The sequence below is a fragment of the Alteromonas sp. NFXS44 genome, from assembly GCF_040148705.1.
GTDB lineage: Bacteria > Pseudomonadota > Gammaproteobacteria > Enterobacterales > Alteromonadaceae > Alteromonas.
Genome location: NZ_JAGDEA010000008.1, coordinates 403,701 through 461,371 on the forward strand (window position 1 = coordinate 403,701; position 57,671 = coordinate 461,371).

Below are 57,671 nucleotides of genomic sequence, written 5' to 3' on the forward strand. Positions count from 1 at the left end.
TGTATTTGAAATTACAGCCCATTTATTAACGATAAATTTACACTTTAAACATCAAATTTAAACATTCGCGTTTATTTGATAATTTTTGCTACCAGTTCTTCCGCTTCTTTGATGAGAGATTGTAAGTGACTTTCACCATTAAAACTCTCTGCGTAAATTTTATAAATTTGTTCAGTACCGGAAGGTCGTGCGGCAAACCATCCGTTTTCAGTGGATACCTTCACTCCCCCGATGGCAGCATTATTGCCTGGAGCATGAGTTTGCACTGAAGTAATTGACTCACCGGCGAGGGAGTCGCTGGTCACCACAGACGCATCCATCGCGGACAGCTTCACTTTTTCTTCCAGGCTTGCAGCAACGTCGACCCGCTGATACACAGGCGAACCGAATTTCTCAGTCAGAGCTTCATAATGCTCGCCGGGATCTTTACCCGTGACAGCAAGTATTTCTGCTGCCAGCAGACACATAATAAAACCGTCTTTATCCGTGGCCCAGGTTTGACCGTTGCGCTGCAGGAAAATACCGCCGGCACTTTCCTCGCCTGCGAAGGCGATTTCACCGTCGGATAATCCACCCACAAACCACTTAAAGCCCACCGGCATTTCTGCCAGTTCACGACCCAGGTTCGCGGTGACTCTGTCAATCATTGAGCTGGATACCAGAGTTTTACCTACTTTCAGGCTTTCCGGCCAGTCAGGGCGGTGGCTGTACAGATAATTGATAGCTACGGCCAGATAGTGATTAGGGTTCATAAGGCCTGCAGCAGGACAAACAATACCATGTCTGTCGAAGTCAGGGTCGTTACCCCAGGCAAGGTCAAACTTGTCTTTCAGATCGATAAGACCGGCCATTGCATAGGCAGAAGAACAGTCCATTCTCAGCTTGCCATCTTTGTCACGACGCATGAAGCCAAACTGAGGATCAACCTTGTCGTTTACAACTGTGATATCAAGGCCATATTTTTCGCTGATACGCTCCCAGTAACCGACTCCCGCTCCGCCTAAAGGATCGGTACCGAGTTTGAGCCCGGCTTTTGCAATCGCTTCCATATCCACAACTTCAGCGAGATCGTCTATGTAAGCTTCCATGAAATCCGCTTCCACAAACTTCCCTTCTGCCCGTGCCTGTTGCACGTTCATTCGCTTCACATCTTTATTGCCCGCAGCGATAAGTGCATTAGCACGTTTTTGAATGACAGAGGTCACGTCGCCATCAGCGGGTCCGCCATGGGGCGGGTTGTATTTGAAGCCACCGTCAGAAGGCGGATTGTGAGAAGGCGTGATGACAATACCATCAGCTAAATGAGCAGAACGTCCACGGTTATAACGAATAATGGTGCGGGAAATGACCGGCGTGGGCGTGTAGCCGCGGCTGGCGTTATCCGCCTGTTGGATCACTACATCTACACCGTTGGCACTTAAGACTTCAATCGCAGTGATCATTGCCGGTTCTGACAATGCATGGGTATCTTTACCAATATACAGCGGTCCGTCGATGCCTTCTGACAGACGGTACTCTGCTAACGCCTGGCAAATTGCAGCAATATGCGTGTCAGTGAACGTTGTATTTGCTGCTGTGCCCCTGTGACCTGATGTACCAAAACTGACAGCTTCTGCCGGCGAGTCAGCATCAGGGACATAGGTAAAATATTGGGTGATAAGTTCTGCAACGTTAATCAGTTGCTCCGGAGCTGCGGGTTCTCCTGCCTGCGGATGTAATGCCATTTTTCGTCCTTTATTAAAGTGAGCGTCTTGCTAACCAGGGGTATTAAGCAAATTTAGCGATAACCGTTTGCGTGGCTTCGTCGCTATATCCCAGTGTTTTCATTACCTGTTCCAACATCGCTACTTTCTTAGCAGTGTTGTTATTTGTCACTACCCAGTAGGGTGAGTCAGGAATAGATTTAGGGTTAGTACTGCTTCCCGTACTCAGCAACGCGTCTTTGCTGGTTGCGAAATAAATACGATTTTTACCCTTAATTTGTTCAACATTTGCAAAAGTATCGCTGTGCAAATCATGAAGTTCAGACAGAATAAACAGAAACAGATCAACCCGTTTGGTGTATTGCGCCAGTGCAGCACTGGTGAGTCTCGCTTCGATATCTCCGCTGCCGTGCTCTACAGCAAGGGGGGCAGAAACCGTTGTTGACTGTGATGGTGTTTTCGTTTGACGGGCTTTAACAGGAGCCGCTTTTTTCACCGCGGGAGCCGCCTTTACAGGTGCTGCTTTTACTTCGTTACTTTCAGCATCACCCAGCAGTAAACGACGCAAGATGTCCGACGCATTTTCGCCGATGTGTTTTGTCTGACTTGCTATAAACGTATACAGCTCATCATCAATTTCAATGATTTTCATATGGTACTTCCTTAATAAACCGGTCCATTATAGACAACAAGGGTATTGATAACAGCACTAAATCAGGTTCACTCAGGTAATTTATATCACCCGGCGCAGACACCGTGTCTATACTCAGGTATCAACAGGATAACAGCAATTCCCTTCAGAATTGCTAGCATGTATAAATAAGGACAAACCGGTTGCGGGAAAACCCCATGCGAACAGAATTTCAGACGATCACAGACGCACTGTCAGGGCATATTATTGGCAAGCCTCAACAGTTGAAGCTGGCTGTAACCTGCCTGCTGGCAAAAGGTCATTTATTGATTGAAGACTTACCGGGCATGGGCAAAACCACTTTGTCTCATGCGCTTGCAAATGTATTCGGCTTGTCTTATTCCCGTATTCAGTTCACGTCAGACTTACTGCCCGCAGATATGCTGGGGGTGAACGTGTTCGATCAGCAGCAGCACGAATTCAGGTTTCACCCCGGTCCGGTATTCAACGAACTGATCCTGGCAGATGAAATTAACCGCGCGTCACCGAAAACACAAAGTGCGCTGCTTGAAGCCATGGAAGAAAACCAGGTCAGCGTTGACGGCACCACTTATCCGCTGCCCTCACCTTTTTTCGTAATTGCCACTCAAAACCCGGGCTATCAGAGCGGAACGTATCCTCTGCCGGAGTCACAGCTGGACCGTTTCCTCATGCGCATATCTCTGGGATACCCCTCAAGAGAAGCGGAAAAAGCTATGTTGCAGCAGCAAGGTGGCAGAGAACAAGGTCCGCTGGCGGAAAAAATTGATCCCCGCACTCTGCTCCGCTATCAGCAACAGGTCAACGATGTGCATTGCAGTGGAACCGTACTGGAATACGTCCTTAATCTGGTAAATCAGAGCCGGGAACAGAGTGGTTATCCGCAACCCCTCTCCCCAAGGGCAAGCCGTGCCCTGTTAAACGCAGCAAAAGCCTGGGCATTCATTCACGACCGCGTCTACATCGTCCCTGAAGATGTTCAGGCTATTTTTGCCGCCGTGGCGGAACACAGATTACGGGGTACTCATCACGAATCCATCGAAGAAAATACACTGAGTAAGCGGTTGCTGAACAGTGTGGACCCGCTGGCAGCCTGACAAGCGGATGATGAGAAGAACTTTCGGAGCATGGTCTTTAAAATGGCTGGCTAAGAGAATGCCGCCGGACACTGTTCATCAGTTACATCATGGAAATATCTTCATCTTCCCGGGTACCTTCGGCTGGTTTTACCTGATGATGACCGCCTGTCTGTTTCTGCTTGCGGTTAACTATCAGAATAATCTTCTGCTTTTTCTTTGCCAGTTTCTGTTAAGCCTTTTCCTTATCACCTTGTTCACTGCCTACAAAAATATATCAGGGATACGATTGTCAGCAAGGGAGCTAAAACCCGTGTTCGCCGGCGAAAATGGATTTATGACAGTAGATATTAACGCCGCTGAAGGAAAATCTCTGCGGGGACTGATGGAAATCAGATGGTACGGTGATATTGACCGCAGAACGTTGGATCTCGAACAGGGAAAAAAATCTCATCATCTGGCAATACAGGCAGATAAACGGGGCATCATGAGATTGCCCAGAGTGACCGTCACCTCCTCTTTTCCCCTCGGACTGGTGAAGTGCTGGACCCATCCTGATTTTAATCAGACGCTGTTAGTCTATCCGCAGAAAAAGCCCGAGCACGCCGATCTGTCTCAATGGTATGCCCGCAGTGGTACCGGCAAGCAGGTGCAAAATGGCACCGACGACTTCTTTGCACTCCAGCCCTGGCAGAGCGGAGAGCCGTTAAACCGCGTTGCATGGAAACGGGTCGCCAAAGGCGGTGACCGTGTAAATAAAATTTTCACTGATCAACAGCCGGTCAGCGGCTATCTGGATATCCGTCAGTTACGCACGGATACAGAGACGGCGCTATCGGTGCTGAGCTGGCAGGTCACTCAACTGTCAGCAACCGGCACACAATTTGGCCTGAAACTGGATAATCTGGTTATTCAGCCGGGCTGCGGACAACAGCACAAACAGGCCTGTCTGAAAGCGCTGGCCCTTTTCCGTCAGGACACACCGTCATGATGCCTGTAAGCCTGCCGATTGCGGGGAACCGTGAAAGTATGCTGACTTCCGTTTTCTTTGTGGTGCTGGCAGCCTCCCTGTTCAGCGATATTCATTTGTGGGTACTACTGCTTTGTTTATGTGCCGGCATTGTCAGAGGATTTTTGTTTCTCGGCTGGTACAACCATATGCCCGGAAAGCGTATGGTCAACTTACTTGCCCTGCTGGCGGGAACAGCACTGATCACCACCAGTGACGGTATGGATTTCCTGCATATTATGGTTAACCTGCTGCTGCTGGCCTGTGCGCTAAAATTAATGTTGTTAAGTAAGCGACGGGATTTCTATCAACTTTTTATCTGCGCCATATTCCTGCTGGCCTGCGGTTTCATTTTCTATCAGTCGCTGGCCTGTACCTTATTTTACGGCATCCTGTTTCTGTTCTTACTGTATATTCTGTTGTCTGCCCACACACCGTCGTCAACCAGACAATTCAGACAAAAGAAAACCTTTATTCTGTTCTTTCAGGCGTTGCCTCTTGCTGTTATTTTGTTTGTATTTATGCCCCGGCTTCCCCCTTTATGGAAAATACCGGAAGGCAAATCCACAGAAACCGGGCTGGCAGAAACCATTACGCCGGGTGACATTGCCAATCTCGCACAGTCTGAAAAGCTGGCATTCAGTGCCACATTCTCAACGCCTGTTCCGGTCAGAGGACAGCTTTACTGGCGTGCACTGACGCTGGAACATTTTGACGGAAAATCGTGGTCAGTCAGTGAAACAAGGCAATACGCAGAAACCCAATTGCGGTATATGAATAAGCCGTTCCGGCCAGCCCTCAGCGGTGAGCCTGTCCGCTATGAAGTCATTGCCGAACCCACCAAAAAATCCTGGTTATTTGCATTAGACACTGCTGTACCGGACAGTGCAGCCAGTCAACGGGAATTGTGGCAGGGCTGGCAATACCAGCTAACATCAAGACAGCCACTGTTCAGCCGCTATGCTTATTATGTTGCCTCCTACCCTGACTCCCCGCGAAGTCAGGGGAATGCGGCGCTGGACAATACGCTGAACCTGCAAGTGCCGGAAAGAGGTAATGAGAAAACCAGGGAATGGGTACACGGGCTCAGAGAGATGCATCCTGATAACCGTGCATTTGTTTCAGCACTGATGCGTTATTTTAATGACAAGCCTTTCAGTTACACGTTAACACCACCACCCATGCTTAATGATCCGGTAGACAGTTTCCTGTTTGACCATCAACAGGGATTTTGTGCTCATTATGCCAGTGCGATGACATTTGCACTGCGGCTTGCCGGTATCCCCGCCCGCATTGTGACAGGTTATCAGGGTGGCACGCCTATCAATGATGAAACCGTCAATGTGTATCAGTACGACGCTCACGCCTGGGTAGAAGCAAAAACTGACGGGATGAACTGGCAAAGCTACGATCCGACAACCATGGTTGCGCCTTCACGAATTTTCGACGGTTTTGAGCAGGCAGCAAGATTCTCGACAGAGATTCAGGGCGATCACCCGTTAAACGGTATCAGTCAGCTTGCGTTCTTCGATGCATTGCGCAACATGAGTGCGCAAATGGATTTTCTCTGGAGCCGCTGGTTTTTAGGCTATAACAATGATAAACAAACGGACATTCTAGACCGTATTTTAAATGGTATTACGCCGTTAAAGCTCAGCTTATTTGCAGCCGGCCTGCTATTGTTCACAGGCGCGCTGCTAATTATATACTTTGTACCGGGATGGCAACGAAGTCACATTGCCAGAGAGAAGAAGTACTATCTTGGCGCGGTTGAGAAACTGGAACAAAAATTTGGCCTGCAACGGGAAAACCGCAGTCCGGGACAATTCTATGAATACTGTAAGCATAAAGTGCCGGAGGCTATAGCAAACGATCTCGCCAGTCTGACCAGATTGTTTGAACAGTATCAATATCATCCTCATCAGGCTCCTCCGGTAACGGCGATTCGTGAAGCCGCGAAACAACTCTGCCGGCGGGTGCGAAATACTGCCCGTCATTAAAGCTGACCACATCCATGCCGTAATATCGCTGAAAACGACAGCTTTCCGCCAGAGTTTGCCGCGGATAATAAGTTACATAGCTGACAGTAGCGTGGCTGCAATACTCATGGATCCCTTCAGCCAGTTCTGATGACTGCCCTGCAAGCAACCATAATTCAGCAATTTTACAGGGGCCGGCATAGAATATAATGCAACGCGCTGTGATGATGACTTTGGTTACCCGGCTGACAGGTACAACGACAGCCGCTTCCATCCTGAGCAATGAGGCGACGGTGGGATAAATGGCGATGGTATCTTTACAGCCCTGCTTCCCTTTGCGAAGCATGGACTTGTACCAGGCGTTTCTGAACCATAACCAGTAGACGATAAAGCCGAGGGGGATCACTGTCGCGAGTGTGTGAACTATCCATTGCATAACTCTCTCCTTTAAGCCGCTTAAATGTATCAGCTGCCGGAGTCATCGCAAGTACAGGTTTAGTACAGTTTTTCCAGGCCATAAAAAACCCGCCGGATGGCGGGTTTTTTAAAGCTTTACAGAAGAATTACTTAGCTGCTTTACGCGCTTTCGCTTCTTCCATTACTTTGTCAGCTACGTTCTGAGGACATGCTGAGTAGTGGCTGAATTCCATAGAGAACTGACCACGACCAGATGTAATAGTACGCAGGTGACCGATGTAACCAAACATTTCTGACAGAGGTACGTCTGCTTTAACGCGTACACCTGTTGCACCAGCTTCCTGGTCTTTGATCATACCGCGACGACGGTTAAGGTCACCGATTACGTCACCTACGTTGTCGTCAGGGCTGAACACGTCAACTTTCATGATTGGCTCAAGAAGCTGAGGACCGGCTTTAGGCATAGACTGACGGAATGCACCTTTCGCTGCGATTTCGAACGCAATCGCCGAGGAGTCAACCGCGTGGAAACCACCGTCGTACAGTTCAACTTCAACGTCCAGTACAGGGTAACCCGCCAGAGGACCTTCGTTCATCATACCTTTGAAGCCCTTCTCGATAGCCGGGAAGAATTCTTTAGGTACGTTACCACCAACAACGGTAGACTTGAATACGAAGCCAGTGTTGGTTTCGCCTGGCTTGATGCGGTAATCGATCTTACCGAACTGACCAGAACCACCAGACTGTTTCTTGTGCGTGTAGCTGTCATCTACCGGAGTAGTGATAGTTTCACGGTAAGCAACCTGTGGTTGACCTACTTCCAGCTCAACGCCGTAAGTACGCTTCAGGATGTCTACTTTGATATCTAAGTGAAGTTCACCCATACCTTTCAGGATGGTTTCACCAGACTCTTCATCAGTTTCAACCTGGAATGAAGGATCTTCTGCAACCAGTTTACCGATAGCCAGAGACATCTTTTCGTTAGCGCCTTTATCTTTAGGCTTAACAGCGATAGAGATAACCGGCTCAGGGAAAATCATTGGCTCTAGTGTACAAGGGTTCTTCGGATCACACAGTGTGTGACCGGTCTGAACATTCTTCATACCTACGATAGCAATGATGTCACCCGCTTGCGCAGAAGTCAGTTCTGTACGCTCATCGGCGTGCATTTCTACCATGCGACCAATACGCTCAGTCTTACCAGTAGCAGCGTTCAGGATGGTGTCACCCTTATTCAGCTTACCAGAGTAGACACGGATGAAGGTCAGTGCACCAAAACGGTCGTCCATGATTTTGAACGCCAGCGCGCGGAAAGGCTCGTCAACAGATACAGTCGCTACTTCACCAGTAGGTTCACCAGTTTCTTCGTCAGTCAGGTCCTGCGGATCAACTTCAGTAGGTGAAGGCAGGAAGTCAATGACTGCGTCCAGAACCAGCTGGATACCTTTGTTCTTAAATGCAGAACCACAGTAAGTCGGGAAGAATGACATGTCACGCGTACCTTTACGGATACAACGCTTGATGTCTTCCAGAGAAGGTTCTTCACCGTCCATGTACGCCATCATCAGGTCATCGTCCTGCTCAACAGCAGTTTCGATCATTTGCTCACGGTATTCGTTCGCTTTATCAACCATATCAGCCGGAATATCAACTACTTCGTAGTTTTCTGGCAGGCCAGAGTCATCCCAGACGTATGCTTTCATGTCCAGCAGGTTAACAACACCTTTGAACTGGTCTTCGATACCGATTGGCAGGGTCATTACCAGTGGGTTAGCTGCAAGAACGCGCTTAACCTGGCCAACAACACGGTAGAAATCTGCACCCATACGGTCCAGTTTGTTTACGAAGATTACACGGGCAACTTCTGATTCGTTAGCATAACGCCAGTTAGTTTCAGACTGAGGCTCAACACCGCCTGAACCACAGAAAACACCGATACCACCATCCAATACTTTCAGAGAACGGTAAACTTCAACAGTGAAGTCAACGTGTCCCGGAGTATCGATGATGTTCATACGGTGGTCTTTCCAGAAACAAGTAGTCGCAGCAGACTGGATAGTAATACCGCGCTCAGCTTCCTGTTCCATGAAGTCAGTAGTTGACTCACCGTCGTGTACTTCACCGGTTTTATGAATTTTACCGGTGAGCTTCAAAATACGTTCTGTAGTAGTAGTTTTACCCGCGTCTACGTGGGCAAAAATACCAATGTTTCTGTAAAGAGATAAGTCTGACATTAGTTCACTTTCGTTGGTTCAGAGTAAAAAAACGGCGGGATTATAAAGGATTTCAATACCAGATTTATAGTCCTTTGCGAAAAAAGTCTAAAACTTATTCAGCAGTTCCGCGCCAAGCCTTTAGTTTTATATTTTAAATCAATAAGATACCACCACAATAGCGAAATTACGCTTTTATGGCAGTAACAGTAACCTCGTCGCGATCATGATAAAGGTGCCTGACTTTAATCGTAAAGCCGGCCGCTTTTTTACCAAGACGCGTCTGGATTTCCCCTAATGCGGCGGTCACTGTGTCATAGCGTTTTTTCATCGGGAGCTTCAGATTAAAAATGGCATGGTCTGCCCAGCCTTTCTCTAACCAGTCACTCATCAGCACCGCCACCCGATCAGGGCGCTCTATCATATCACAGACGAGCAAATCTACACGGCCATATTTTGGCTTATAAGTAAAACCGTCTGCCGCATAATGATCCACTAATCCTGTTGCCATGAGTTCTTCGTCGATAGCCCCGTTGTCAATGGCCTCAACGCCCATCTCACGGATCACCAGTTGATACGTCCAGCCACCCGGACACGCCCCCAGATCTACCGCACGGGCGCCTTCACGGAAAATTTCCCGGCGTTCTTCATCGTCAAGCATGGTCAGAATGGCCTCCTCAAGCTTGAGAGTCGACCGGCTGGGTGCTTTCGGCGGAAATTTCAGACGACAAATACCGTTTGCAAAGGGACTGCGCATGGCCGGATAAGAATGGCCCACGAAACAATTGTCATAATCAGTGAAGAAAACATGCAATGCCCTGCCGTCTTCTCTTTCTTTAAATGTCAGCGCTCCCTGCTTTCTTAAGCCTTGCCGCAGTGGCACAGTGAACTTACGGCAGAATTTAGCCAGCGCTTTTCCTGCTTCAGTATCGGCATGCTCGACGAACAATAAGGTGTTTTTCCACTCATCCGTGTCCGCATCACTGATGGCAGCCAGTACCGGACCTGCCCGGTTCGTTTTGTCGAGATCTTCAAGATGAGCGGTGACCACCAGAATCTGTCGGGGAAAAATGGTATCAGCCACAGCGAGACGCTGACCCAGCCGGTCAGCATCGCCCTGCTCATAAAAATGAAACAAAATGAAGCCCTGGTCAGGCGTAAATACCGGATACCCGTAAATACCGGCTTCAGAGGACAATGCTGTCAGTTCCCCGGCGGTATCAGCTTCATAACCGCTGCGGCAATAAATAAGCAAACTATTCATGCCACTTTCCTTTTACGACACCGGTGATCAGTGCCACCCAGCCAATCATAAAGAATAAACCGCCAAGTGGCGTTACCGGTCCGAGAAAGCGCCATTTCAGCAAGGTGAGTAAATAGATGCTGCCACTGAACAAAACAATGCCGGCAACAAAACAAATACCGGCAGTACTTAATAACCTGTTACTCACGGCGTGTCGTAGTGCCGGCAAAATCAGTAACGCCAGCGCATGATAAAATTGATAGTCCACAGCGGTATGCCATGACGTCAGTTGTGAATCGCTAAGCATTGACTTCAGCGCGTGCGCACCGAACGCGCCGAATATCACGGCGGCGAGCGCAGCAATGGCACCGGTAAGTAGAAAAGGTTTTAACATGAAATAAGCCTGTTAATGAAAGCGGCTGAAGCTGATGCCGCCTGCTGCATATGTTCGTTTAATGTATAACCGCTGGATTTACGGGGCTTGAGACTGTGGTCGCCGTCAGCCAGATAATGCAAAGTGACCTGACCCGACAGGTTATAACCGTCAACTTCGCTTTGCGTACCGAAGGTGTCCCGCTCGCCCTGATTAATGAATACAGGTTTTGTCATCTTCACCAGATGTTCCGTGCGCAGTTTTTCCGGCTTGCCGGGAGGATGAAAAGGATAACCAAACACCACCGCTCCTTTCGCCTCTGTTGCTTCAAGAATCATCGTCGACACACGACCGCCCATAGATTTGCCGCCGATAAATACCGGCGAAGAGCTATTTTCAGTCACCTGCTCTACCAGATCTTTATAAAAAGCTTCCAGTTTTTCTATTTTATCCGGTGGCCTGCGTTTACCGGTTTCCGCTATGGTCTGCATGTAAGGAAAATCAAAACGTGCCACCGTAATCCCCTGTGCTGCCAGTAAGGCAGCCATATCTGCCATAAAGGGAGACTGCATTCCCGCACCGGCACCATGAGCGAGGATTAAAACGGCGACCTCATTCTCTGCCCGGTCCGTGATCATGTCAGACATCATATTGTTCCTCTTCAACCTGCGCTAATATCCAGCTTCTGAACGCGGCGATTTTACCTAAATCTGCCTGCGCTTCATCACAAACCAGATAAAACGCATCCCGACTGGCAACTTTTTCTTCAAAAGGCATGATTAGACGGCCGGCATCCAGTTCCGGGCGGGCAAGAATAGTGTTACCCAGTGCAATGCCCTGCCCCAGCGCAGCCGCCTGGAGCACCAGCATGGAGTGACTGAACACCGGGCCCTGGTTTACATTCACGCCGGACACGCCGACACTTTTCAACCAGTTTTTCCAGGCCTCACGACTTAAATCGTGCAACAGAACATGGTGTTTCAAATCACTCAGGCTGTTCAGTGGTTTAGGGCCGTTAAACAGCATGGGAGAACACAACGGAGTAAGATACTCGGTATGCAGTTTATCGGCTTTCACACCGCTCCAGCGGCCCTTACCGTAATAAATGGCCACATCCACATCGTCTTCTAAAAACCCTTCATCGAAATCTACGGCTTTGATACGAACATCAATATCCGGATGCTCAACGCTGAAACGACTGATACGGGGTACCAGCCACTGGCTGGCAAAACTAGGCGGCATAGCAACGGTAATCGCTCCTTTACTGCCTTTTGCCAGCAATCGTTCTGTGGCTTCCTGAAGATGTTTAAAGATATCTTTCAGCTCAAGAAAATAGGCCTGTCCTTCTTCAGTAAGGAGCAACGTCCGGTTACGGCGAAGAAACAATTTCATTGATAAGAATTCTTCGAGCGCTTTAATTTGATGACTGACAGCAGCCTGGGTAACGAATAATTCTTCGGCGGCTTTGGTAAAACTCAGGTGCCTGGCGGCAGCTTCAAAGGCTTTCAGCGCATTCAGCGGCGGCAAACGTCTATGCACGCTTCCCTCCGGCAGCTAAATGACCAACGTGATAAAGCATTAGTTTTTCTAATCCTTAAACCCTACTTTTACTCGTTTTAAAGACGAGCAAAATCTGTTTATTATTCGCACGCTTTCAAAGCACAGCACTTTTCAATCAATCAGTTAGACAAGTGCAATGTTAACAAGAAAGCTCAATTTGTTAACGAATTTTAAATTAATTTTATTAGGTGTGATATGACTAAATTCAAAAAATTCTTCAGCCAGATGGCTGTTATCTTAGCGGCGACCACTGCTTACCCAACTATTTCTCAGGAACTGCCGGCTTCTATGCCTGTGGTACCTGCTATGAATACCCTTGAACTGACTGTAGAAATGGTCAGTGTTCAGGAACAAGTTAAGGCTGTTCTGGCCGCAGAAGTGCAACAGCACGTTGCCGATACACTTATCGCGATGAACGAAAAAGACAATCGCGACGCTAAGGAAGATAATCGCAGCGAATAAGCCCTTTTTCACACCTGATTCGGTGCCCGGCAACAGTGTTGCCGGGCACCGTCTTCAGCGTTTCATTTAGTTTGCACTGGTATCCAGCGGCGCAAACCCCTTCACTAGTTCATCTAACGCTTTCATTTGCTGTAAATACGGTTCCAGCTTTGACAATGGCAACGCACAGGGTCCGTCACATTTCGCTTCATCCGGATTCGGATGCGCTTCGATAAATAAACCTGCAAGACCTAAAGCCATACCACTACGCGCCAGTTGTGCAGCCTGTGCACGGCGGCCATCTGCTGAAGTAGCTCTGCCTCCCGGCATCTGCAACGCATGAGTTGCATCGAAAATTACAGGTGCATACGCTTTCATTGCATCCATGCCCAGCATATCGACAACCAGGTTGTTATATCCAAAGCAACTACCCCGTTCACACAGGATCACTTTATCGTTACCGGCTTCCCCGAGTTTACCAATAATATGACGCATTTCATGGGGAGCCAGAAACTGGGGTTTCTTCACATTAATGACCGCACCGGTCTCTGCCATTGCCACCACCAGATCGGTCTGGCGGGCGAGAAAGGCCGGTAGCTGAATAACATCTGCGACTTCCGCCACAGGGGCCGCCTGATGAGGCTCATGAACATCGGTGATCACCGGTACATTAAAAGTAGATTTGATTTCTTCAAAAATCTTTAAGCCTTCTTCCATGCCCGGTCCGCGGTAAGACGTTACAGAAGAGCGGTTTGCTTTATCAAAAGAGGCTTTAAATACGTATGGAATGCCCAGCCGTGTCGTCACTTCCACATAGTGTTCAGCAATTTGCATTGCCAAATCACGGGATTCAAGCACATTCATGCCACCAAATAATACAAACGGCTTGTCGTTAGCAACAGTAATATCGCCAACCTGAATTTCAGTACGGGACTGTGTCATTATTTACTTCCAAATTAAAAAAACAACGGTTGCTTTGATATTGCAACCCTGGCGATTAACCCTAACCAGGTTAATGCACCGATAAAACCGATCCAGCGCAGTGGCTTGTTCCGCCCCCATTTAAGCGCAAACATCCCCATCAGAATATAGGCCACCAGCCCGACCACTTTGAAGGTCAGCCAGCCCTGCACAAACGGATACTGGCCAATAAGAAAACATAGCCATAGCGCACTGGCTAGAAGGCAGGTGTCGATGACATGAGGGAGAATTTTAAGCCACTTTCTGGTCAGTAACTCACTGTTAAACTGGGACAGCATAAATCTGAAAATAAACAGAAATACACTGAGAGCGATGGCCGTAAGGTGCAAATGCTTAGCCATTAAATACATAACAACCTCTTTATTATTGTGATATGTCGTCCGCCAGCCGGCGTTGAATTTCTTCGAAACGGCCAATATTCGTCAGCATATAGCTGACCAGCTGCGGATCAAAATGCCGTCCGCTTTCCGCCTTCAACGTGCTGACGGTTTTTTCCAGCGACCAGGCTTCTTTGTACGGGCGCTTGTTCATCAGTGCATCAAACACATCGACGATAGCCGCGATCCGGCTTTCCAGCTGGATTTCTTCACCTTTCAGTCCTTCAGGATAGCCTTGTCCGTCCCACCGTTCATGATGTTCTTTAGCAAGTACGGAAGCCAGCTGAATGGTAGGACTGTCTGAGTCTTTTAATATCTGATAGCCAAATTCCGCATGCTGGCGGATGGCAAACCGTTCTTCTTCCGTCAGTACATCTGTTTTTGTCAGAATTTGTGACGAAATATGTGCATTTCCCACATCATGCAACGGAATAGCAAGCCGCAGCGTCATGATTTGTGCTTCGCCCAGCCCGGCATATCGTGCCAGTAACTCAGCCATATCGACCATTCTGCGGATATGCTTGCTGGTTTCACTGTCACGTTCCATGGCTTTACCCAACCGCTCAATGATTTCCCGCTGGGTGGTTTCCACTTCCTGGCTGATAAGCACATTCTCAAATGCCAGCTGCACATTTTCTGAGAACAACTGCAATAAATGCATATTTGTCTCGCTGAGCTTACGGGGGATGCCGGATAAATACAGTAATGACCCCTTGTAGTGCTTACTGAAGCAGTAAGCCACAACATAATCTTCGCCAAAGATAATGCTCTGCTCTTTTAACGCCCGCTGGCACAACAAATACGCTTCTGCCGGCAACGCATCAATTAACGATTTCCCTTCCTGACCGGCATATTCGCCATTGCCGGCAAACACGAACAGTTCCTGTGGTAAAGACTGCGTTACAGGTCGCGGCACCGCCACGGCATTGGTGATATAGGCGGCGTCTTTAGAGAATCCGAGAATAGAGGAAAGTTGCTGAATGATACCCCGCATGAATTTTTCAAGGGATCGGGAAGTGAACAGGTCGGCGGAAGCATCAATAATTTTTTCAAGACCGGCGCGGCTTTCCTCAATCACGACGATATCGCGATACGATCGCAATGCCGCAATCATGACAGTAAACAGCTTCTGCGCGGTGAGTTCGGTTTTTGACTTGTAATCGTTAATATCATAATCAACAATCACATCCCGTTCCGGTGCCTGTCCGGGTTGTCCGGTCCGCAGAATGATGCGGGTAAAATGATTATCCAGTGTTTCTCTGATGTATTCTGCGACTTCAAGCCCGGCATTATCGGTTTCCATCACCACATCTAGCAGCACCACAGCCACATCGTCATTTTCACGAAAGTAGGTTTTGGCTTCTTCGCCGCTATAGGCGCTGACAAATTCCAGCCGCTTATCATCCAGCACAAAATCGCTCAACGCCAGTTTTGTCACCGCGTGTACTTCCGGCTCATCGTCAACAATGAGCACCTTCCAGACGCCAAGTTCCTCTGTTAATTCCTCGTCGTCATCGTCCGCAAACAGGAAATCATCAGTCATTTACAGCATTCCATTTTTATAAAAGGCCGGTTAAAGCATACTGTAAGAGGAATTATTCGCAAGCAGGTCTTTTCGCAATAGTTATCCGGTCAAGACCGGCCAGATCAGCAAAGGTGTTTGCCATGGTGTAACCGCTGTCATTAAACAGCCCGCGGATTGCACCGCCCTGCTCACTGCCATGTTCAATAAGCAGCCATCCGCCTGGCTTAATACATACTGATGCCTGACTGATGATAAGCCGGATATCATCAAGCCCGTCCTCACCGGCGGTGAGCGCTGACAGGGGTTCGAAGCGGACATCACCTTGTTGCAGATAGTGACTGTCTGATTCCACATAAGGGGGATTGGTCACCAGCATATCAAACTGCTTATCTTTCAGGGCATCAAACCAGTGGCTGACGATAAAAGAGACGTTGGTGATGTGATTCAGTGCTGCATTTTGTTTAGCGAGGTCGATAGCCTCTTCAATGCGATCTGTACCGGTGACCTGAATGTCCGGTCTTTCGCTGGCTAGTGCCAGCGCCACAGCGCCTGTTCCGGTGCCTAAGTCACACACATTGCAAGGCTCAGAAGGAAGCAGTTCCAGCGCTTTCTCCACCAGCAGCTCGGTTTCCGGACGCGGAATAAGCGTGGTAGGATTCACATTGAGTGTCAGTGTCCAGAAATCGCGATTACCGGTCAGGTGCGCCACCGGCCGGCCTGTTTTTCTTTCACTGATGAGCTGTCTGAAGCGGTTAAGCTCCTCGTCCTTAAGTACTTTATCACTCCAGGTGTACAACCAGGTTTGTGTCTGGCCCAGTACATGGGCCAGCAGTACTTTTGCGTCGGTGGCAGGAGACTCACCGCCTGCCAGCGCTTCTTTTGCCTGTTGAAGTGCACAGGCAATGGTGACTGACATTATTCGTCTGCCAGTGAAGCCAGCAGATCGGCCTGGTGTTCCTGACGGATAGGATCAGCCAGCGCAGCCAGATCCCCTTCAATGACCTCATCAAGACGGTACAGGGTCAGGTTGATTCGGTGATCAGTCACACGGCCCTGGGGAAAGTTGTAAGTACGGATACGCTCAGAACGGTCACCACTGCCCACCAGATTGCGGCGGGTGGTAGCCTCTTCTTTCGCCCGCTTTTCTTCTTCGAGCTGATTAAGACGGGCCTGCAGTACAGACATGGCCTTAGCACGGTTTTTGTGCTGTGAACGCTCATCCTGACACTCAACCACAAGACCGGTTGGAATGTGAGTCATCCGGATAGCAGAGTCTGTTTTGTTAACGTGCTGACCACCGGCACCGGATGCACGGAAGGTATCAACACGCAAATCTGCCGGATTAATTTCAACGGCTTCAGACTCAGGGATCTCAGGCAATACCGCGACGGTACAGGCTGACGTGTGAATACGTCCCTGAGATTCAGTTTCCGGCACACGCTGTACCCGGTGTCCGCCGGATTCAAATTTCATAATACCGTAAACGCCTTCACCGGAAAGGTTAGCAATGACTTCTTTAAAGCCACCGTGCTCACCTTCGTTCTGACTGACCACCTCTACGCGCCAGCCCTTTGATTCAGCATAGCGGCTGTACATACGGAACAGGTCACCGGCAAAAATAGCCGCCTCATCACCGCCGGCACCGGCACGGATTTCCAGAAAGCAGTTGTGGTCGTCGTTGGGATCTTTAGGTAACAGAAGAATTTGCAGTTCGCTTTCAAGGCGTGCAATGTCTTCTTTTGCCTGCTTCATTTCTTCCTGCGCCATTTCGCGCATTTCGGCATCGTTTTCTTCCATCATTTCCAGCGCAGAAGCAAGATTTTCTTCAGCCTGCTGAAAAGCATTAAAGCCTTTAACAACACCTTCCAGTTGACTGAACTCTTTTGACAACGCACGGAATTTATCCTGATTGGAAATCGTACCGGGATCACCAAGCAATGCCTGAACCTCGTCAAACCTTTCCACCAGGTTCTCGAGCTTTCTGGTCACCGATTCTTTCATATTCTGTTTTACCCTTCTTTGTCCTGCCCGTTACCGGCAAGATCCATCGCCTGACCCAGCCATTGAGTCAGCGCGGCATTATTTTCGTGTGCAGCGTCCCGCAATACACGGGTAGGCCCGTGCATCAACGCATTGGTGAGTTTATAGGCCAGTTCCTGTACAACGTCTTCCGCGTTGCGGCCTTCCGACAACTGGTTCATCGCCCGTGCGACCAGCTCATCTCTGGATGCGATGCCTTTCTGACGGTACTGACGCACCAAATCAATGGAATGCTGCGCCTGTTTCCAGCTTAAAAATACGGAAGCCTGATCATCGATGATTTTTTCAGCGTCCTGCGCGGCCATTTCACGGGAAGCTAGATTCTGCTCAACGATATGCTGCAAATCATCAACAGTATAAAGGTAGGCATCGCCGAGTTCATTAACCTGAGACTCAATGTCACGGGGAACCGCCAGATCAACAAGAAACATGGGCATGTTACGGCGCTGCTTCAAGGCCTTTTCCACCATCCCTTTACCAATCAATGGCAACTGGCTGGCTGTAGAACTGATGACAATATCAAAATCGTGAAGATGTTCAGGCAACTGAGACAGTGTGAGCACATCTGCGCCCAGATTCGCCGCCAGATTCTCAGCTCTGGCTACGGTACGGTTGGCAACGGCAAGACGCTGAACACCCTGCTCTTTTAAATGTTGGGCAACCAGTTCAATGGTTTCGCCGGCACCTACCAGCAATACTGAACGCTTTGGTAATGCGCTGAATATATGTTTGGCCAGTTGCACCGCAGCAAAGGCCACAGATACTGCGTTAGCACCAATTTCTGTTTCAGAGCGTACTTTTTTAGCCACAGAGAACGTGTGCTGGAATAACCGCTCGAACTCTGCCCCCACAGTACCGGAATGCTTTGCGTCACTGAATGCCTGTTTAATCTGTCCGAGAATTTGCGGCTCACCGAGGATCAACGAATCCAGCCCGCTTGCTACCCGCATAACATGCTTTACTGCGTCTTCCTGCTGGTAAAGATAGCTGTTCTGTTCAATATCTTCCCGTTTCACATCATGAAAGGCAGATAACCAGTCGAGCAGCAATGCCGCCTCACCGGCCCCTTTCGCGTAGACTTCAGTGCGGTTACAGGTAGACACGATGACAGATTCTTCAATACCGTCTATCTGCTTCAGCGAGGCGAGCGCAGACACCAGAGAATCCGGTGTAAAGGCGACTTTTTCGCGTAACGCAACAGGTGCAGTTTTGTGGTTTATTCCGAGGGCAGTAAGGGTCATCAATATTTATGCTGGCATCTTCGGAGCGGCATTGTACGAAAAACCCAAAATGATTGAAAGTACTCCTGAAACTGTGTTCCCATTAGATCCCTGAGTTTTGAAGCAATCATCCCGTTGCATTGCGTAGGATCATAATCGTTCATGATTTTCCGAATACTTTTTGCAGGTCTGTTTATCGCCCTGTTATCAGCCTGTACCACTCTGCCGGATGGCCCGGAGACCGCAGTAAACCTGCCTTCACAGCTTGAGAAGCTGAAATCCGTCACCCGCTGGCAGATGAAAGGTAAGATGGCTATCCGCAATGAAAAAGAAGCTGTCAGCGCTCACGTAAACTGGAAAACCGATGAGCCCGATTTTAATTTCCGTTTAACCAATATGCTGGGTATTACCCTGGCGAATATCGATTTCAGTGACGGCATGGCTACACTGGAAGCTGACGATAAGCGCTGGCAGGACACCAGTCCTGCACGTCTGATTTACCAGACAACCGGCTGGGATATTCCCGCCGGCAAGCTGCTGAACTGGGTGAAAGGGCTGCCTTTACGGGGTGACGACTACAAGCTCAACGATAAACAACTACTGGCTTCCCTTTCTCCGGGCTGTGAAGCCTGCGGCAACTGGCAAGTCAGTTACAGCAACTATGGTGAGCAAGCAGGACTGTGGTTACCGCATCAGTTAATGCTTACCCGCACAGACAACACAAAAATATGGATAAAAATCCGGATTGATGAGTGGACCATACAGTAATGCAACACAGTGAATGGTGGCCCAGCCCGGCCAAACTGAATTTATTCCTTCATATCCTCGGTAAATACGATAACGGTTACCATCAGCTTCAGACCCTGTTTCAGTTACTGGACCGTGGTGATGAACTGGCTTTTGATGTCACCAACGACGGCAATATCACCCTTAATCCGTCGATTCCCAGTGTGAATGATGAAGATAATCTGATTGTAAAAGCAGCCAGACTGTTAAAGGAACACACGGGAACAGACAAAGGCGCAAACATCCGGTTGAAAAAGTCACTGCCCATGGGCGGCGGTATTGGCGGTGGCTCATCTAACGCCGCCACAGTTCTGGTTGCACTGAACTACTTGTGGCAGTGCGGCCTGAGTACAGCAGAGCTGGCCGGGTTAGGTCTGCGTCTGGGCGCCGACGTACCTATCTTTGTTGAAGGCCGCACGGGTTTCGCCGGCGGTGTGGGCGAGCACATCAGTCCCGCTGATTTAGACGAACAATGGTATCTGGTTGTCAATCCGGGTATACACGTGGGTACCGCAGATATTTTCAGAGAGCCTGCCCTGCCACGCAATACACCGCCCATGGAGTGGCACAATTATACTTTCGCTGCAACGCATAATGATTGCCAGAGTATTGTCTGTAAAAAGCATCCGGAAGTTGCAATATTATTACAGTGGTTGCTACAATTCGCACCGTCGCGGATGACGGGCACAGGCGCGTGCGTATTTTCTGTATTTAGTGATGAACATTCAGCCAGACAGGTTCTCGGGAAATTGCCCGCAGAATGGTCCGGTTTTGTTGCTAAAGGTGTGAATATGTCGCCATTACAACAAAAGCTAAAATACGTGAACGAAGCATCGGACATGAACTAAATTTTTGGGGTATAGCCAAGTTGGTAAGGCAGCGGGTTTTGATCCCGCCATTCGTTGGTTCGAGTCCAGCTACCCCAGCCACCTCCTTTATCAAACGCACCGAGGAAACACTTGTGCCAGATATGAAGCTCTTTGCAGGCAACGCCGTCCCCGAACTTGCCCATAAGGTTGCAGAACGCCTTTATACCAAACTTGGTAACGCCAGTGTTGGTCGCTTTAGCGACGGTGAGATCAGTGTAGAAATTCATGAAAACGTCCGTGGCTCGGACGTTTTTATTATCCAGTCTACCTGTGCACCAACCAACGACAACCTGATGGAATTGATTGTGATGATCGACGCCCTGCGTCGTGCATCAGCGGGACGTATTACTGCTGTTATCCCTTATTTTGGTTATGCGAGACAAGACCGTCGCGTCCGCTCAGCCAGGGTGCCAATCACAGCCCGTGTGGTCGCAGATTTTCTGTCTAACGTGGGTGTTGACCGCGTACTGACCATCGACCTGCACGCAGAGCAAATCCAGGGTTTCTTCGATGTACCGGTAGATAACGCTTTCGGTACACCAATCCTGCTTGCAGACATGGTTCAGCGTGATTTTGTTGACCCGATTGTTGTGTCTCCGGACATCGGCGGCGTAGTACGTGCCCGTGCAACGGCTAAACTGTTGAATGATGCAGAACTGGCAATTATCGATAAACGTCGTCCGAAAGCGAACGTTTCTCAGGTCATGAACATTATCGGTGATGTGAAAGGCCGTGACTGCATCATTGTTGACGATATGATTGACACTGGTGGTACGCTGGCTAAAGCTGCGGAAGCCCTGAAAAATCATGGCGCACGCAAAGTTTATGCTTACGCGACTCACGCTATCTTCTCAGGCAATGCGCCTAAGAACCTGAAAGAGTCGGTTATCGATGAAATCATTGTTACCGACAGTATCCCGCTGTCAAAAGACATGCAGGCAACCGGCAAAGTGAAGCAACTCACATTGTCTGAAATGCTGGCTGAAACGATTCGCCGCATCAGCAACGAAGAGTCTATCTCAGCGATGTTCGAATACTGATAGCTGCCGGTGAGCAGAATATTAAAGGCCGGTTCTGAGACAGCACCGGCCTTTTTGTATCAGCGGGGACGCAACATCTCAAACAGGTTTTCACTATCAATAGTGTAATAATCCCCTGCGCCACCCGCCCGCAGAAGGGGTTCTGCCCTGCCCGTTTTAAACACACCGTCTTCAATTAGTGATGTTTTTATCTTCACGCCGGTCACTTCACCGAATACCATCCATGTATCACACAATTCACCATTGCTGCCCTGCAATTGTATGATTTGTGTTTTGCGGCATTCCATCACCACGCCACTTTCCGCAACATGGGGCGCTCTCACAGTGCGGGACTCGCCTTTTGACAGCCCGGCCAGTTCAAACTCATCCACACTGGCATCGACCTGTGCACAGGTCTGATTCATCTGCTGCGCCAGCGGGACACTCACCAGGTTGTAGCAAAACTCTCCTGTCGCCCGGATATTTCTTACTGAGTCTTTAAAGCCGATGCTGGAAAAACCAATAATGGGCGGCGTGTAATTGAATGCATTAAAAAAGCTGTAAGGTGCCAGATTAGCGATACCCTCTTCGTCAACAGTGGAAATCCAGCCGATGGGTCTGGGTGCAATAATACTGTTGAAGGGATCATGTTTGAGGCCATGACCCGCTGAAGGCTCGTAAAAGTGAAAATCTGAAGACATAGACTCAATCCTCTGAGTTTTAATAAAATAAAAAGGCACAAACAATAAACCACATCCACCTGTTCATTGTCCGTTCAGGTCAAAACCGGCACAATGACAAAAAAGGTCTGCTGACCATAACTACGGCGGAGATATCATGATCAGACTTGTTTATTTAGCAGCGTTAGTCAGCCTGTGCAGTGCCTGTGGCGATGAAGCTGCGCCGGACAACGTGTCAAAAACAGAAACCGTCACCCTCAATGTGGTTGAGAACGTTACGAAAAATGTGACTGATAATATCGACAATGAGGCCACTGAAATGGAAAACAACATTACCTTGTCAGGAAAAATGGTCTATCAGCAGCATGAAGGCGGCTTTTTCGGTTTCATTACTGACACCGGAGAGCGTTTCACCCTGCGCGGACTGGATAAATCTTACCGTCAGAATGGCATGAAACTGATTGTCGAAGGTCAGCCGCTGACCGGTATGATGACAACGACCCAGTTCGGAACCGTTTTTAAAGTAGAAAAAGTGGTCAGTGCCGATGCCACAGCAGTCGCACCGCACCACAGTGAAATGTAATTGACGTTTGTATATCCTGCTTCACGGTGGTAGAATTCGCCGCCCTTTTATTTCGGGGTACGGTTAATGAGCCTTGTTTATTGCCGTTATCGCGTGGGTTTTGGTCGCAAAAACTCACAAAAATAAACTAAATATATTGGAGACATATTAATGTCTGAAGCTATTTTTAACCTGGATGCAGTAGTACGTACTGACCTGGGGAAAGGTGCGAGCCGCCGCCTGCGTCATGCTGATAAAGTTCCTGCAATCCTGTACGGTGGCGAAGAAGCCCCTGTTGCACTGACTCTTGATCACAACAAACTGAACAACGCTGCTGATTTCGAAGCATTCTACTCTCACGTTCTGACTCTGAACATTGACGGTCAGAAAGTTGAAGCGTTAGTTAAAGACATGCAACGTCACCCCTACAAGCCTAAGATCACTCACGTTGACTTCCAACGCGTTATCGCTGGCGAAGAGCTGCACACCAGCGTACCTCTGCACTTCATCAATGAAGAAAAATCTGCTGCTATCAAAGCTGGCGGTATTGCAGAGCACCACGTAAACGAAATCGAAATCACGTGTCTGCCTAAAGATCTGCCTGAGTTCATCGAAGTAGATATGGCTGCAGTTGAAATGGATGCTACCGTTCACCTGTCTGACCTGACTCTGCCTGCAGGCGTTTCGTCTGTTGAACTGGCTAAAGGTGATGATGCACACAACTTAGCAGTTGTTACTGTTAAGCCTGCTCCTAAAGCACCTGAAGCAGAAGAAGGCGAAGAAGACGCAGCTGAGGAATAATCAGCTTGTCGTCAGATATCCGTCTGATTGCGGGCCTGGGTAATCCGGGCCCGGAATATGAACATACCCGACATAACGCCGGCGTCTGGTTTCTGAACGAACTGGCAGCGCGTTTTAACACCTCCCTTAAGCCTGAAAGTAAGTTTTTTGGTCTCACTGGCCGGATAACCGTAGGCACTCAAGATATTCGTCTGATCTACCCGACTACTTACATGAATAAAAGTGGTCAGGCGGTAGCCGCAATGGCAAACTTCTACCGTATCCCTGCAGAGAATATGTTGATTGCTTTTGATGAGCTGGATTTACCTCCGGGAATCGCTAAATATAAAGTTGGCGGCAGCTCCAGTCAGAATGGCATTCGCGACATCGTCGCTAAAATGGGCAACAACAAAGATTTCTTACGCTTGCGAATTGGTATCGGTCACCCCGGCCATAAAAGCAAGGTAACCGGCCACGTACTTGGCAAACCACCGGAAAACGAAAAGCGGGCAATTGAAGATGCCATCGATGAAGCGGTCCGGTGTACAGAGATTTTAATTAAAAACGATTTAAAGCAAGCCCAGAACCGACTGCATAGTTTTAAAGCTGACGTTCAGGGCTGATAACTTAACAAGGGTCCAGCACATGGGTTTTAAATGTGGCATCGTTGGTCTGCCAAATGTGGGTAAATCTACCCTGTTCAACGCACTTACCAAAGCCGGAATTGAAGCGGCGAACTTCCCTTTCTGTACTATTGAACCGAATACCGGTGTAGTACCTGTACCGGACTTACGTCTGGACAAGCTGGCAGAAATCGTCAATCCGCAGCGCGTCATTCCTACTACCATGGAATTCGTGGATATTGCCGGTCTGGTTGAAGGTGCTTCAAAAGGTGAAGGTCTGGGTAACAAGTTCCTGGCAAATATTCGTGAAACCGATGCTATCGGACACGTTGTACGTTGTTTCGAGAACGACAACATTGTGCACGTTGCCGGTAAAGTCAGCCCGAAAGATGATATTGACGTTATCAATACCGAACTGGCGCTGGCGGATCTGGAAACCGCAGAGAAAGCCATTCACCGTGTATCTAAACGTGCCAAAGGTGGCGATGCCGATGCGAAGTACGAATTAAAAGTACTGGAAAAGATCAAACCGCACCTGGACGAAGGCCACCTGTTACGCTCTCTGGAACTGACCAAAGAAGAAATGGCAGCCATCAGCTACATAAACATGTTAACGCTGAAACCTACCATGTATATCGCTAACGTGAACGATGACGGATTTGAAAATAACCCGTTTCTCGATCAGGTAAAAGAAATTGCAGCCGGTGAAAATGCAGTTGTGGTTGCAGTTTGTGCTGAAATTGAATCTGAAATCGCCGAGCTTGATGACGAAGAGCGCGAAGAATTCATGCAGGATATGGGTCTGGAAGAACCGGGGCTCAACCGCGTTATCCGTGCCGGCTACAACCTGCTGACTTTGCAAACTTACTTCACTGCAGGGGTAAAAGAAGTACGTGCATGGACGTTCCCTGAAGGCTCAACAGCCCCTCAGGCAGCCGGAAAGATCCATACAGACTTTGAAAAAGGCTTTATCCGCGCAGAAATCGTTGGCTACGACCATTTTGTTGAGTTCGGCGGTGAGCAAGGCGCAAAGGATGCCGGTAAATGGCGTCTGGAAGGTAAAGACTATATCGTTAAAGACGGTGACGTAATTCACTTCCGTTTTAACGTGTAGTCACACAGTCATTCAAAAACACCGCCTGATGGCGGTGTTTTTATTTGAGCGCTTTTTATCTTTAAGAAGTTACGCTGTGATACCGGCTAAAGCTGGTTAAACGGTGAGGCAGGCAACGCGCTAAACCCAATACAGCACTGCGCCAATCACCACGCCGGTCAGTAGCAACTGCACCAGACAAAACCCCATAATATCTTTTGCTTTAAGTCCGGCAATCGCCAGCACAGGTAAGGCCCAGAATGGCTGGATTAAATTCGTCCAGGCATCTCCCCAGGCAACACCCATTGCAACACGGCTGACATCGGCGCCCAGCTCCAGCGCCGCAGGCAGTACCACCGGCGCCTGAACCGCCCACTGCCCACCTCCGGACGGCACAAAAATATTCACAATGCCGGCAGAGATAAAGCTCCAGACCGGCAGCGACTGCGCACTGGCAAGACTGATAAGCCATTCCGACAGACTCTGCGCTAAGCCGGACTGAACCATGACAGCCATAATCCCGGCATAAAACGGAAACTGGATAACAATGCCCGCCCCGCCTTTCACAGCCTGATGCAAACTATGCAGTAATTTCCGTGGTGTCCCGTGTAAGACAATGGCGAGAAACAAAAAGAGACCGTTAACGATATTCAGGTTTAACGTGCCGCCATTTATAAAGTACATAAGCAGATACGCCAGACCGGCAAACCCGGTAAGCTGTGCCAGAATAACGCTGTTTTCCAGTTTATCCGCCGGACGGGTATTCTCAGCCTCCGGCACAGGTTCATCTTCAAGTTTTGATGCGGGTACAATGACACTGTCTTCTTTCGATGGCAGCATTAAACGGTTTACCACCGGCATTACCACGAACAATATGGCGACCAGAACAAGGTTAAAGGTGGCAAAAATAGTTTGTGATGTGTCGATAACGCCAATCTGATCAACAGAAAAGTGACCGGGCGTGGCAATGGTCAGTGGAACAGAGCCGGCAAGACCACCATGCCATACCACAAATCCGGAATAGGCACTGGCCACCAGCAAACGATAATCCACCTCAACCTTCCTCGCCAGCGCTTTGCCAAATAATGCTCCCACCACCAGACCAAAGCCCCAGTTCAGCCAGCTGGCAGCAAGCGATACCAGCGAAACCAATAAAATCGCCTTAGGTGCAGAGTTTGCCAGTCCGGCCATTTTCTCCAGCCCGCCTTTTACCAGTGGCGTACTTGCCAGCATGTATCCGGTAACAAGCACGAGCAGCATTTGCATGGAAAAACTGAGTAGTCCCCATAATCCGCTCCCCCATTGCTCAACAACCTGCTGCGGGGATTGTCCTTCTATAAGCACTGCTGCGGCAAAAACCACCAAAGTAAGCAATAAAACGAAGATATACGGGTCCGGCAGATAGCGCTCAACGAGTTTTACGAAGGGTGAAGCGACCTTATTCATCATGTTTTTCTTCTTCCTTTAAGATCTGACTTAACAATTTACTCACATTATCGGATTTATTCGCAGATTTCAGGGAAAAAGATTTCACAACCGGCAAATTCAGACCGCTAAGCCGGTTAATTAATCGCCAAAGTCGAGGGAAGAAATTCATAGCAAATGCCCTCAAATTGATCTCTTTTCCACCATTTTGACGCCATATCAAGCATTTCAGTACACATAGTGAGCACTTAAAAAAAGTTAGTAAAAAAGGGGTTGACGGTCGGGGGGCATATCCGCATAATACGCGCCACTTCCTGAGAGGGAAGAGAAAGAAAGAGGCTACGTAGCTCAGTTGGTTAGAGCACATCACTCATAATGATGGGGTCGCAAGTTCGAATCTCGCCGTAGCCACCACTTTCTTACAATATCTCTCAGGTATGTCTAGCTGCGCGGAAGTGGTGGAATTGGTAGACACGCTGGATTTAGGTTCCAGTGCTTCACGGCGTGAGAGTTCAAGTCTCTCCTTCCGCACCATTATTGGGGTATAGCCAAGTTGGTAAGGCAGCGGGTTTTGATCCCGCCATCCGTTGGTTCGAGTCCAGCTACCCCAGCCATTATTTCGTTATGTTGAATCCATTCAGCTAACACCCAGTTGATTGGGGTATAGCCAAGTTGGTAAGGCAGCGGGTTTTGATCCCGCCATCCGTTGGTTCGAGTCCAGCTACCCCAGCCATATTATAGAAAAACCAGTCTTTTGACTGGTTTTTTTATGCCTGTTTTTCAGTGCGTTGAAAATTCAAAATACAGAGATATTTATGTAAACACTGGTTGTATAGCCTTTTCCCCCTGCCCTGTTCTGATAAGATAGCCGGACAATAAAGAAGATCTATTATAAATAACAAGGAATTCATGTGATAAACGATATCGTATCGGCCGTAAATAATGTGCTGTGGGGTGACGGCCAGGTCCTTATCGTCATGTTGCTCGGGTGTGGTCTCTGGTTCACCTGGAAACTCGGCGCGGTACAACTCCGTCATTTCACCCATATGTTCTCGTTGATGAAAGGCAGTACTTCCACAACGAAAGAAGGTATCAGTTCATTTCAGGCATTGTGCACCAGCTTATCCGCCCGTGTAGGTACAGGTAACCTGGCCGGTGTGGCAGTAGCAATTTCTCTTGGCGGCGCAGGCGCTATTTTCTGGATGTGGGTTATTGCCTTTTTGGGCATGGCTACCGGTTTTGCCGAAAGCGTTCTCGGTCAGCTTTATAAGGTGAAAGATGAGAACGGTGAATACCGGGGTGGTCCGGCTTATTACATTAAACAGGGACTGAATAAAACCTGGCTGGCAGTGGCCTTTTCACTCTGTCTGTTTTTCGGTTACGGTTTCGTATTCAGTGCGGTGCAGGCAAATACCATTACCGATGCCCTGAACAACGCCTACAGTTTCAATCCGCTTTATTCCGGTCTGGTGATTATTGCCCTGGCATCACTCATTGTTGTGGGTGGTTTGCGGGGTATTGCCCGCTTTGCAGAATGGATTGTGCCCTTCATGGCTATTGGCTATTTGATAGCGGCGCTGCTTATTGTGGCTTTCAACATCACTGAATTGCCTGCCGTACTCATGTCGATTATCAAGTCTGCATTCGGCTTACAGGAAGCCGGTGCCGGTATGCTGGGGGCTGCCGTGAAAAATGGTATCCAGCGTGGCCTTTATTCCAATGAAGCCGGTTCAGGCAGTGTACCTCATGCTGCTGCCAGTGCTGCACCTACACCAAATCATCCGGTATCTCAGGGCTACATTCAGATGTTGGGGGTTTTTGTTGATACCATGATCCTGTGTACTGCGACAGCATTTATCATTTTACTGGCAGGCGGTGAAGCAACCGGTCAGATGGAAGGTATTGGCATGACTCAGGCAGCGATGACGAAACACATCGGAATGGGTGGTGAAGACTTTGTTGCCGCAGCAATTTGTCTGTTCTCATTCACCTCGGTGGTTGCGAACTACGCCTACGGCGAAAGTAACCTGCATATGTTCAAACTGGACAACAAACCAGGCCGCATTGCCTACACCGCCGGATACCTTATTATGATCCTGTGGGGCTCTCAGGCAGCTTTGCCCACTGTTTGGGCAATGGCCGACATGGCACTGGGACTGATGACAGTAATAAACATCATCGCCATTGTCTGGATGACGCCTACTATCGTCTCCATCAGTAAAGACTATTTTGCCAAACACGACCGTGGCGGTGACATGGAATACAAAACCGGTGACTGCGAAATTCAGGGTAAAAGCGAAGACGGTATCTGGTAAACGAACTACGGCTATCTGTTTAAGATAGCCGTCTTATGTTCTACTTAGCCGGTGTCCACGCAAACTTTTCAAATACCGCATCTACCGGTGTGTCTGCCAGATGGTTGGTGTAATTACTCATTACCTTCTGAGCCAGAATTAATATAATATCCAACATATTTCTTGTGGTGTAACCCACATCAGTAAAGCCTTTCATCGCCTCATCGTCAATGTGGCCACGACCACGGGTGACAGAGAGGACTGCATTTTTCAAAGCATTTAACTTTGCATCTTCAAGCTCTTCGTTATTACGCAATGCATCAATCAGCTTGTCATCAACTTTCATGCTTTTGGCAATACCGGTATGCGCCGGTACGCAATAGTGGCACTCGTGCTCTACGTTCACCGTTTGCCAGACCACGGTTAATTCTTCTGCAGTAAAATCTGTTTTCTGAGCTAAATCGTGAAGCACCTGATAACCTTCGAGTAATTCAGGAGATGATGCCATGACCGCATGCAGGTTAGGGATCATTCCGAAAGACTTCTTTGAATTTTCCAGTAGTGGCTTAGCTTTTTCGGGGGCAGTATCTTCAGTATGTAATGTATAAGTAGTCATAAAATTCTCCGTTAAGTAAAATAATCAACGCAATGTGATTGCTCTGTATATAAGATATAAGGACTTTGAACGACCGTTCAAGTCATTTTTGAACGTTTGTTCAAAAAAATGTGTTTTAAGGTAATTCGAATGAAAATAACCAATGAAGAGCTGATAAAGAATGCGACTGTGCTGTTCTGGAAAAAAGGCTACAGTGCCGTGGGTATGCGCGAACTCCAGTCCGCATTAGATATGAGACCCGGCAGTATTTATCACCGTTTCAAAAGCAAGGACGGCTTGTTCAGGCTGGTGATAGAAACGTACGTTGAGGATAGTAAAAGTGATATAGAGGCCTGTTCAGCCTTTCCGGATGCGCTTGCAGAATTAGAAAGGTATTTTGTCAGTGTGACGACTTGTCCCGGAGAATTGCAGTACCAACGTCAATGTCTGCTGGTCAGAACTCTGTCTGATATGGAACAGTTGCCGGAAGCAATCAGACAGGTGGTAGTTGATGGGATGGCGACGCTGAAATCAGCATTTTTGTTAGTGTTGGAAAATGCTCAGCACCAAGGCAACATATCACAAGAAGCAAATCTCAATGAGCTGGCCGCGTGGCTGCAATGTCAATTTGTTGGTCTCAGAACACAGGCATTTGTCTGTGAAGACGATGAACAAATTAAACGACTGATAAGCAGAGCGATGAGCGAATTAAATAACGCAGCCTGAAATGACACAGTCTGAATCAGCCCTGCATCATCATTCTTATGAGCTGAATAACCAGAGAAATCATCACCAGCGGCCAAATCCAGCGGCTGATTTTGCTTGCTGTTTCCGGACTCACCCGCATTTTGGAGCGTTCAATTAACGGCACAATAATAAACAGCGCCAGAAATAACACACCCAGTAAGATCAGAACTTCCATTCGTCCATCCCCATTGCATACTTCAATACCTGATCTTTCACCGGCCCGGCCATATCCGCACCTTTCAGCATCAGGTTCCTTAACCACTTAACTGGGGGTATTTTATTACTAAACAAGAGGTAGAAGCCGTCCATCGCCGACATCATCAGGGCGTTGTCTTTCATTCTCGGGCGTTCATATTCTGTTTTCAGTCTGTGGTAAAACTCATCACTTTGAGGTTTGCAGTCGGCGGTCAGGGCCAGTAAAGCCGATACATCTTTAAAGCCGAGATTCACGCCCTGCCCTGCCAGCGGATTAATGGTATGCGCTGCATCTCCGGCTAATATGACACCCGGCCGCACATAGTCTGAAGCATGTGAACGCGTGAGCACAAAACCGGCCTTACTGACGATGCGGAATTCAGGTAAAAGACGGGGAAAATGACTAAGAATTTCCTCTGTTAACGCTTTGTCGTTCATGCCTTGCAATTGCTTTATGCGTTCGCCGCTGTCGTACCAGATCAACGAAGCAAACTGACCGTACATGGGAAGCAATGCTCTGGGTCCGGAAGGATAAAACTGCTGCCAAGTCTCACCCTCAAAAGCATCTGCACCTTCGATAATAATGCCCATTGCCTGCTGGCCGTACTGCCAGCCAGTGGAACCAATTTGCGCCAGTGCTCTCACACGGCTGCGGGCCCCATCAGCCCCGATAAGGTAACGGCATTGCAAACTTTCACCGTTTTCCAGTGTGACCCGTGTGATGGCCGTGGATTCATCAACCTCATAAGACAGCAAACTGGTTTGCGTTATCCAGTCCACTGGCAAATCCGCCAGAACACGGTGACAGCCTAACTGGATAAGACGGTTCTCGACAAAATATCCCAGTTGAGTCTGGCCGATACTTTGTGCATTAAAGCGGGTGGCCATATCCGGATTTTCCCACACAGACAGGGTATCGTAGGGCCGCACCCGCATGCCTTCAATGTGTTCCCATGCCCCCAGCGCCCGTAATAAATCCACGGACGTCAGGCTGATAGCAGACAAACGCAGATCCGGCGGCTGACCGTGTTGAAATGGCTGCGGCTGCACCGTTTCAATGATGGCTATTTTATATCCCTGCTGCGCCAGCCCTGATGCCAGCGCTGCGCCAACCATTCCACCACCATTGATACAAAAATCGTACATAACATCTCCTGAAGCGATAGCGCATTATGACCTAAACCGGCAGCGACTACCATGAAGCCAATGTCATACTATTGCTATAGATCAGCAAGCTATACTAAACAGTATTAAACTGCGGAACAGATTTAAGGAACCACTGGGCAAACAGCTTCTCAACAGGTAAAATACGCGGCTATTTTGAACACTAGCCGGCTGTTTTACGGGTTTAGCCCGTGGTTTTTAATGCCGCAACACCTGAAATCGTGACGTGAATATGACCAAAAAGCTGTATATCAAAACCTGGGGCTGTCAGATGAACGAGTATGACTCGGAGAAAATGGCAGATCTGCTGGATTCTACCCACGGTTATTCGCTTGCGCAGGAAGCAGAAGAGGCGGACGTGATCCTGCTGAACACTTGTTCTATCCGTGAAAAAGCACAGGAAAAGGTATTTCACCAGTTAGGCCGCTGGAAAAATCTGAAAAAAGATAAACCCGAACTCATTATCGGCGTGGGTGGCTGTGTCGCCTCACAGGAAGGCGACCATATCCGTCAGCGCGCACCGTTCGTAGATCTGGTATTCGGCCCGCAAACCCTGCACCGTTTACCGGAAATGATTAAGCAACTTCAGGGCGGTGCCGGTTCCGTGGTGGATGTCAGTTTCCCTGAAATTGAAAAGTTTGATTCACTGCCTGAACCCCGTGCAGAAGGTCCCACGGCTTTCGTTTCAATTATGGAAGGCTGTTCCAAGTACTGCACATTCTGCGTTGTACCCTACACCCGTGGTGAAGAAGTCAGCCGTCCCGTTGATGACGTGATTCTGGAAATCGCGCAGTTAGCTGAACAGGGCGTACGGGAAGTGAACCTGTTAGGCCAGAACGTAAACGCATTCCGTGGCGAGCACCACGACGGCACCATTTGCCGCTTTGCCGAGCTTCTGGAAATGGTCGCAGCCATCGACGGCATTGACCGTATCCGTTACACCACGTCGCATCCGGTGGAGTTCACCGATGACATTATCGCGGCGTACGAGACAATTCCCGAACTGGTAAACCACCTTCACCTGCCTGTTCAGAGCGGTTCCGACCGTATTCTCAACATGATGAAACGTGGTCACACGGCACTGGAATACAAATCGAAAATCCGTAAGCTGAAGAAAGTACGTCCTGACATTTGCATGTCTTCAGACTTCATCATCGGCTATCCGGGTGAAACCGATGCAGACTTTGAAGCGACCATGGATCTGATTCAGGCCATCGATTATGACCTGAGCTTCAGTTTCATTTACAGCGCACGTCCGGGTACGCCTGCTGCTGATGCCGTGGATGATGTCAGCGAAGACGTGAAGAAGCAGCGCCTGCAACTGTTGCAGCAACGCATCACCCAGCAGGCATTGCGCATTGCCCGTCATATGGTAGGCACGGAGCAGCGGATTCTGGTAGAAGGCCCGTCGAAAAAGAACCCGATGGAGCTGTCCGGCCGTACTGAAAATAACCGTGTAGTGAACTTTGAAGGTTCACCGGACATGATTGGCGAATTCGTGGATGTGAAAATTACAGACGTCTTTACCAATTCACTGCGTGGTGATGTGGTTCGCCGCGAAAAGGAAATGGGCTTGCGTGTGGCAGTTTCGCCCCAATCTATTACAGCAAAGCGTCACGGGGAAGCGCCTGATGCACTGGGCGTGGGTCAGTTTGTCCCTGCCGTTTGAATTGATGAATAAGCGAGGAATAGCATAACTTGAGTACTCTGGTAAGCAACGAAGTCATATTAGAACCTGCTGACAATAAACGTCTGTCCAGCCTGTGCGGCCCGTTTGATGACAACATCAAACAAATCGAACGCAGGCTTGGTGTAGAAATCAGTTACCGTAATAACGCCTTTAAAGTGTCAGGCGAGGCCCTTCAGGCCAACGGTGTAGCAGAGCTGCTCAAGTTACTGTATATCGAAACTCAGCCTGTTAAAGGTCTCATCCCGCAACTGGAACCGGAGCAGGTACACCTGGCCATTCAGGAAGCCCGTTTCCCGGAACGCAGTGAATCAACGGTTTACGGCAAAGAAGTTAATATCAAAACCAAACGGGGGGTCATTAAGCCCCGTAATCCGAACCAGGCACAATATGTTGCCAACGTGGTTAATCATGATATTACGTTCGGTATCGGTCCTGCCGGTACGGGTAAAACCTATCTGGCTGTGGCCTGTGCGGTTGATGCCCTTGAACGTCAGGAAGTGCGCCGTATTCTGCTTACCCGCCCTGCTGTTGAAGCCGGTGAAAAACTGGGTTTCCTGCCGGGTGATTTATCTCAGAAAGTCGACCCGTATCTGCGTCCCCTTTACGATGCCCTGTTTGAAATGCTTGGCTTCGAAAAGGTAGAAAAACTGATGGAACGCAACGTGATCGAAGTTGCCCCGCTGGCTTATATGCGTGGCCGTACACTGAACGATGCGTTTATCATTCTGGATGAAAGCCAGAATACCACCACTGAACAAATGAAAATGTTCTTAACCCGTATTGGTTTTAATTCCAAGGCGGTGATCACCGGTGATATCACCCAGGTCGACCTGCCCCGTGGCGTGCGTTCAGGGCTGAGAAACAGTATTGAAGTACTGGAAGGTGTATCTGACATTTCATTTAACTTCTTTAAAGCTGAAGACGTTGTGCGTCACCCTGTGGTGGCCAGAATCGTACAGGCCTATGAGAAGTTTGATGGTGAACAGGAAAAAATCCGTCAGGCAAAACGTGCTGCCGCCGAACAGGAAAAGCAGCAAAATGCCGGTGACGACAGTAAGGACAAGCCGTGACGGCAGTCATCGATTTTCAGCAAGCTTATGCGCCGGAAGACTCCGTTTCGGCGCACATTCCAACAGAAGTTCAACTTTCTCTCTGGGCCAACTCTATCTTCTCTCAACTGGATATCAGCGACAAAGAACTGACCATCCGCTTTGTAGATGAAGAAGAATCACAAGCCCTCAACAGAGATTACCGCGGTAAAGACAAGCCGACCAACGTACTGTCATTTCCCTTTGAATGCCCGCCGGGTGTACCGCTGAATCTGCTCGGTGACCTGGTCATTTGTGCGCCGGTTATCAGCCGTGAAGCACAAGAGCAGCATAAGCCGGTAGCCAACCATTATGCCCACATGGTGGTGCACGGTATCCTGCATCTGATAGGCTACGACCACATCGATGATGATGAAGCCGAAGAAATGGAATCTCTGGAAATTGAGATTTTAGCGCAATTATCCATTGACGATCCTTACCGGGATCTTTAACTTTTATATTTCATACACTACAAAAGACTATTATGAGCGAAGACAACCCTCACTCTACCAACGGCTCGACGAACAAAAGTTGGTTGAATAAGTTACGACTGACATTTTCCGGCGAGCCGAGAAGTAAGGAAGATCTGGTTGGCGTTATTACAGAAGCCGAACAGCGTGAACTGATAGACCCCCAGACCAGAGAAATGATTGAAGGCGTTATCGGTGTCAACGAAATGCGCGTACGGGATATCATGATCCCCAGAACGCAAATGACTACCATTGATATCGATCAGAAGGTAGAAGAGTTTCTGCCTAAAATTCTGGACACAGCCCACTCCCGCTTTCCTGTTATCAGCGAAGACAAAGACCATATCGAAGGCATTTTACTGGCAAAAGATCTGCTCAGTTATGCATTCAGTCCGGATAAGGCCTTCGAGTTAAAAGATGTACTTCGTCCGGCGGTCATTGTGCCGGAAAGTAAACGGGTGGACGTACTGCTCAAAGAATTCCGCCAGCAACGCTACCACATGGCTATTGTTGTGGACGAATATGGTGGTGTATCCGGCCTGGTTACCATTGAAGACATTCTGGAATTGATTGTCGGTGAAATTGAAGATGAATATGACATCGACGAAAATGGAACAGACGACATTAAACCACTGAATAAATCTACCTATACTGTTAAAGCATTAACGCCGGTGGATGACTTCAATGAGTTTTTCAAGACTAAATTCGATGAAGAAGAAGCTGATACGATCGGCGGTATTGTATTGAAAGCGTTCGGGCACATGCCGGAAACCGGTGACGAAATTACCGTCAGCGATATTCACTTCAAAATTACCAACTCCGACAAGCGCCGTCTGGTGCAGCTCAAGGTTACCGTACCCTCCATGGAGTAATCTCCCCTGAAAGCGTTTATTCCCTATCTGTTGGCACTGTTTAGCGGTGCCAGTTTAACCTTTGCCTATGCCCCGTTTTCGCTCTGGCCCGTCACGTTCGTGGCGCTGGCCCTGGCCATTCGCCAACTGGTAAAAACACAACGTCCCTTCTTGACCGGCTGGCTGTTCGGTCTGGGCTGGTTTGGTGCCGGCATCAGTTGGGTGCATGTCAGTATCGCTGATTTTGGCGGCTTGCCTGTGGTGTTGTCAGTGGGACTCATGCTCATCCTGTGCGGGTATCTTGCATTGTATCCTGCCACCGCGCTCTGGGCTGCAAGACGCTGGTTTCCTGCCAGGTTATGGCCGCTTGCCCTGCCGTTTCTCTGGGTCGTTGCTGAATGGCTGAGAAGCTGGATGCTGAGTGGCTTCCCCTGGTTATCGGTGGGCTACAGCCAGATCAACAGTCCGCTGGCAGGCTGGGCACCGGTAGCCGGCGAAACCGGCATTACAGCGATTATTATTGCCCTTGCAGCAGCACTGGCAGTATTCAGAGTCAGAAGCCAATGGCCGGCGTTAGCGGTTATTTTTATAGTTAGCCTGGTATCAGGCTGGCTGCTGAAGAAAGTTAACTGGGTAGAAACCGCCGGCGTGCATTCTGTTGCCATGGTTCAGGGCAATATTGCCCAGTCACTGCGCTGGGTACCGGAACAGGATATTCCCACCATGGAAAAATACCGTGGTTTAACCACGCCGTTGTGGGACAACGATCTGGTGATATGGCCTGAAGCTGCTGTACCCAAACTGGAACTGATGGCGACAGACTTTCTGCAAGCCATGGACCGCCAGGCAGTAAGCACAAACACAGCGCTCATAACCGGTATTGTTAATTACAACTGGGAGTCCGAAGAAGCGTGGAATAATCTTCTGGTGCTCGGGCGCAAAACACCGGAAGAAACGCAGGCCCGTTACCATTATTTCCATGCCAACCGGTATGCCAAGCATCACCTGCTGCCCATCGGTGAATTTGTGCCTTTTGAAGACATATTAAGACCACTGGCCCCGTTATTTGATTTACCTATGTCTTCATTTTCCCGCGGAGACTTTGAACAAACAAACCTGATAGCCAACGGGATCCGCCTGGCACCGGCAATTTGCTTTGAAATAGCCTTTCCCCGCCAAGTTTCGGCCAATGTTCACAGCGATACAGACATGATCATCACGGTGAGTAATGACGCCTGGTTTGGTCATTCCCACGGTCCGGCACAACATCTGGATATTGCCCGTATGCGGGCAGTTGAAACCGGCCGGCCGGTATTACGGGCGACCAACAATGGTATTACCGCATTCATCAATGAAAAGGGCGATGTAACCTCTGTTCTGCCGCAGTTTGAAGCTGGCAGCCTGCTATCTGACGTCGCAGCCAAACATGGTCTTACACCTTACAACCGCGCCGGAGATATACCGGTATGGTTTGTCAGCGGATTACTCCTTTGCATTGCGTTGTATCTTAAACGCACGCATTAACCCTGCTGACAGCGTACTTGTGCCTTTCTGAGGCACAAGTACACGTTCTTCTTCCTCTTTTTTGCGATAATTGTCAGCCAAATTTCCCGCTGATTGGGTAAAGTATGGCTGTTGACAGGACAGTTCCGGAAATACCAATGAAAATCAAAAGAATACACACATACCTGATGGCCGGTTCGCTGGCGCTTACCAGTTTGTTTACGCTGGCTAATCCCCTCGTTATTACCGCAGATCGCATGGTGGATGTGAAAGCCGGTAAGGTTATCGAATCCGCCGTGGTGATTATCGAAGATGATGTGATTGTTCAGGCCGGCCACAGCAAAAAAATTGCCATACCGGACGACGCTGAAGTCATGGCACTGGGTGATTACACATTAATGCCGGGTTTGATGGACATGCACGTTCATCTGACCAGCGACCCCACAAAACATGGTTACTCATCGCTGTCTGTTTCCGTTCCCCGTGCGGCTATTACTGGTGTTAAACATGCAAAAGATACGCTGATGGCGGGTTTCACCACGGTCCGGAACGTTGGCGCACCGGGCTTTACCGATGTGGCGCTGCGTGATGCCATCGATGACGGTGATGTTCAGGGTCCGCGCATGTTTGTGGCCGGCCCGTCACTGGGTGTTACCGGTGGTCACTGCGACAATAATCTCCTCCCCTATGGCTATCACGATAAAAGCGAAGGCGTTGCTGATGGTCCGTGGGAAGTACGCAAAAAAGTACGTGAAAACATCAAATACGGCGCTACTGTTATAAAGTTCTGCGCCACCGGTGGTGTTTTATCTAAAGGTACAAAAGTCGGTGCCCGGCAGTACACCGAAGAAGAAATGCAGGCACTGATTGAAGAAGCCCATTTACGCGGCCTCACCGTGGCCACGCATGCTCACGGCACCAGCGGCATAAAAGCGGCAATCCGTTCCGGTGTGGACTCTGTAGAACATGTCAGTCTGCTGGATGATGAAGCCATTGAACTGGCAAAAAAACACGGCACGTACTTTTCCATGGACGTGTACGTCACAGAATACATTCTCGGAGAAGGTGAAAAGGCAGGTATTCTGCCGGAAAGCCTCGCTAAAGAACGCATTGTAGGCACCAAACAACGGGAGAATTTCCGAAAAGCGGTGAAGGCCGGCGTCAACATGGTGTTCGGTTCAGATGCCGGTGTTTACCCTCACGGGGACAATGGCAAACAGTTCGCCCGTATGGTGACCTGGGGTATGACACCCATGCAGGCCATTCAGGCTGCCACCATTAATTCGGCTACATTACTGAAACAACAGGAATCACTTGGCAGCATTGAAGCGGGCCGGAAAGCCGACGTCATTGCAGTAAAAGGTAACCCCCTTGATAATATGGCGCTGATGGAAGATGTAGGCCTGGTGGTCAAAGACGGACAAATCGTCAAATCCCTCGCGATGTAACCCTTCCTGCCGGCGGCAACTTTCCCACTCGCCGCCGGTGCCGCTTTCTGACATAATTAAACCATTACAGGCTGGTGCTTAATTAAAAAGGCCGGCCATTTATGTTGCCCGTTACGGGAACTCACGCCTTTTGCTTAACAGGACTGGTATGCCTACTATCGACTTAACTCCCCTTTACCGCTCTTTTATCGGCTCAGACCATCTGGCTACATTAATTGAAGCTGCCAACCGTGCAGAAAAACAGAGCAGCTATCCGCCGTATAACATTGAACTGATTGACGAGTTTAAGTACCGCATCACCATGGCTGTAGCGGGTTTCAGTCAGCAGGACGTGATTGTGGAAGTACAGGACAATACCTTACGGATTGCCGGTAAAAAGCTGGCCGACCCTAAACAGGCAGAGCGCAAGTTCCTGCACAAGGGCATTTCTGAGCGGGGTTTTGAACGTAAATTCCAGTTAGGTGACAACGTAAAAGTGATTGCGGCCGATATGGAACTCGGCCTGCTGCATATTGATTTACAACGTCTTATCCCGGAAGCGAAAAAGCCTCAGCGCATCTCCATCGGCGGCGGAGACTGACCGGCTTGTGTCTGTAATTTCCGGTAAAGTGGCATATGATGTTTATGCACTTTACCGGGATCTATCTTAGCCAGTGCGGCGATTGCAGCCTCTTTCTTATCTTCGAGAAAGTCCAGTTCCGCCAGTCTCAGCCGGATGTAGGTTTTATCGCCCGTTTCATACGTACCCAGCGCCTGGTCAAGGGCATGACCCGCCAGCTTCAAATAATACCGGGCCGGCTTATATTCTTCTTTGTGCAGATAGACAACACCCAGACTGCTGTAAGCATTAGAAAGCTGTAGCGGCTCATTCTTATGCTCATGCGCTTCGGCCACATAGCCGTAATATTGCAATGCTTTGTCGTAATCCTTTATAAAAAATGCTACATGTGCGATTGCCATATGCAAAGGCGCTTTCGCATCAGGATTACGGATATTTTCAGTACGCCTTACCGCCCAGTCAGCCAGCTCGCTGGCAGCGTCATAATTTTTGAGGTAGTTATGAAGAATAATGAGTTCGGCAAGACGCCGTGGATCAGGGGCATACTCTGCCGAACGCATAATTAAATCGCGGGCAAGATGAGCGTATTCTGTTCCCTGCTCTGTCTCACCGCTACTTAACAGCTTCTTGGCATAAATGGTGTAAACCACAATTTTGAAGACATCAGGGGCATCCGTCATGTCAGCATAACCGCTGAGTTCCTGACGGGTCAAAGACAGGTTATCCAAATCCCACCGTGCAGACAGGTTGTAGTACATCAGCATGTACCAGTCCCGGCTTCCGGCAGCAGTATTTTTCAGTAACTGACGGGTTTCATTTTTACAGTCCACAGCACTGGCAAGACAACTGTCAAGACTGGTGTAAGACAACGCATTAACGCTTCCTGAAATCAGGAAAGACAAACTTATAATTATACGGATGGTGTCGCGCACGACTGGTTCTCCGTCTGGCAGACATCTAAAGCAATACTTCCTTACCAGTGCGCAAAAGGATGAAACTCTCTCATAAACCCTGCTGTCCTGAGACAACGTCGTTTATCAGAAAACTCATAGTAAGGTGTGATTTCCACACCGGCATAAACCTTTTATTTTTCCGTAATTATTTGTTCTGCATCTCCATTTGCGCCACATCGGTGCATTATATCGTAAATAATGGGTAAAAAGGCTTTTTAAATGAAGAAAAGACGACAAGTGCAGGCAGGGAAAGCCTGCACAGAAAGAGAATAAACGACAGTTTTACTGAGCAGTGCGTGCAGCAGACAGCGCAGGCCGGTGATTACCCGCATGCTCCAGCCAGTTCATCAACACCTGATGCTCGGTATCGCTGATCCCGATGACTGACATGTGCGTTTCGTCATCATTTACGATTCGGGTAACGTTTGACAGTTTTGACCAGCCGTTGACACGGCGAATGTTACTGACGAGATCCTGATCTGAACCGTAGGTGAGAATAGGCAAATTCAGCGCAGGTAAATCTGCAAACATATCTGTCTGCTCAACAGAGAGCCCTGCCCGTTTCAGCGCCAGTTCTGCGCCGGCACGAATAGAAGAATCTGGTACCAGTTTGCTTAAACGGGGTTTAAACGTATGGGCAACACCAATAGTAGCGCGGTCAAACCGGTCCATAGGTGCCAGTAATACCAGCCCGGCCACTGACTCCAGCTTTCTGGCTGTTTTCACCGCAGCTAAAGCGCCCATGGAGTGACCAACAAGATAAACAGGCTCTTCAGTGATATCCACGGTGTGGTCGATAAACTCGGCAAGTAAGTCTGCATCACGCACACCAAAACCCAGTGGCGCAGAGGACTCGCCCTGCCCCATCAAATCAGGTTCAATGACGCGGAATCCCAATGCCTGAAAATAGAAGCCGGTACTCATCCAGCTTTCTTTTTTCGCACCGTAACCGTGAAGTAAAACAACGGTGCCGGAAAACTGCCCGACATCACGGGGAGCAATTGTCACTTCTTTCAAAAAGCTGAACTGATTACCAAAATCCCGCGATACGGTAAAAGACATACTGGGAAGCTGACGGGTAACAGCACCGCCATCTTTATAAGGAATACAATAGGATGAGCGCTCACTACACCACTGCTTCTCAACCACGCCCCATTGGGCATACATCTGGTCCAGTGTGGCCTGTTCGTAGTGAATTAATTGCGCGGGTGATTCGATGCGCTCTGCTACCATCCGTGAGCAGCCACTGAGTAAGATCAGGACTAAAAGTAATAATGAATGTTTCACGAACGGTACCGTACTACACATCAATTGCCGTTGCGGCTTTATCCGCTGAGGGCGTTGGTTAGAGGAAGCGGAAAGCCAGAGACTTTCCGCCATCAATATCAGATATATTCCACTTCGGTAATTTCAAACTCGACAGTGCCTGCCGGTGTCTGGATATTTACCACATCATCCAGTTCTTTACCGATAAGACCACGGGCGATAGGAGAATTCACTGAAATCAGATTATTTTTGATATCAGCTTCATCATCACCCACGATGCGGTAAGTGGTTTCAGCATCAGTTTCCAGATTCATAATGGTAACTGTAGTACCAAAAATGACCTTACCGGTATTATCCATTTTGGTAACATCGATGATTTGCGCGTTAGATAACTTTCCTTCGATGTCCTGAATACGACCTTCACAGAAACTTTGCTCTTCACGCGCAGCATGATACTCGGCATTCTCTTTCAGGTCGCCGTGCTCACGTGCTTCGGCAATAGAAGCGATAATACGCGGGCGGGTCACTGTTTTTAATTCATTTAATTCTTTGCGCAATAACTCTGCGCCACGAGCGGTCATCGGATACTGACTCATGGTGTTTCTCACTTATTTTGACTGGTCTGCCGACCTTTTGATCGCTGAGTTAAAAAAAGTGCGCCAACCGGCGCACTTTTCTAAAATATTGATTGCGCAGAATAGCGCAATTTCACACAACTGTCATCAGGCATTAATACGGGCATGCAGTTCCTGCACTGATGAAACCTTGTTACGGTCATCGGCAGATTTTGCACGAATCGTAGCGAATGCTGCATTCATTGTTGTGGTGTAAGTGATTTTATTCACTAACGCTTCACGTCGAATGTATACAGAATCGGTGATTGCCTGGCGGCCTTCCGTGGTGTTGATGATATAGCTGTATTCACCATTTTTAATTGAATCAACGATGTTAGGACGTCCTTCAGACACCTTATTTACTACAGTACATTCAACACCTGCATCAATCAGGCTCTTCGCAGTACCGCTGGTCGCTTCAATCTTAAAGCCGGCTTCGATCATTGCTTTTGCAAGGTCGACAACACGGGCTTTGTCATTGTTACGTACAGAAAGTAACGCTTTGCCTTCTCTTGGCAGCGGCGCACTGGCACCCAGGTTGGCTTTAGCATACGCTTCTTCGAAGGTATCACCCACACCCATAACCTCACCGGTAGAGCGCATTTCAGGGCCTAACAGCGGGTCAACACCCTGAAACTTAGCAAATGGCAGTACCACTTCTTTCACAGAATAGAAAGGCGGAATGATTTCTTCCGTCACACCCTGAGACTGCAGTGACTGACCGGCCATACAGCGGGCAGCAACCTTCGCCAGCGGTACACCCGTTGCTTTAGATACGAAAGGTACGGTACGGGCAGCACGGGGGTTCACTTCAATCAGGTAAACTTCGCCGTCTTTGATAGCAAACTGTGTATTCATCAGACCCACAACACCCAATTCTAACGCCATATCACGAACCTGCTTACGCATGGTGTCCTGAATATCTTTTGGCAGAGAGTGTGAAGGTAATGAACAGGCTGAGTCACCAGAGTGAACACCGGCTTGTTCGATGTGCTCCATGATGCCGCCGATAACCACTTCTGTGCCGTCACAGATAGCGTCGATGTCGACTTCAATCGCGTCGTCGAGGAAACGGTCCAGCAGTACAGGGGCGTCGTTAGACACTTTAACCGCTTCGTTCAGGTAACGTTTCAGATCTTTCAGGTCGTACACGATTTCCATCGCACGGCCACCCAGAACATATGAAGGACGAACTACCAGCGGGAAGCCGATTTCTTCTGCACGGGCCAGAGCCTGTTCAATGTTGGTAACCGTTGCGTTAGCCGGCTGCTTAAGACCCAGCTTGTTCACCATGTGCTGGAAGCGCTCACGGTCTTCTGCACGGTCAATGGCTTCCGGAGACGTACCGATAATAGGTACACCGTTCGCTTCAAGAGCACGGGCCAGTTTCAGTGGTGTCTGACCACCGTACTGAACAATCACACCTTTGGGCTGCTCTTTTGCAACGATTTCCAGTACGTCTTCTAATGTTACCGGTTCGAAGTACAGACGGTCTGACGTGTCGTAGTCGGTAGAAACCGTTTCAGGGTTACAGTTAACCATGATGGTCTCGTAGCCGTCTTCACGCAGAGACAGAGCAGCGTGCACACAGCAGTAATCGAATTCGATACCCTGACCGATACGGTTAGGACCACCGCCCAGTACCATGATTTTATCTTTATCCGTTGGTGCAGCTTCACATTCTTCGTCGTATGTGGAGTACATGTACGCGGTGCTGGTTGAGAATTCAGCAGCACAGGTATCAACACGCTTGTACACTGGCGATATGCCAAAACCACGGCGGATATCACGGATATCGCTTTCAGCAACGTTAGTCAGTTCCGCCAGACGGGCGTCTGAGAAACCTTTACGCTTCAGTGCGCGGGTGAAATCTTCAGTCAGTGCGCTAACGCCCTGCTCTGCTACCTGGTTTTCCAGTTTAATCAGTTCTTCAAGCTGTACCAGATACCAGCGGTCAACGTTGGTGTAAGAGAACACGTCGTCAACGCTCATACCCATACGGAACGCATCACCGATGTACCAGATACGCTCTGCGCCGGGATTCTGAAGTTCATACTTAAGCTTGCTCATGGCTTCGTCGTCTTCTGGATCCAAAATTGGATTCAGGCCCGTTGCGCCCACTTCCAAACCGCGAAGTGCTTTCTGCAAGGATTCCTGCTGGTTACGACCAATCGCCATGACCTCACCTACAGATTTCATCTGTGTGGTCAGACGGTCGTTAGCACCGGCAAATTTCTCGAAGTTAAAGCGAGGAATTTTAGTCACAACGTAGTCGATTGACGGTTCGAACGACGCCGGCGTCAAGCCGCCAGTGATGTCGTTGGCCAATTCGTCGAGGGTATAACCGATAGCCAGTTTGGCAGCCACTTTCGCAATCGGGAAACCGGTAGCTTTCGAGGCCAGTGCTGACGAACGGGATACGCGCGGGTTCATTTCGATGATGACCATACGACCAGTTTTCGGATCCACACCGAACTGTACGTTTGAACCACCGGTTTCTACGCCGATTTCACGCAGTACGGCCATGGCCGCGTTACGCATGATCTGGAATTCTTTGTCGGTCAGCGTTTGTGCCGGTGCAACGGTGATAGAGTCACCGGTGTGAACACCCATGGCATCGAAGTTTTCGATAGTACAAACGATAATGCAGTTATCGTTTTTATCGCGAACCACTTCCATCTCGTACTCTTTCCAGCCAATCAGCGACTCATCAATAAGCAGCTCGTTGGTAGGAGAAAGGTCAAGACCGCGGGTACAGATTTCATTGAACTCGTCAATGTTGTATGCGATACCACCACCGGAGCCACCCATGGTGAACGACGGACGGATGATACAAGGGAAACCGATGCGGCTGAGTACATCGTGGGCCTGCTCCATAGTGTGAGCAATTTCCGCACGGGGACATTCCAGACCGATAGACTTCATCGCTTTATCAAAGCGCTCACGGTCTTCCGCTTTATCGATAGCGTCAGCCGTTGCACCAATCAGTTCAACGTTGAACTCTTTCAGTACGCCTTCACGCTCAAGATCCAGCGCACAGTTCAGTGCAGTCTGGCCGCCCATGGTAGGCAGTACCACATCAGGACGTTCTTTTTCGATGATTTTGCGTACCACTTCCCAGTGAATCGGCTCGATGTAGGTTGCATCAGCCATTTCAGGGTCAGTCATGATAGTCGCAGGGTTAGAGTTTACCAGAATGACGCGGTAACCCTCTTCGCGCAGTGCCTTACAGGCTTGTGCGCCGGAATAGTCAAATTCACAGGCCTGGCCGATAACGATAGGGCCGGCACCCAGAATCAGAATACTTTTTATGTCAGTACGTTTTGGCATTGTCGGCTAGTTCCTACTGTTTTGATTGTTCAATAAGGTCGATGAAATGATCAAACAGATCAGCCGCTTCGTGCGGACCCGGGCTCGCTTCAGGGTGGCCCTGGAAGCTGAACGCAGGTTTGTCGGTACGGTGAATACCCTGCAACGACTTATCGAACAATGAAATATGAGTAACTTCTAAGTTATCCGGCAACGTAGATTCATCAACAGCAAAACCGTGGTTCTGGCTGGTGATCATCACTGTACCTTTCTTTAGGTCTTTCACCGGGTGGTTAGCACCGTGGTGACCAAACTTCATTTTGACCGTCTTAGCACCGCTGGCCAGAGCCAGTAACTGGTGACCCAGACAAATACCGAATACCGGAATGTCTTTTTCAAGAATGGTTTTAATCGCTTCAATGGCGTAGTCACACGGCTCAGGGTCGCCGGGGCCATTTGATAAAAACACACCATCCGGATTCAGAGCCAGTACGTCAGCAGCAGGCGTTTGCGCCGGCACCAGTGTCACTTTACAGCCACGGTCAGCCAACATACGTAAGATGTTATTCTTCACGCCGTAGTCGTATGCAACAACATGGTATTTCGCTTCCGCAGGCGTTACATAACCTTCACCCAGCACCCACGTGCCTTCGGTCCAGGTTTTCACTTCCTTAGTGCTAACTACTTTGGCCAAGTCCATGCCTTTTAAGCCCGGGAACCCCTTAGCAGCGTCTAATGCTTTGGCTTCATCTAAATCGTCACCGCAGATGATACAACCGTTCTGCGCACCCTTGTCACGAAGGATACGGGTTAAACGACGGGTATCGATATCCGCAATACCTACTACGCCTTTGGCTTCGAGGTATTCAGATAATGTTTGTTCGTTTCGAAAATTACTGGCTACGAGGGGAAGGTCACGAATGATTAGACCTTTAGACCAGATTTTGTCTGCTTCGACGTCTTCAGAATTGGTACCGGTATTACCGATATGGGGGTAAGTAAGTGTAATGATTTGTTCAGCGTATGACGGGTCGGTGATGATTTCCTGATAGCCTGTCATGGAAGTATTAAAAACAACTTCCCCAACGGCAGAACCAGTGGCACCAATTGCCGTACCTTTAAAAACTGAACCATCCTCTAACACCAAAAGGGCAGAATTAGCCAAGTCAACCTCCAGATTAAGGATAACCGACGGTTTATTCAGTGGCATGAATAAACCCCACAAAAAACGGGAGGTAACAATAATTTTACTTCCCGTTTACGATACTTTGCAGCTAATAAAACGCGACCCGGACAGGCCGGAACGCTAAATTTTGGCAAATTCCAAGTATTATATAGGAGTAATCAGCAAAGGTCTAATTCAAATTTAGAAAAATATGAAAAACACCTCATTAACTGATTTTTTAGCGTCTAACCTTGGAAAAGCCTATTTATCTGATGAATAATTACGCCAGACCAATGACATCATTCATGCCATAACGTCCATTTTGCTTACCCGACAGCCACAAAGCCGCATGTACAGCGCCTTTGGCGAAGGTTAAACGACTGGATGCCTTGTGTGTAATTTCCAGACGCTCGCCCAGATCAGCAAACAACGCGGTGTGTTCTCCCACAATATCACCGGCCCTTACGGTGGCAAAACCGATAGTTTTATGTTCACGGGGCGGTTCTTTCCCTTCACGACCGTAAACAGCACATTCTTGTAAGTTTCGGCCTAAAGTATCCGCAATCGCTTCACCGATGGCCATAGCCGTGCCTGATGGTGCATCCTGCTTAAAGCGGTGATGTGCTTCGAGGATCTCAATATCTGCTGTATTGCCCAGTGCTTTAGCCGCCTGCTTCACCAGCGACAGCATGACGTTTACGCCCACGCTGTAATTCGCTGCGAAAACCAGCGGGATTACTTTTGCTGCTTCGTCCAGCGCCTTTAGCTGGTCTTGCGACAAACCTGTGGTACCAATGACAACCGGCTTTTTGTGCTCTGTACACCAGGCCAGATTGCTGTCGAACGCGGCCGGTAAGGTAAAATCAATCACCACATCAACATCGTCAGGGTTCAGTGATGAAATCGCACTGCAGGCAATGCGCTGCGTACCGATCCCGGCGAGTTCGCCAACATCGATGCCTACCCACGGTGAGTCATCACGGACCGTGGCAACAGATAAATCTGCATCGTCATTTTCACGTAATGCTTCAATCAGCACACGTCCCATACGCCCGTTGGCGCCTAAAATAGCTACTTTCATATCAGGATATTCTCAGTCTGTTTTCCGGCATTTTGCCTGAGCGCGGACGATTTTCAAATGCTCACAGGTAATTAGCGTAGAATATGGTATAACCATCTGCAGTCATGCCATTTCAATTTACCCGCAGAAAATCTGCATTTACACTGTGTTGCATCAATATAAAACCGTACTTTATCCGCTACGATAATCGTGCTTCTGCAGAAAAGGATTCAACATGGAAAAAAAGCTGATCTGGGATATTCCTACCCGACTGTTTCACTGGTTGCTCGTTTTCTCCCTGGCCGGGCAATATGTCACCGCTGAACTGATGGACAACGTCATGCAATGGCACTTCTATCTCGGCTACTTTACGCTCGGGCTGATTATTTTCCGGCTCATCTGGGGGATTGCCGGTTCGGATTACGCGAAGTTCAGCCAGTTTATTTATGGTCCCCGGGCTGTATTACGTTATGCCGGCACCTTATTTAAGCGGGCCTCAGAAGCACACGCAGGTCACAACCCGCTGGGTGGCTGGGTTGTTATCATCATGCTGTCACTGGTTGCCGTGCAGGCAGTAAGCGGATTATTCATGACTGACGATATTTTCCTTGATGGCCCCTGGCGCGCCGCAGTAGAAGACTCAACGCTGAAAACTATGAGTTATTTACACAATAACGTATTCAATATTTTACTGGTGGTCATTGCCCTTCATATTGCAGCGATTGGTTTCTATGCCGTGTATAAAAAGCAAAAACTGGCACCGGCCATGGTGCACGGAAAGAAAAGTACCAATGAAGCCGGGATCCCGTCATCACGCCTGCTGGCTGCTGTTGTTGTTGCGCTTATCAGTGCCGGCATTGTGTACTACGTAGTAGAAATCGCGCCGCCTGAAGTAGAAGAAGAATATTACTACTGATCTTTAACTTGGCTCAGCTTCACAGCCAGATGTTACAAAGCCGCCTTCACAGGCGGCTTTGTTGTTTTATCTCTCATGCATTAAGCGCCACAGCAGCACTATGATTTGACCAGACCCTGCTTCTGCATTATTTCCTGTATTTCCGGCACACTGGCCGGGTCATCAATGGTAGACGGCACTGCCACCTCATGGTTTGCGGCAATCTGACGTAACAGCTTACGTAAAATTTTGCCCGAACGGGTTTTAGGTAACCGGGGCACCACCACCGCACGATGAAAACAGGCCAGCGGACCGATTTCCTTTCGGATCATCGCCACCAGCTCATGTTGCAGGGTGTCTTCGTCAATATCCACACCATCTTTGAGCAGCACTAACCCCACCGGCACCTGCCCTTTTAAACTGTCATGAACGCCTATCACACTGCATTCTGCCACTGCCTGATGCGCCGCCACGATTTCTTCCATTTCACCGGTAGATAAACGGTGACCGGCCACATTAATCACATCATCAGTGCGCCCCATAATAAAAAAATACCCGTCGTCATCTTTAAAACCGCCGTCACCTGAGGTGTAATAATCCGGATAAGCTTCCAGATAGGCATGTTTGAACCGTTCACAATCACCCCAGATAGTCGGCAGACAACCCGGCGGCATCGGCAGCTTTATCGCAATTGCGCCCTGCTCTCCCGCCGGTAAAGGTTTACCGGTGTGATCCAGCACTTGCACATTAAAGCCGGGCATCGGAACGGTTGAGGAACCCGGTTTTACCGGTAAGTCTTCAAGTCCTGCGGGATTAGCACAAATTGCCCATCCGGTTTCAGTTTGCCACCAGTGATCGATCACCGGTTTGCCGGTTTTATCAACGGTCCAGAGATAGGTGGGCGGGTCGAGCCGTTCCCCGGCCATGAAAATCGTCTTCAGTGAACTGATGTCATATTTTCCGACTAACTTTGCATCAGGATCTTCTTTGCGAATTGCGCGGAACGCTGTCGGGGCAGCAAACAGCGCCTTAATTTTATATTCTTCCGTCATGCGCCAGAACGCGCCTGCATCGGGCGTTTTTACCGGTTTCCCTTCATACACAACCGTAGTACATCCATGCAAAAGCGGTCCGTAAACGATATAGGAATGTCCGACTACCCAGCCAACATCCGATGCCGCCCAGAACACCTCCCCCGGTGCCATATTGTATATAGCCTGCATGGAATATTTCAGCGCGACAGCATGACCACCGTTATCCCGCACAACCCCTTTTGGTTTACCCGTGGTGCCCGAGGTATAAAGAATATAGAGAGGATCCGTTGCCTGCACCACGGTACAGGGTGCCGGTGTGGCTGTTGCCATTGCGGTATCCCAGTCTGTGTCGTCTGCGCTGAGTTCTGCCATTTGCTCTGGACGCTGAAACACAATGACTGAATCCGGTTTGTGCGCCGACAGACTGATTGCCTCGTCGACCAGCGGCTTGTAGGGGATCACTTTCGTCACCTCAATGCCGCAGGAGGCCGTCACCAGCACCTTAGGTGATGCATCTTCAATGCGCACAGCCAGCTCATGGGGGGCGAAGCCGCCGAAAACCACAGAATGAACAGCGCCGAGTCGTGCCGATGCCAGCATGGCAATGACAGCCTGCGGGATCATCGGCATGTAGATAACAACCCTGTCGCCCTTCTCCACGCCTTTACCGGCAAGCACGGAAGCGAATTTTGCGACTTCTTCATGCAACTTGCAGTAGGTATACGTCGCTTTCTTTCCCGTAACCGGTGAATCATAGATAAGCGCAGGCTGGTCGCCCCTGCCGTTTTCAACATGATAATCCAGCGCCATGTAGCAGGTATTCATTTCACCGTCAGCAAACCAGCGATAAATGTCGTTGTCGTCTTTCGACAAAATGGTTTCAGGAAAACGGGACCAGGGCAGCGCCTGCGCTTTTTCTTTCCAGAATGCTTCCGGTGATTCAATTGCCCTCTGATATTCTGTGGTGTACGACATAACGGCCTCGCGAATGTTGTTCCGGTACAATTAATGTAACCATTAATGAAAACTTTTAACTTGATTTACATTAATATAAAAACAACAAAAAGCCGCATAAGACTTGAGTCGCAAATTTTTGCCTTGTGCTGACAGAGAAATCAGTTCACAAGGCGGGCAATTTTTCCTTTTGCGCAGGTAAGAAGCAGGTTACGCCAGGTTTCTTCTTCCACCGGTTTGGAGAGGTAAAAACCCTGGAAGATATCGCAGCCCCGGCGAGTGAGGTACTGGATCTGAATTTCGTTCTCGATGCCTTCAGCTACCGTTCTCACGCCCATGGCACTGGCCATTTCAATGATGGTATTCACTATCGGCACGTCATCACTTTCAAAATTAATTTCATCCACAAAGTAACGGTCGATTTTCAATTCAGTAATGGGCAGTTCTTTAAGGTAACTCAGGCTGGAATAGCCGGTTCCAAAGTCGTCAATGGAGAAAGCAAAGCCGAGTTGTGACAGCCTTTCGATACGTTTACGTACCAGATCAATGGAGGTAACCAGCGTGGTTTCCGTGATTTCCAGCACCAGTTGCTCAGGGTTAATTTGCCACTCTGAAATCGTTTCCAGCAGCCGGTCAGAAAAATCAGCACGGGCAATATGTCTGCCACTGATATTCACAGAAAGGGTCGTTTCCAGTCCCTGAGATTTCATTTCTGACAGCAGGCGACAGGCTTCGTTTATTACCCAGTACCCGATATCCACCACGGCATCACTTTCCTCAGCAATGGGGATGAATTCACCGGGACTGATGAAGCCCAGCCGTTTCTCATTCCAGCGCAGCAGTGCTTCAGAAGATAAAATACGACCATGTTTGTCGTACTGGGGTTGCAGCACTAAATAGAATTCGTTGTATTCCAGAGCATGAGCGAAACTCTGACTGATGTAATTGTGTCTGTCGTAGGCATTAAATTCGTTGCGCTCCAGGGTGACACGGCCGCCCGGTCCCTGCTTCTTGGCCTGTCTCGTACCGAAATCCAGAATGCCGGTAATTTTCTCATAGCTGGCATCCTGCGCGTGAACATAGGTCGATGCCAGCGAGGTTGATACCAGTTGTGAATGACCATGAAGGGTAAATTCTTTGCCCAGCTCACTGTGCACGCCCCACTCGATTGAATCAATCAGATCCATCGTGGCAGCATCTTTTGACTCATCAAAGGGTTCTTTAAACAGAATATAAAATTTATCCCCCAGACCGCTGTATACCTGAAAGCGGGAGGAAACGGCTTTTTTGATGCGTCCGGCGAAAATTCGCAAAATGTAATCACCGGTCTCTTTGCCGAACGACAAATTAAACTGGGCAAAATTATCGATATCCAGCATACAACAGTACATTTGCCGTTTAGTGGTTTTCGCGGCGATGATCAGCCGGCGCAAATCCTTTTCAAAGGATTTGATATTGGGCAGATGGGTAACTTCGTCAAAAAAGGCGATTTGATAGATACTGTCCACCGCCTGTTTACGCTCGGTAATATCGCGGATAACACAGACAAACTGCGACTGACTCACCTGCTCAACTTCAGACACCGACACTTCAATCGGAAAGGTTTTGCCCTGACGGTGCTTCGCCGACAACTCTTTACCAAAAATAGCGCCGAGTCCCGGCCGCAAGTGCTGACGGACAAACTCAATCTGCTCATCATCAGGCGGCCCCGGCAATAAATAGGAAATGTCTTCTCCGATAACCTGCTCAGGCTCGTAACCAAACAGAATTTCAACGGTCTGATTGGCAGTAATTATGGTGCCCAGCTCATCCACGGTCAGTACTGCATCATTCATGCTGTCCAGAATCGTGTTTAAATATTCGATGTAATTCTGTTCTGTTTCCGACAGGCGCTTGTGCTCAGTAATGTCCTGAACGGAGCCGAAAATCTTCACGATTTCACCGTTCTGCTTTCTGGCCTTGCCAGACAATTTTACCCAGCGTTTGTGTTTTTTGCGGGTGATCACAGGCAGTTCAAACTGATAACTCACTCCGGAGGCCAGTAGCATCTGTATGGCTTTAATCAGCTTTCGTCTGGCTTCAGAGGGAAAACAGGAAAGAATACGGTAAAGGGTAACGCGGGTATCTCTGGCGAAATCGAACAGCCGGTAGGTTTCATTAGTCCAGTGTATTTGCTGGGTTTGTACATCGTAATCCCAGCCGCCGGTAGACGACATCTCGGAGACTTCATCAAACAGCGACAGTCTGTCGTGAAGTAACTTCAGGCTGCCCTCACGGTGCAATGATGCCGATTCGGCAATCAACCCCACACGCTCACCACTAAGCTCCAGAAAGGCCATATCGTAGTCTGATGCTTTCTGGTGCGGAAAATAACCGGCGACAAAAAGTGCAATGTCGTCGTGTTTAACAACCTGAACGGCCAGTGAGAAAAATGCTTTTGTCGTTTTGTCTTTAAAGCTTACGGGCAAACACGGAGAGGCGCTGGTTTGTTCCAGTACACAAGCGGCTGGTAATGACGCGGTGTCATTCATTTGCCAGAAAAGAATTTTACCCTGTAAGGATGCTGCATGCTCCTGCTCTGCCACTGTGGCAACAATAATACAGGCGTTCTCTGCGGCGGTATTCTGAATAAGCGAATTCAGGACATCCGAAATCCGGGAACGTCCTTCATGACTTATTTCATCCGTTAACCACGACTCACCCATATACCGGCATTCCTCTCATGAATCACTAAAAATCTTTCCTGCGGAGATCACCCCCCTTAAGCATAGGAAAAGAACCATTTTTCTACAAACAGAGGTTTGTAAATTGCGATATCATGCCGGAATACGACGTTTAAAAACGCGAATGGCCGCTATAAGCGGCCATTAAATGAACATTACGGATAATCCGTACCGTTTTTTTATTGATTAGTCAGCCTTGTAATCGTCGTGGCAAGACTTGCAGGTACCGCCTACTTTACCGATTGCCTGAGCGAATTTGCTTTCGTCACCTGCCGCAGCAACAGTCTGTAAATTAGCAGCAGCAGACTTCAGCGCGCTGATCTTGCCTTCAAAATCAGACCAGTTTTCCCAGATCTCATCTTTTGCTTCGGTGTCTACATCAAACTTGCGGGTATCAACCTTTACGTAATCTGCCATCATGTCAGCCAGTTGTTCCAGACGCATAGCGTTGGTCTCAATAACTTCCTGATTAAACGGGATAGCGCCTTTCGCCATGCCGCCCAAAGGACCCATGTTGCTGGCTACCAGTGTGTAGAGCGCATGTCTGTACTTGGTTGCCGCTTTCGCGTGCTTTTCGTTCATTGCAGCTTCCTGAGCCAGAACGCTGCCGGTTGTCAGGCTTGTAACCACGACTGCTGCCATCAGGCCGGTCTTGAGCAGTTGCTTCATTCTTTTCTCCATTAAGATACGGTAAATGTGGTGTGTGATAGTTTACGCATCCGTCCCTGCGGACAAGCTTACCTTACCCCTGATCCGGTTGCAGTTTCCAGGGTCATATCATGTTATTTGTTGCACTAAATCTATATTCGCGCAAGGTTATGTACGACAAGCGCATTAAATACGGAGTTGAACGAATTTTATTCACCCCGGTAACGGGACGACGCCACTTTTTTTAGCGTTGCTCACTGAACGCCAGTTTCAGCCCTAGCGCAGCAAAACTGGTGGCAAAGAATTTCTGTATGAAAACACTCACCTTCTCAGACTTTAAAACCCGGGCGCTGAATAAACCGGATAACCCACCGTAAACCAGAAAAACAGCAAAGGTCATAAGCATAAACACGGAGCCGTGAAGTAACATACTGGCGGCAATGGTACTGTCGCTCCCGGAGATAAATTGAGGCAGAAATGCCAGAAAGAAAATAGACAATTTCGGATTCAGGATATTCAGCAAAAATCCTTTTATCATGAAGCTTACATACCCTGCCTCACCCTGCGCTTCACCGGACACCGCCAGTGGCCCGGACGAGCGCCACATTTGCCAGGCCAGATACAACAGATAAGCACAACCGGCATATTTCACTACCGAAAAAGCTACCGCACTGGTATGGAAAATAGCGGCCAGACCGAAACTACTGGCCAGCAGCGCAGGAATAATCCCCAGCGTGCATCCCAGCGCAGCAAAGAAACTCGCCCTTTTTCCATGGCAAAGGCCCGTTGCTACGGTGTACAACACACCCGTGCCCGGCATCAGCACCACGACCAGAGACGTTAATAAAAATCCGGCTGACAGCATTGTTCTCTCCTTTTCCTTCAGGTTTCTGAATGGGTAGATGTTTTCAGATCTTAATCCGTAATAAAACGGCTCATTCCGTGTCCCAGCGGCTCACCGTTTCGCTCAATGAAGCCGTATTTGGTGTAAAAGCCTTCTTTTCCCTTTGCTGCTAACAGGCCCGCTGTTGAGCCTGCCGGGCAATGTTCTGCAATGTAACCGTTTATTGATTCCATTATCCGGGCTCCGAGCCCGAGTTCCTGAAAATCAGGATGCAAGATGACATCCTGAAGGTAAAAGTACATCGCCCCGTCACCAATCAGACGCCCGCAGCCAATTAGCGTTTCCTCTGAATACAAACAAACCCAGAACAATGAATTATCAATACTCTTCTGAATGACTTCCATCGCCGGGTTGTTCCACCCTGCAGTCTCCCGCAAGTCAGCAAATGCTTTTGCTTCAGGCGGCCGGGTGGTTAAAGTGATGTCTGATACTGGCATGCTTTCACACCGTTCAGTTGCTGATTTCTTTTCTTGCCTGTTGGATAGCGGCATCCACCGCCTCCACCGCTTTAGTATACGTCCAGCATTTCGATTGCAGCATGGAAGATACCAGTGCGACGACTTCTGAAGCATTGTGGCTGGCGAGTTTTTCAAAGGAATCCAGCCCGACTTCCTCAAAGCGCTTCAGCACTGTTGGGCCTACGCCTTTTACTGCAAGTAAACGACTTTTTTCTTCTTCCGTGAATGGCATTTTCCTTGTTCCTTCATCTGTGAATTTGATTAATCGCGCTCTGCTTCAAGTTACCAGTTTCCGGTTCTGAACGCATCTGGCAATTCATTCAGATTAACTGTGCAGACCATGGGGTTTATCAGATATCTTTTTGCGGATGCCGGTAAATAATCCTATTAAATTTCTTCTTTGATCAGCGCAAGTAAATCGGTAACCCCAACATCCTCACCCGCCTGCGATAACAAAGTAGATACCTGACCACGGTGATGGGTTTGATGATTAAAGAAATGAAGAAGCAGACTCGCAAACCGCTTGTTAGTAGCAATGCCTTTTGTGTTCCGATAGCTGAGCACAAAATCCAGATCGTCAGCCGTCAAAGCACCAGTCCATTTGATTATCTGTTCGTCCAGCCAATACCTGCGTTCAGACAATGCCTCAAAGTCGTCATAGAGAATGTGATCAAGGCTTGCCGGTTTCGGAAGGTCAGCAATGTCCCGCAGCAAAGACTCACAGGATGGGTGTGTGGCAAATCGTTTCAGCCAGATAATGTCCGCGACAACAATATGATTAAGCGTGCCCAGCACAGATCTGAAAAAAGCACCGCGATCTGCCGTTAAATCTTCCCGGCTCAGACGCCCGGCAGATTCATAAACCTTTAAATTCATCCACTGATTATATTCTGCCAGTAAGCAGAAATGACTTTCCAGACTCATGAAACAAACCTTACACGAATTTGGCCGCGAAACATTGCACTATCAGGCGGCGATTACTTTAAAGACATCTTGTGTTCCCAACTTACCACAGCAGCACAGAAACCTGAGAAAACAAAAGCCAGTACAGAAATAAAAATTGCCGCAACGCCTCCGAAAGCCATGCCATAACTTTCATGAGTGACAACTACTCGGAGACCACTGCCGTCGTCCTCCAGAGGAAGTGGTGCAGACAGGTTCATAACAATATTAAAAACAATCAGCGCTACGCCCAATACAAACACGGCCGCAGCAGCCAGCGCAATAAACCTTGCTGAGTAAAGCAAAATACGCAGATTCCGTGTTTCTATTTTTGAGTTTGGTAATAGGTTCAAAAGACGTCCTGTCGTGAGTTTATTACTTAGGGAAAGCTAACAAATTGTGCATCTTCGCTGCCAGAAAACCGATAATAGTGGTTCTCAATAATCTCAATTTACATCTTTTCCACCATTTGCCAATAGTGCGCATACAGGGATGCAAGAAATCCCTGACGTTAAACATGCGACAATAAGAAGTGTTTAACTTCAAACCGTTTCATAGTCGACTCGAGCATCGCATGATACCTTAAGTTTGAAAGAACTGGTTTTAAAGTGAGTAAATATGAAAGGTTTAGGTAGTAGGCTCAGGAGTGGCACTTTAACCATTGAGCCTGATTTTGCTCGTATAAAAATTGTTTCCGATTCACAGGAGGATTTTGTTTATTTCTATGAAATGAAAGAGTCCGACTGGGGTTTCGTTTACGAGAAGTATGTCGCTCAAGTTTTAACTAACGAAGGGTACGATGTTTTAGCGCAAGGGTTGGAAAAAGGTTTTTGTGATTGCGGAATTGATTTAATCGCAAAAAAATCAAGAAACTCAATATTCATCCAATGCAAGTTTACGGCAAAATCGAAACTGAGCCACAGAAAGATTGAGTCTATTTTATACAAAGCTTCGTCATTTCTGACGAAGATGTATGAGGGTGACAAATTAGAATTCTGGCTGGTAGTGCCATCACTGGAAAAAGCATTTTCCTCAAAGAAGTCGCCGCTGGGAAGAAATACGTATCCTGTTGCTGATTATTTTCTGTCAAAGAATACGATGCAATCCAAAGTTCGTTTATCTATAAGAGAGATTGAGATGGTTAGGGATTAGTTTGCGTATGCCCTGGTGATGACGATTCTCAAGGATTTGGGATATCACTAAAAGCGAGGAAGGAATTGGTCGGTGTGAGAGGATTTGAACCTCCGACCCCTGACACCCCATGACAGTGCGCTACCAAGCTGCGCCACACACCGACCGAAAGAGCCGACAAGTCTACTTATTTTTCTTCACTTTGCAACGACAAATATGCGCTGTGATGACTGAACGTCTAAATGATGAGCAAATCCCTGCCAGGACTACGGTTTTAGCTCTGTAATGTGAGGTAACACACCACGGTGACGACACTGGCGACGATCACATTCAGCACCATCCCTTCC

Annotated in this window: 55 protein-coding genes and 6 tRNA genes (1 of these 61 only partly in view); 27 read left to right on the top strand and 34 right to left on the bottom strand. The window is 48.7% G+C overall.

Going from position 1 to position 57,671, the window contains the following annotated elements:
- Window positions 1-71 precede the first annotated feature (71 nt).
- Window positions 72-1,724 (bottom strand): phosphoglucomutase (alpha-D-glucose-1,6-bisphosphate-dependent), encoded by a 1,653-nt coding sequence (pgm, locus tag J3369_RS12785; protein WP_349587441.1) that lies wholly within the window; start codon window positions 1,722-1,724, stop codon window positions 72-74.
- 43 nt (window positions 1,725-1,767) lie between these two features.
- A complete protein-coding gene (seqA, locus tag J3369_RS12790; RefSeq protein WP_349587443.1) occupies window positions 1,768-2,355 on the bottom strand; it encodes a replication initiation negative regulator SeqA in 588 nt (195 codons plus the stop codon).
- Between the two features lie 197 nt (window positions 2,356-2,552).
- On the opposite strand from seqA, the gene J3369_RS12795 reads away from it, so the two are divergent.
- The 3 genes from J3369_RS12795 to J3369_RS12805 are packed head-to-tail and all read left to right on the top strand — an operon-like array spanning window position 2,553 to window position 6,458.
- Window positions 2,553-3,470: an AAA family ATPase gene (locus tag J3369_RS12795; protein WP_349587445.1), complete on the top strand. Its 918-nt coding sequence runs from the start codon at window positions 2,553-2,555 to the stop codon at window positions 3,468-3,470.
- A gap of 7 nt (window positions 3,471-3,477) precedes the next feature.
- Window positions 3,478-4,440: a DUF58 domain-containing protein gene (locus J3369_RS12800; RefSeq protein ID WP_349587447.1), complete on the top strand. Its 963-nt coding sequence runs from the start codon at window positions 3,478-3,480 to the stop codon at window positions 4,438-4,440.
- A complete protein-coding gene (locus tag J3369_RS12805) occupies window positions 4,437-6,458 on the top strand; it encodes a transglutaminase TgpA family protein (RefSeq protein ID WP_349587450.1) in 2,022 nt (673 codons plus the stop codon). The genes J3369_RS12800 and J3369_RS12805 overlap by 4 nt, the downstream gene beginning before the upstream one ends.
- Window positions 6,459-7,000: 542 nt before the next feature.
- Here J3369_RS12805 and fusA read toward each other — a convergent pair.
- The 5 genes from fusA to J3369_RS12830 form a co-directional block, all read right to left on the bottom strand.
- Window positions 7,001-9,088 carry an elongation factor G gene (gene fusA / locus J3369_RS12810; protein WP_349587452.1) on the bottom strand — a complete coding sequence of 696 codons (2,088 nt, stop codon included), beginning with the start codon at window positions 9,086-9,088 and terminating at the stop codon, window positions 7,001-7,003.
- A gap of 166 nt (window positions 9,089-9,254) precedes the next feature.
- Window positions 9,255-10,331 (bottom strand): 23S rRNA (cytidine(2498)-2'-O)-methyltransferase RlmM, encoded by a 1,077-nt coding sequence (gene rlmM / locus J3369_RS12815; protein WP_349587455.1) that lies wholly within the window; start codon window positions 10,329-10,331, stop codon window positions 9,255-9,257.
- Complete coding sequence (locus tag J3369_RS12820; RefSeq protein ID WP_349587457.1) at window positions 10,324-10,704, bottom strand: DUF423 domain-containing protein; 381 nt, start codon at window positions 10,702-10,704, stop codon at window positions 10,324-10,326. The genes rlmM and J3369_RS12820 overlap by 8 nt, the downstream gene beginning before the upstream one ends.
- Window positions 10,698-11,330, bottom strand: coding sequence for an alpha/beta family hydrolase (locus J3369_RS12825; RefSeq protein WP_349587459.1), 633 nt, complete (start codon window positions 11,328-11,330; stop codon window positions 10,698-10,700). The genes J3369_RS12820 and J3369_RS12825 overlap by 7 nt, the downstream gene beginning before the upstream one ends.
- Complete coding sequence (locus J3369_RS12830) at window positions 11,323-12,222, bottom strand: transcriptional regulator GcvA (RefSeq protein ID WP_349587462.1); 900 nt, start codon at window positions 12,220-12,222, stop codon at window positions 11,323-11,325. The genes J3369_RS12825 and J3369_RS12830 overlap by 8 nt, the downstream gene beginning before the upstream one ends.
- 216 nt (window positions 12,223-12,438) lie before the next feature.
- Here J3369_RS12830 and J3369_RS12835 point away from each other — a divergent pair, with 216 nt between their 5' ends.
- Entirely contained in the window at window positions 12,439-12,705 is a 267-nt protein-coding gene (locus J3369_RS12835) for a hypothetical protein (protein WP_349587464.1), read from the top strand.
- A 66-nt stretch (window positions 12,706-12,771) separates the two neighbouring features.
- Here the strand turns inward: J3369_RS12835 and kdsA are convergent, their stop codons facing one another.
- The 6 genes from kdsA to hemA are packed head-to-tail and all read right to left on the bottom strand — an operon-like array spanning window position 12,772 to window position 18,848.
- On the bottom strand, window positions 12,772-13,626 hold the full coding sequence (kdsA, locus tag J3369_RS12840; RefSeq protein WP_119501746.1) for a 3-deoxy-8-phosphooctulonate synthase: 855 nt from the start codon (window positions 13,624-13,626) through the stop codon (window positions 12,772-12,774).
- A 14-nt stretch (window positions 13,627-13,640) separates the two neighbouring features.
- Complete coding sequence (locus J3369_RS12845; protein WP_303574140.1) at window positions 13,641-14,015, bottom strand: SirB2 family protein; 375 nt, start codon at window positions 14,013-14,015, stop codon at window positions 13,641-13,643.
- A gap of 13 nt (window positions 14,016-14,028) precedes the next feature.
- Complete coding sequence (locus J3369_RS12850; protein ID WP_349587468.1) at window positions 14,029-15,585, bottom strand: DUF3369 domain-containing protein; 1,557 nt, start codon at window positions 15,583-15,585, stop codon at window positions 14,029-14,031.
- Between the two features lie 52 nt (window positions 15,586-15,637).
- Window positions 15,638-16,483 carry a peptide chain release factor N(5)-glutamine methyltransferase gene (gene prmC / locus J3369_RS12855; RefSeq protein WP_349587470.1) on the bottom strand — a complete coding sequence of 282 codons (846 nt, stop codon included), beginning with the start codon at window positions 16,481-16,483 and terminating at the stop codon, window positions 15,638-15,640.
- Entirely contained in the window at window positions 16,483-17,568 is a 1,086-nt protein-coding gene (gene prfA, locus J3369_RS12860) for a peptide chain release factor 1 (RefSeq protein ID WP_349587473.1), read from the bottom strand. The genes prmC and prfA overlap by 1 nt, the downstream gene beginning before the upstream one ends.
- A gap of 8 nt (window positions 17,569-17,576) precedes the next feature.
- Window positions 17,577-18,848 (bottom strand): glutamyl-tRNA reductase, encoded by a 1,272-nt coding sequence (gene hemA / locus J3369_RS12865; RefSeq protein ID WP_349587476.1) that lies wholly within the window; start codon window positions 18,846-18,848, stop codon window positions 17,577-17,579.
- 141 nt (window positions 18,849-18,989) lie between these two features.
- On the opposite strand from hemA, the gene lolB reads away from it, so the two are divergent.
- The 4 genes from lolB to J3369_RS12885 all read left to right on the top strand — a co-directional run bounded on the left by lolB (window position 18,990) and on the right by J3369_RS12885 (window position 21,522).
- The gene (gene lolB / locus J3369_RS12870; protein WP_349587479.1) at window positions 18,990-19,595 is read left to right on the top strand and encodes a lipoprotein insertase outer membrane protein LolB; all 606 of its coding nucleotides are present in this window, start codon (window positions 18,990-18,992) and stop codon (window positions 19,593-19,595) included.
- On the top strand, window positions 19,580-20,461 hold the full coding sequence (gene ispE, locus J3369_RS12875; protein ID WP_349587481.1) for a 4-(cytidine 5'-diphospho)-2-C-methyl-D-erythritol kinase: 882 nt from the start codon (window positions 19,580-19,582) through the stop codon (window positions 20,459-20,461). Before lolB ends, ispE begins: the two co-directional genes overlap by 16 nt.
- A 5-nt stretch (window positions 20,462-20,466) precedes the next feature.
- Window positions 20,467-20,542: transfer RNA gene (locus J3369_RS12880), tRNA-Gln, on the top strand.
- Between the two features lie 32 nt (window positions 20,543-20,574).
- The gene (locus J3369_RS12885) at window positions 20,575-21,522 is read left to right on the top strand and encodes a ribose-phosphate pyrophosphokinase (RefSeq protein ID WP_303574146.1); all 948 of its coding nucleotides are present in this window, start codon (window positions 20,575-20,577) and stop codon (window positions 21,520-21,522) included.
- Between the two features lie 59 nt (window positions 21,523-21,581).
- Here the strand turns inward: J3369_RS12885 and J3369_RS12890 are convergent, their stop codons facing one another.
- Entirely contained in the window at window positions 21,582-22,202 is a 621-nt protein-coding gene (locus J3369_RS12890) for a flavin reductase family protein (protein ID WP_349587484.1), read from the bottom strand.
- Between the two features lie 136 nt (window positions 22,203-22,338).
- Between J3369_RS12890 and J3369_RS12895 the strand changes: the two genes are divergently transcribed.
- From J3369_RS12895 to ychF, 4 genes are all read left to right on the top strand, one after another.
- Window positions 22,339-22,764 carry a hypothetical protein gene (locus J3369_RS12895; RefSeq protein ID WP_303574148.1) on the top strand — a complete coding sequence of 142 codons (426 nt, stop codon included), beginning with the start codon at window positions 22,339-22,341 and terminating at the stop codon, window positions 22,762-22,764.
- A gap of 150 nt (window positions 22,765-22,914) precedes the next feature.
- Window positions 22,915-23,544 (top strand): 50S ribosomal protein L25/general stress protein Ctc, encoded by a 630-nt coding sequence (locus tag J3369_RS12900; RefSeq protein WP_119501757.1) that lies wholly within the window; start codon window positions 22,915-22,917, stop codon window positions 23,542-23,544.
- Window positions 23,545-23,549: 5 nt separating this feature from the next.
- Window positions 23,550-24,146, top strand: coding sequence for an aminoacyl-tRNA hydrolase (gene pth / locus J3369_RS12905; RefSeq protein ID WP_119501758.1), 597 nt, complete (start codon window positions 23,550-23,552; stop codon window positions 24,144-24,146).
- Window positions 24,147-24,168: 22 nt separating this feature from the next.
- Window positions 24,169-25,260, top strand: a complete 1,092-nt coding sequence (gene ychF / locus J3369_RS12910; RefSeq protein ID WP_349587488.1) for a redox-regulated ATPase YchF — start codon at window positions 24,169-24,171, stop codon at window positions 25,258-25,260.
- Between the two features lie 120 nt (window positions 25,261-25,380).
- Here ychF and J3369_RS12915 read toward each other — a convergent pair whose 3' ends face one another.
- Window positions 25,381-26,688 (bottom strand): short-chain fatty acid transporter, encoded by a 1,308-nt coding sequence (locus J3369_RS12915; RefSeq protein WP_349587490.1) that lies wholly within the window; start codon window positions 26,686-26,688, stop codon window positions 25,381-25,383.
- 313 nt (window positions 26,689-27,001) lie between these two features.
- On the opposite strand from J3369_RS12915, the gene J3369_RS12920 reads away from it, so the two are divergent.
- From J3369_RS12920 to J3369_RS12940, 5 genes are all read left to right on the top strand, one after another.
- Window positions 27,002-27,078: transfer RNA gene (locus J3369_RS12920), tRNA-Met, on the top strand.
- Window positions 27,079-27,113: 35 nt separating this feature from the next.
- Window positions 27,114-27,198: transfer RNA gene (locus J3369_RS12925), tRNA-Leu, on the top strand.
- A gap of 4 nt (window positions 27,199-27,202) precedes the next feature.
- Window positions 27,203-27,278, top strand: a tRNA-Gln gene (locus tag J3369_RS12930).
- A 43-nt stretch (window positions 27,279-27,321) separates the two neighbouring features.
- Window positions 27,322-27,397, top strand: a tRNA-Gln gene (locus J3369_RS12935).
- Between the two features lie 178 nt (window positions 27,398-27,575).
- Window positions 27,576-28,979, top strand: coding sequence for an alanine/glycine:cation symporter family protein (locus tag J3369_RS12940; RefSeq protein WP_349587493.1), 1,404 nt, complete (start codon window positions 27,576-27,578; stop codon window positions 28,977-28,979).
- Window positions 28,980-29,019: 40 nt separating this feature from the next.
- Here J3369_RS12940 and J3369_RS12945 read toward each other — a convergent pair whose 3' ends face one another.
- Entirely contained in the window at window positions 29,020-29,574 is a 555-nt protein-coding gene (locus J3369_RS12945; RefSeq protein WP_349587496.1) for a carboxymuconolactone decarboxylase family protein, read from the bottom strand.
- Window positions 29,575-29,703: 129 nt separating this feature from the next.
- On the opposite strand from J3369_RS12945, the gene J3369_RS12950 reads away from it, so the two are divergent.
- Entirely contained in the window at window positions 29,704-30,279 is a 576-nt protein-coding gene (locus tag J3369_RS12950; RefSeq protein WP_349587499.1) for a TetR/AcrR family transcriptional regulator, read from the top strand.
- 16 nt (window positions 30,280-30,295) lie between these two features.
- Here J3369_RS12950 and J3369_RS12955 read toward each other — a convergent pair whose 3' ends face one another.
- Together J3369_RS12955 and J3369_RS12960 are read right to left on the bottom strand one after the other, a co-directional pair.
- Complete coding sequence (locus J3369_RS12955; RefSeq protein ID WP_119501764.1) at window positions 30,296-30,475, bottom strand: hypothetical protein; 180 nt, start codon at window positions 30,473-30,475, stop codon at window positions 30,296-30,298.
- Window positions 30,463-31,641 (bottom strand): FAD-dependent monooxygenase, encoded by a 1,179-nt coding sequence (locus J3369_RS12960; RefSeq protein ID WP_349587502.1) that lies wholly within the window; start codon window positions 31,639-31,641, stop codon window positions 30,463-30,465. The genes J3369_RS12955 and J3369_RS12960 overlap by 13 nt, the downstream gene beginning before the upstream one ends.
- A gap of 250 nt (window positions 31,642-31,891) precedes the next feature.
- Between J3369_RS12960 and miaB the strand changes: the two genes are divergently transcribed.
- The 7 genes from miaB to J3369_RS12995 all read left to right on the top strand — a co-directional run bounded on the left by miaB (window position 31,892) and on the right by J3369_RS12995 (window position 39,289).
- A complete protein-coding gene (gene miaB / locus J3369_RS12965) occupies window positions 31,892-33,328 on the top strand; it encodes a tRNA (N6-isopentenyl adenosine(37)-C2)-methylthiotransferase MiaB (RefSeq protein ID WP_349587505.1) in 1,437 nt (478 codons plus the stop codon).
- 29 nt (window positions 33,329-33,357) lie between these two features.
- Window positions 33,358-34,419, top strand: coding sequence for a PhoH family protein (locus J3369_RS12970; protein ID WP_119501767.1), 1,062 nt, complete (start codon window positions 33,358-33,360; stop codon window positions 34,417-34,419).
- Between the two features lie 56 nt (window positions 34,420-34,475).
- Entirely contained in the window at window positions 34,476-34,889 is a 414-nt protein-coding gene (gene ybeY / locus J3369_RS12975) for an rRNA maturation RNase YbeY (RefSeq protein ID WP_502877447.1), read from the top strand.
- A 32-nt stretch (window positions 34,890-34,921) separates the two neighbouring features.
- Entirely contained in the window at window positions 34,922-35,779 is an 858-nt protein-coding gene (gene corC, locus J3369_RS12980) for a CNNM family magnesium/cobalt transport protein CorC (protein ID WP_303575583.1), read from the top strand.
- 36 nt (window positions 35,780-35,815) lie between these two features.
- Window positions 35,816-37,282 (top strand): apolipoprotein N-acyltransferase, encoded by a 1,467-nt coding sequence (gene lnt, locus J3369_RS12985; RefSeq protein ID WP_349587661.1) that lies wholly within the window; start codon window positions 35,816-35,818, stop codon window positions 37,280-37,282.
- Window positions 37,283-37,449: 167 nt separating this feature from the next.
- Complete coding sequence (locus J3369_RS12990; protein ID WP_349587664.1) at window positions 37,450-38,709, top strand: Xaa-Pro dipeptidase; 1,260 nt, start codon at window positions 37,450-37,452, stop codon at window positions 38,707-38,709.
- Between the two features lie 148 nt (window positions 38,710-38,857).
- Window positions 38,858-39,289: an Hsp20 family protein gene (locus J3369_RS12995; RefSeq protein ID WP_349587512.1), complete on the top strand. Its 432-nt coding sequence runs from the start codon at window positions 38,858-38,860 to the stop codon at window positions 39,287-39,289.
- On the opposite strand, the gene J3369_RS13000 is transcribed toward J3369_RS12995, so the two are convergent.
- The 6 genes from J3369_RS13000 to dapB all read right to left on the bottom strand — a co-directional run bounded on the left by J3369_RS13000 (window position 39,259) and on the right by dapB (window position 47,656).
- Window positions 39,259-40,200, bottom strand: a complete 942-nt coding sequence (locus tag J3369_RS13000; protein WP_349587515.1) for a tetratricopeptide repeat protein — start codon at window positions 40,198-40,200, stop codon at window positions 39,259-39,261. The genes J3369_RS12995 and J3369_RS13000 overlap by 31 nt on opposite strands.
- Window positions 40,201-40,503: 303 nt before the next feature.
- Window positions 40,504-41,508 carry an alpha/beta hydrolase gene (locus tag J3369_RS13005; protein ID WP_349587518.1) on the bottom strand — a complete coding sequence of 335 codons (1,005 nt, stop codon included), beginning with the start codon at window positions 41,506-41,508 and terminating at the stop codon, window positions 40,504-40,506.
- A 98-nt stretch (window positions 41,509-41,606) separates the two neighbouring features.
- Window positions 41,607-42,083 (bottom strand): transcription elongation factor GreA, encoded by a 477-nt coding sequence (gene greA, locus J3369_RS13010; RefSeq protein WP_119501775.1) that lies wholly within the window; start codon window positions 42,081-42,083, stop codon window positions 41,607-41,609.
- Window positions 42,084-42,209: 126 nt separating this feature from the next.
- Window positions 42,210-45,431 (bottom strand): carbamoyl-phosphate synthase large subunit, encoded by a 3,222-nt coding sequence (gene carB / locus J3369_RS13015; RefSeq protein WP_349587521.1) that lies wholly within the window; start codon window positions 45,429-45,431, stop codon window positions 42,210-42,212.
- A gap of 13 nt (window positions 45,432-45,444) precedes the next feature.
- Entirely contained in the window at window positions 45,445-46,575 is a 1,131-nt protein-coding gene (gene carA / locus J3369_RS13020) for a glutamine-hydrolyzing carbamoyl-phosphate synthase small subunit (RefSeq protein WP_349587667.1), read from the bottom strand.
- Window positions 46,576-46,855: 280 nt separating this feature from the next.
- Window positions 46,856-47,656, bottom strand: a complete 801-nt coding sequence (gene dapB, locus J3369_RS13025) for a 4-hydroxy-tetrahydrodipicolinate reductase (RefSeq protein WP_349587524.1) — start codon at window positions 47,654-47,656, stop codon at window positions 46,856-46,858.
- Window positions 47,657-47,870: 214 nt separating this feature from the next.
- Here dapB and J3369_RS13030 point away from each other — a divergent pair, with 214 nt between their 5' ends.
- Window positions 47,871-48,551 (top strand): cytochrome b/b6 domain-containing protein, encoded by a 681-nt coding sequence (locus tag J3369_RS13030; RefSeq protein ID WP_349587527.1) that lies wholly within the window; start codon window positions 47,871-47,873, stop codon window positions 48,549-48,551.
- A 98-nt stretch (window positions 48,552-48,649) separates the two neighbouring features.
- On the opposite strand, the gene J3369_RS13035 is transcribed toward J3369_RS13030, so the two are convergent.
- From J3369_RS13035 to J3369_RS13070, 8 genes are all read right to left on the bottom strand, one after another.
- Window positions 48,650-50,539, bottom strand: coding sequence for a propionyl-CoA synthetase (locus tag J3369_RS13035; protein WP_349587529.1), 1,890 nt, complete (start codon window positions 50,537-50,539; stop codon window positions 48,650-48,652).
- A gap of 140 nt (window positions 50,540-50,679) precedes the next feature.
- Complete coding sequence (locus tag J3369_RS13040; protein WP_349587532.1) at window positions 50,680-53,223, bottom strand: putative bifunctional diguanylate cyclase/phosphodiesterase; 2,544 nt, start codon at window positions 53,221-53,223, stop codon at window positions 50,680-50,682.
- 204 nt (window positions 53,224-53,427) lie between these two features.
- Window positions 53,428-53,910, bottom strand: coding sequence for a c-type cytochrome (locus tag J3369_RS13045; RefSeq protein WP_349587535.1), 483 nt, complete (start codon window positions 53,908-53,910; stop codon window positions 53,428-53,430).
- 223 nt (window positions 53,911-54,133) lie between these two features.
- Entirely contained in the window at window positions 54,134-54,754 is a 621-nt protein-coding gene (locus J3369_RS13050; RefSeq protein ID WP_349587538.1) for a LysE family translocator, read from the bottom strand.
- Window positions 54,755-54,804: 50 nt separating this feature from the next.
- The gene (locus J3369_RS13055) at window positions 54,805-55,230 is read right to left on the bottom strand and encodes a GNAT family N-acetyltransferase (protein WP_349587541.1); all 426 of its coding nucleotides are present in this window, start codon (window positions 55,228-55,230) and stop codon (window positions 54,805-54,807) included.
- A 13-nt stretch (window positions 55,231-55,243) separates the two neighbouring features.
- Window positions 55,244-55,483 carry a helix-hairpin-helix domain-containing protein gene (locus J3369_RS13060; RefSeq protein WP_349587544.1) on the bottom strand — a complete coding sequence of 80 codons (240 nt, stop codon included), beginning with the start codon at window positions 55,481-55,483 and terminating at the stop codon, window positions 55,244-55,246.
- 155 nt (window positions 55,484-55,638) lie between these two features.
- Entirely contained in the window at window positions 55,639-56,175 is a 537-nt protein-coding gene (locus tag J3369_RS13065) for a DinB family protein (RefSeq protein WP_349587547.1), read from the bottom strand.
- Window positions 56,176-56,228: 53 nt separating this feature from the next.
- A complete protein-coding gene (locus J3369_RS13070) occupies window positions 56,229-56,546 on the bottom strand; it encodes a hypothetical protein (protein ID WP_303575597.1) in 318 nt (105 codons plus the stop codon).
- 265 nt (window positions 56,547-56,811) lie between these two features.
- On the opposite strand from J3369_RS13070, the gene J3369_RS13075 reads away from it, so the two are divergent.
- Entirely contained in the window at window positions 56,812-57,345 is a 534-nt protein-coding gene (locus J3369_RS13075; RefSeq protein ID WP_349587549.1) for a YraN family protein, read from the top strand.
- A gap of 66 nt (window positions 57,346-57,411) precedes the next feature.
- Here J3369_RS13075 and J3369_RS13080 read toward each other — a convergent pair.
- Together J3369_RS13080 and J3369_RS13085 are read right to left on the bottom strand one after the other, a co-directional pair.
- A tRNA-Pro gene (locus tag J3369_RS13080) sits at window positions 57,412-57,488 on the bottom strand.
- 110 nt (window positions 57,489-57,598) lie between these two features.
- On the bottom strand, window positions 57,599-57,671 hold the final stretch of the coding sequence (locus tag J3369_RS13085; RefSeq protein WP_349587552.1) for an SLC13 family permease. The gene runs 1,298 nt beyond the window's last position; 73 of the gene's 1,371 nt are visible here — the last part of the coding sequence; the start codon falls outside the window, past its right edge; its stop codon occupies window positions 57,599-57,601.

Coding starts and splice junctions, on each gene's coding strand:
- pgm (WP_349587441.1), bottom strand. CDS start 1,724: ATGGCATTACATCCGCAGGCAGGAGAACCCGCAGCTCCGGAGCAACTG.
- seqA (WP_349587443.1), bottom strand. CDS start 2,355: ATGAAAATCATTGAAATTGATGATGAGCTGTATACGTTTATAGCAAGT.
- J3369_RS12795 (WP_349587445.1), top strand. CDS start 2,553: ATGCGAACAGAATTTCAGACGATCACAGACGCACTGTCAGGGCATATT.
- J3369_RS12800 (WP_349587447.1), top strand. CDS start 3,478: ATGATGAGAAGAACTTTCGGAGCATGGTCTTTAAAATGGCTGGCTAAG.
- J3369_RS12805 (WP_349587450.1), top strand. CDS start 4,437: ATGATGCCTGTAAGCCTGCCGATTGCGGGGAACCGTGAAAGTATGCTG.
- fusA (WP_349587452.1), bottom strand. CDS start 9,088: ATGTCAGACTTATCTCTTTACAGAAACATTGGTATTTTTGCCCACGTA.
- rlmM (WP_349587455.1), bottom strand. CDS start 10,331: ATGAATAGTTTGCTTATTTATTGCCGCAGCGGTTATGAAGCTGATACC.
- J3369_RS12820 (WP_349587457.1), bottom strand. CDS start 10,704: ATGTTAAAACCTTTTCTACTTACCGGTGCCATTGCTGCGCTCGCCGCC.
- J3369_RS12825 (WP_349587459.1), bottom strand. CDS start 11,330: ATGTCTGACATGATCACGGACCGGGCAGAGAATGAGGTCGCCGTTTTA.
- J3369_RS12835 (WP_349587464.1), top strand. CDS start 12,439: ATGACTAAATTCAAAAAATTCTTCAGCCAGATGGCTGTTATCTTAGCG.
- kdsA (WP_119501746.1), bottom strand. CDS start 13,626: ATGACACAGTCCCGTACTGAAATTCAGGTTGGCGATATTACTGTTGCT.
- J3369_RS12845 (WP_303574140.1), bottom strand. CDS start 14,015: ATGTATTTAATGGCTAAGCATTTGCACCTTACGGCCATCGCTCTCAGT.
- J3369_RS12850 (WP_349587468.1), bottom strand. CDS start 15,585: ATGACTGATGATTTCCTGTTTGCGGACGATGACGACGAGGAATTAACA.
- prmC (WP_349587470.1), bottom strand. CDS start 16,483: ATGTCAGTCACCATTGCCTGTGCACTTCAACAGGCAAAAGAAGCGCTG.
- prfA (WP_349587473.1), bottom strand. CDS start 17,568: ATGAAAGAATCGGTGACCAGAAAGCTCGAGAACCTGGTGGAAAGGTTT.
- hemA (WP_349587476.1), bottom strand. CDS start 18,848: ATGACCCTTACTGCCCTCGGAATAAACCACAAAACTGCACCTGTTGCG.
- lolB (WP_349587479.1), top strand. CDS start 18,990: ATGATTTTCCGAATACTTTTTGCAGGTCTGTTTATCGCCCTGTTATCA.
- J3369_RS12890 (WP_349587484.1), bottom strand. CDS start 22,202: ATGTCTTCAGATTTTCACTTTTACGAGCCTTCAGCGGGTCATGGCCTC.
- J3369_RS12895 (WP_303574148.1), top strand. CDS start 22,339: ATGATCAGACTTGTTTATTTAGCAGCGTTAGTCAGCCTGTGCAGTGCC.
- J3369_RS12900 (WP_119501757.1), top strand. CDS start 22,915: ATGTCTGAAGCTATTTTTAACCTGGATGCAGTAGTACGTACTGACCTG.
- ychF (WP_349587488.1), top strand. CDS start 24,169: ATGGGTTTTAAATGTGGCATCGTTGGTCTGCCAAATGTGGGTAAATCT.
- J3369_RS12915 (WP_349587490.1), bottom strand. CDS start 26,688: ATGATGAATAAGGTCGCTTCACCCTTCGTAAAACTCGTTGAGCGCTAT.
- J3369_RS12945 (WP_349587496.1), bottom strand. CDS start 29,574: ATGACTACTTATACATTACATACTGAAGATACTGCCCCCGAAAAAGCT.
- J3369_RS12950 (WP_349587499.1), top strand. CDS start 29,704: ATGAAAATAACCAATGAAGAGCTGATAAAGAATGCGACTGTGCTGTTC.
- J3369_RS12955 (WP_119501764.1), bottom strand. CDS start 30,475: ATGGAAGTTCTGATCTTACTGGGTGTGTTATTTCTGGCGCTGTTTATT.
- J3369_RS12960 (WP_349587502.1), bottom strand. CDS start 31,641: ATGTACGATTTTTGTATCAATGGTGGTGGAATGGTTGGCGCAGCGCTG.
- miaB (WP_349587505.1), top strand. CDS start 31,892: ATGACCAAAAAGCTGTATATCAAAACCTGGGGCTGTCAGATGAACGAG.
- corC (WP_303575583.1), top strand. CDS start 34,922: ATGAGCGAAGACAACCCTCACTCTACCAACGGCTCGACGAACAAAAGT.
- J3369_RS12990 (WP_349587664.1), top strand. CDS start 37,450: ATGGCCGGTTCGCTGGCGCTTACCAGTTTGTTTACGCTGGCTAATCCC.
- J3369_RS12995 (WP_349587512.1), top strand. CDS start 38,858: ATGCCTACTATCGACTTAACTCCCCTTTACCGCTCTTTTATCGGCTCA.
- greA (WP_119501775.1), bottom strand. CDS start 42,083: ATGAGTCAGTATCCGATGACCGCTCGTGGCGCAGAGTTATTGCGCAAA.
- carB (WP_349587521.1), bottom strand. CDS start 45,431: ATGCCAAAACGTACTGACATAAAAAGTATTCTGATTCTGGGTGCCGGC.
- dapB (WP_349587524.1), bottom strand. CDS start 47,656: ATGAAAGTAGCTATTTTAGGCGCCAACGGGCGTATGGGACGTGTGCTG.
- J3369_RS13030 (WP_349587527.1), top strand. CDS start 47,871: ATGGAAAAAAAGCTGATCTGGGATATTCCTACCCGACTGTTTCACTGG.
- J3369_RS13035 (WP_349587529.1), bottom strand. CDS start 50,539: ATGTCGTACACCACAGAATATCAGAGGGCAATTGAATCACCGGAAGCA.
- J3369_RS13040 (WP_349587532.1), bottom strand. CDS start 53,223: ATGGGTGAGTCGTGGTTAACGGATGAAATAAGTCATGAAGGACGTTCC.
- J3369_RS13045 (WP_349587535.1), bottom strand. CDS start 53,910: ATGAAGCAACTGCTCAAGACCGGCCTGATGGCAGCAGTCGTGGTTACA.
- J3369_RS13050 (WP_349587538.1), bottom strand. CDS start 54,754: ATGCTGTCAGCCGGATTTTTATTAACGTCTCTGGTCGTGGTGCTGATG.
- J3369_RS13055 (WP_349587541.1), bottom strand. CDS start 55,230: ATGCCAGTATCAGACATCACTTTAACCACCCGGCCGCCTGAAGCAAAA.
- J3369_RS13060 (WP_349587544.1), bottom strand. CDS start 55,483: ATGCCATTCACGGAAGAAGAAAAAAGTCGTTTACTTGCAGTAAAAGGC.
- J3369_RS13065 (WP_349587547.1), bottom strand. CDS start 56,175: ATGAGTCTGGAAAGTCATTTCTGCTTACTGGCAGAATATAATCAGTGG.
- J3369_RS13075 (WP_349587549.1), top strand. CDS start 56,812: ATGAAAGGTTTAGGTAGTAGGCTCAGGAGTGGCACTTTAACCATTGAG.